Origin of the sequence: Anaerovibrio sp., assembly GCF_045637405.1 — a bacterium.
GTDB lineage: Bacteria > Bacillota > Negativicutes > Selenomonadales > Selenomonadaceae > Anaerovibrio.
Genome location: NZ_JAZTZI010000133.1, coordinates 1 through 41,142, shown reverse-complemented (window position 1 = coordinate 41,142; position 41,142 = coordinate 1). Strand labels below are relative to the sequence as shown.

Here is a 41,142-nt window from a genome sequence, read left to right as displayed (position 1 = left end):
ACCTTTGCACTGTACTGGTTCGGTGGCGACACCACCAAGGATTTCGCCTTTGCACTGCTGTGCGGCTTCTTCAGCGGCTGTTATTCATCAATCTTTATCGCAAGCCCATTGTGGGTAACCATGCGTAACATTGCGGAAAGCAAGAAATCTCGCAATACCAACAAGCCAGCAGCTGCTGAAATATAACGAGGAAGAATATGTCCCCCAACTCTGCAGCTGAGGGTGGCTCATATCATAACAGGTGGCGAGCATATATCTCCCGCCTCGTTGAAACGCTAATTGGAAGATTTTGCCTTCGGCAAAATTTGAACAATGGCGTTATAATTAATAAAAACTCGCTGTCGGGGAGACAGCGAGTTTTTATTTGGGTTGTTAGATAAAGGGAATATATTTAATAAGTGGTCTGTCGGGGTGGCAGACCACCCACTAACTAAAGATTGCTTTTCCTAACTGGGGTTAAATAATTCCAAATGCAACTGCGCCAAGCATTGCAGCCATCAGTACTATGTACCATATTACCCATGGCAGCGAAGCGGCTTTTATCAGCTTACCTTCAGCACCTATAATACCCGTTGTTGCGCACACCGCAACGATATTGTTGATGCAAACGATGTTACCGATAGCACCACCCTGATTCTGGAGTGCAACGATGAATACATGAGGTATATTCAGGATAGTTGCAGTCTCGAACTGGAGAGGGGTAAACATAATGTTGGATACTGTGTTGGAACCAAACATGAATGCACCGATGGTACCAATGAACGGAGCAACGAATACATAATTTGCTCCTGCCAGATCAGCCATGCCCTTGGCCATGGCAACCAGCATGGAATCCCAACCCAATGGGTTAGCATTGGAATAACGATAAATATAAACCATTGCAAAACCGAAGAGCAGAGCAATGGTGGCACCGTAAAGCTGGTTATAAGATTTCTTTACTATGCCTTTCACCTGATCTCCTCTAAGTCCATAGAATGGAATGGAAATCAATACAACTAAAACGAATGGGAACAAACCAGGATTGTTGAAGTACTTCATGGCAAAGCCGGCGCCCTCAACACCCATAATATTATTCATAGAGAATACAAAGCTAGTAATAATTCCTTTAAGACCAATCTCTGGAATTCTGGTAAGTACAAGCCAGAGTGCGATAAGCAGATAAGGAGTCCAGGCCTTTAAGAGGGACATGGAAGGTTTATCGTCATTGGTGTCTGTTTTAGTCTCAGCTTTTCTTTCAGTACCAGGGAAACGCCATGTATCCTTTGGTACCAGGAAGCCTGCCTTGGCAGCACCGATGGTGGCAAATATAGTTACGGCACCTGCGCAAATTGATACCAGCTCGGAGCCGATGAATTTTGCAACAATAAGATAAACAACATCGAATACTACAGTTGTGAATAATACAAATGGAACCATTGGCAGGGAATGCTTGAAGAAGGATTTATCATCGCTGTACTGTTTGGTAACCAAGGCTAAAACCACCATGATTACAAAGAAGGTACCAGCGGCAAGACCAACAGCAGATGCCCATGAAAGATCCAGCTTCCATGCTTCCAAATCGGTAACACCGATAGTTGGCAGTGTATCCTTCAAAATCTCAGCTGCAGAGTTGGTTGGTGTACCAGCGGCACCGAAGGATACTGGTGGTGAATCCAAAATCAGACATGCCATTGCAGCAGCCATTGGAGGGAAACCAAGACCAATCAGCAGCGGAGCGCATATTGCAGGTGGAGTACCAAAGCCTGCAGCACCCTCGATAAATGCGGAAAGACCATAACCTACAATTACTAACTGAATACGGGCATCCTCAGAAATACCGTTGAACATTGCTTCGATTCTGTGCATTGCTCCAGCCTCGTTCAGCATGTTCATCAGTAAAATAGCACCAAAGATAATCAGTAGTGTATCGATGGAGCCCAGAAAACCGGTAATTGTATACGCGGTAACATGGAGCATATCCATTTGCCAATAGAAAAGACCAATCAAACAGATGGAAAGCCAAGCGATTGGCAGAACCTTCTTAGCTGGCATGTTTACGCCTACCGTAAGAATAATGGTAATAATAATAGGTATTGCGGCAACAAGTGCTAACACATATATCATCTCCTTGCATTTCATTCATATTATATAATGAAAGATTTCATTATATGTTACTTAAGCCGAATAGAAATGGTCTGCTTGTTCACTAAAAATGAATGAACTTCAATTTGTAAGATGATTTCCACATACGCTTATTAAAAAATAATATCGTATTTAATTGTTATGATAATTATATTTTATTTCAACCCAATAATCAAGTGTAATATAGAAAATTGTCTGAATAATTTTTTCAATAGAAAGTGATTTTTTATCAAGTTTAATATTGATTATAGATTGTTTATTCCTATTGACAGACGATTTACACGATATTATAATAAAACTTGAATAGAAATGGTTTGACGATTTTGTTGGATGAATTTCTCTGAAAGGAGAGTATCTAATGGAAAAGGTGTGTGAGAATTGGCCAGAAAAAGCGTTTATCAATGGATTGGTAGATGCTAAGTACTGGACCGACTTTGAGGCAAATGCTACAGCTGCAGCTGCTCAGGTATATAAGGTAGCTGATTACGCAGCAGGTGAGGCAAAGCTCAAGGAAGTATTAAAGGAGTATGCCCCAAAGGAAATTATTGCTGTAGGTGGAGATGAAAACCCTGCATTGAAGGGGATTTACTCCAGGCTGAGTGAGGATGGTACAAAGGTTTACACTGAAAAGTTTGATATTGCTGAGCATGCTCCTAGTGCTGATGTCGGCATTTCAACTGCTGAATTTGGTGTAGGCGAATCTGGAAGTCTTGTGGTTGATAATTATTCATACGAAGCAAGAGTAACCAGTATGCTTCCATTTGTGAATGTTGTTTTTGTAAATGCCAATTATATGGTAGAAAACATTACTTCAGCCTGTCAGATTATCGGTAAGGTTTTCCAGAAGGGTTATTGCGGATTTGTTACTGGCCCTAGCCGTACAGCTGATATTGAGCGTGTATTGAGCCTTGGTGTTCATGGCCCTAACAAACTCATTATCATTGCTGTGGAGAACGAAGGGGGGGCTAAGTAATGGCACGTGATCTTAAGAAAGAAATTAAATCAAAGCTGCAAGATAACATTATGCAGGATGCCCTGTCCCGCTTTGCAGATCAGTACCCGGGTTCCCGTCTGAAGTCTTATGCAGGCCAGGATATTGAGGAGCTTCGTGAAAACCTCCGTTGTATGAAGGCTGATGCTGTAGACCATATTGAAGAGCTGGCTGACAAGTTCGAAGCTAATGTCAAGGCTCGTGGCGGTGAGGTATTCAGAGCAAAGGATGGAGACGAGGTTAAAAAGTTCCTTATTAAGATTTGTAAGGAAAATGGTGTCAAGAGAGTTGTTAAATCCAAGTCCATGGCATCTGAGGAAATTCACCTCAATGAATGCTTCACTGAAAATGATATCCGCGTAAAGGAAACTGACCTTGGTGAGTGGATGATTGCTATCGCAGGCCAGAAGCCATCTCACATGGTTATGCCTGCTATTCATCTGAATCGTTATCAGTGTGCGGAAATGTTTGAAAAGGAGCTTAATGAAGAAGTTCCTGGCGAAGATATCCCTTACATGATTCAGAAGGCCCGTCAGACTCTGCGTCAGGAGTTCCTGCAGGCTGATATGGGTATCACCGGTGCCAACTTCGGTATTGCCGAAAACGGTGCTATTGGTCTTGTTACCAACGAGGGTAATGCCCGTTTGGTAACCACATTGCCTAGAATTCATGTTGTACTCATAGGTTATGAAAAGCTCATTCCTAAGACAGAGGATGCTGCCAAGATTCTGCGTCTGTTGCCTCGTAATGGTACCTGCCAGAAGATGACCAGTTACATGACAATGGTTGATGGTCCTACTCCTGTTATGTACAAGAAGGACGGCAAGTGGGTAGAGGAGAACAGAAAGCAGTATGTAATCCTTTTGGATAACGGCCGTCTGGAGGCTGCCCATGACCCAGTTATGAAGCAGGTTTACCAGTGCGTACGTTGTGCATCCTGTCTTAATGTTTGCCCAATCTGGACCTTGGTAGGTGGCCACGTATATGGTCATATTTACTCTGGCGGTATTGGTGCAATCCTTACAGGTCTTTTAAATGGTATCGAAAACTTCAGCCAGTTCTCTGATCTGTGTATTGGTTGCCGGACCTGTACCACAGTTTGTCCTGGTAAGATTCCAATTCCAGACCTTATTGATGAACTGAGAAATAGATATGTTAAGAAGCATGGTACCCCAACAATGGATAAGTCCTTCTTCGATAATGTTCTTAACGACAGAGGCTTGTTCCATAAGCTGCTGTTGAAGGCTGGTTCCGTTGGTCAGGCACCATTCAAATCTGGTAAGTTCATCCGTCATTTGCCACTGTTCTTTGCTGGTATGACCAAGGGCAGAAGCTTACCAACTATTGCTGAAAGGTCAATTCGTGATCGTATGCCTGCTCTGGAGAAGAAGAATCCATCCAATGCAAAGAAGAAGGTAGCATTCTTCAGCGGATGTAATACAGACTTTGTATTTGCTGATACCGGTGAAAATGTTGTAAAGGTATTGCAGAGTCTGGGTATGGAAGTTGTATATCCTATGGCTCAGAGCTGCTGCGGCAAGCCAATTCTCGGCGTAGGCGACCGTGAGACTGGTAAGAAGGCTGCCATGAGAAACATTGAAGCTCTTGAAGCCGTAAAGCCAGATGTGATTGTTACTTCTTGCCCAACCTGTGCTGAGACTCTCAGCGAAACCTACGAGAAGCTCTTTGCAGATGATCCTGTATGGGGTCCTAGAGCAAAGGCATTCTGCAAGAAGGTTCGCGAATTCTCCAGCTTCGTAGCTGAAGAATACAAGGCTCAGGGTAAGCTGTTGCCAGCTGCTGGTGGCGAAAAGGTAACCTTCCACGATTCCTGCCATATGAAACGTGGTCTTGGCATCTATGAGGAGCCTAGAGCTCTTATCGATGCAACTCCGGGCGTAGAGCTCGTTGAGATGAAGAACTGCGATAAGTGCTGTGGTATGGCTGGTTCCTTCGGTATGAAGTATTCTGAGGTTTCCATCCCTATGCTGGAGGAAAAGGTTCAGAATATCAAGAATACAGGAGCTACCACCTGCGTAGTTGCCTGCCCATCTTGTATGATGCAGATTGGCGGCGGTCTTGATAACCAGAATACTGGCATCAAGGTAAAGCATATCGCAGATTTGTTAGCTGAAAAGCTGTAATCAATTTTAGGGGGAAAGTTCAGGGTGAGCCTTTCACTTACCCTGAACTCTATATAATGAAAGTATGAGGAGGATTTATTCATGGAAATTCTGGTTTGTATCAAACAGGTTCCAGGCTCCAATAAGGTAGAGGTTGATCCTGTTACCGGAGTATTGAAGCGTAATGGCGCAGATAGCAAGATGAACCCTTACGATCTGTATGCGCTTGAATGTGGCCTGAAATTGAAGGAGCAGTATGGTGGCCGAGTGAGTGTTATTACCATGGGACCACCACAGGCTCAGGCAATTATTAAGGAAGCATATTCAATGGGTGCAGACGCAGGTGCAATCGTATCTGACCGTGCATTCGGCGGAGCTGATGTATTGGCTACCGCACATACTCTTGCACAGGGTATCAAGAAATTTGGCAAGTTTGATATAATACTTTGCGGACTCCAGACTACAGATGGTGATACTGCACAGGTTGGTCCTGAGGTATCCGAGCAGCTGGATATTCCATGCGTTTGTAATGTAAAAGAAATTAAAGGCGTTGAGGGTGACAATATACTTGTAGATATGGAAATGGCACAGGATATTGAGCATTTGAAGGTTTCCTTCCCATGCCTTATCACTGTTCAGAAGGATATTGTGCAGCCACGCCTTCCATCTTATTTAAAGAAGAAGGAGACTGAGGATCGCGAGATCGTTATGTACACCTTAAAGGATATGGAAGACCAGAACAAGAACAACTATGGTCTTAATGGTTCCGCAACTCAGGTTCAGCGTATATTCCCACCTACTTCCGACAAGGTTCAGGTTACCTGGGATGATCCTGCTGATGTTTTGGCAGAGAAAATTTACGGTGCAATCAAGAGCAGAAAATTGTTAGGATAAGGGGGATTAACAATGGGAAAACTGATAGTTCATCAGGACAAAGTAACTGATATAAATGAAATGATTTCCATTTGCCCTTTTAATGCCTTAGAAGAAAAGGATGGCAAGCTGGAAGTTAATGCAGGCTGTAAGCTCTGTAAGCTCTGTGTAAAGAAGGGCCAGCCTGGTGCAATGGAGTATGTAGAGGAAGAGGTAAAGACTGTAGACAAGTCTTTATGGAATGGTATTACCGTATATGTTGACCATGTAAATGGTGAAATTCATCCGGTAACATTTGAGCTTCTTGGTAAAGCTGGAGAGCTTGCAAAGAAGATTAATCATCCTGTATATGCTATCTTCATTGGTAGTGATATCGAAAAGAAGGCAGAGGAGCTGCTTCATTATGGCGCAGATAAGGTATTCGTTGTGGATGCCCCTGAGCTGAAGGAATTCCAGATGGAGTCCTACACTGCAGCATTTGAGGCCTTCGTAAACGAGATTAAGCCTTCCGCTATCTTGGTAGGTGCAACCCCTGTAGGCCGTCAGCTGGCTCCAAGAGTTGCTTCCAGATTTAACACTGGTCTCACCGCAGACTGCACAATTCTGGACATTCATGAGAATACTGATTTGGTACAGATCCGTCCTGCATTTGGTGGTAACATCATGGCAGAGATTCTTACTCCAAACTCCAGACCTCAGCTGGCAACCGTTCGTTATAAGATTATGGATGCTCCTGAGCGCAGCGCTGAAGCCAAGGGCGAAATTGTTAAGATTTCCGTTCCAGCTGAAAAGCTTAAGACCCGTACTCAGGTTTTGGGTATTACCCAGAAGCAGAAGGAAAAGAGCATTGAAAATGCAGATATCCTCGTTGTTGCAGGCCGTGGTCTGAAGAAGAAGGAAGACCTTGATTTGGTACGCGAGCTGGCAGATGCTTTGGGCGGCGATATTGCCTGCACCAGACCATTGGCAGAGGCTGGTTGGCTTGATGCTAAGCATCAGATTGGTCTTTCCGGCCGTACCGTTCGTCCTAGACTCATTATCACCTGTGGTGTATCCGGTGCAATTCAGTTTGTAGCTGGTATGAACAACTCCGATAATATTTTTGCTATCAATACTGATCCTAACGCCAGCATCTTTAAGGTAGCAAATTACGCTGTTATCGGCGATATTTATGAAGTTATTCCAAAGCTCATTGAGCAGGTTAAACAGGGAAAGGGTGTAAAGGCATGAGCGAATACAAGGTTTTAGATGCTTCCGATTTAGAGGCTATCAGCCAGTATGTGCCTCGTGAGCGCATTCTTTGGGCTGATGAAATTAACGAAGAATATAGTCATGACGAGTTAAGTGCTGACGCTTCCTATCCTGAGATGGTAGTAAAAATTACCTCTGCAGAGGAAGCATCCAAGGTTATGAGATATGCAAATGAAAAGCATATTGCCGTAACCCCTAGAGGCGCTGGTACTGGTCTGGTAGGCTCCTCCGTTGCAGTAGAGAAGGGTATCATGATTGATACTACTCTTATGAACCACTTCCTGGAGCTGGACGAAAAGAATCTGACCCTCACTGTTGAGCCAGGCGTTCTGCTGATGGAAATCGGTCAGTACGTTGAGGAAAAGGGCCTTTTCTATCCACCTGATCCAGGTGAGAAGACTGCAACTATTGGTGGTAACATCAGCACTAATGCCGGTGGTATGCGTGCTGTTAAATATGGTGTAACCAGAGATTATGTACGTGGCTTGGAGGTTGTTCTGGCTGACGGTACTATCATGGAAGTAGGCGGTAAGGTTGTAAAGAACAGCTCCGGCTATGACCTTAAGGACCTGATTGTAGGCTCCGAGGGTACTCTCTGCTTGGTAACTAAGGCAATACTTAGGCTGTTGCCACTGCCACAGAAGAATGTTTCTCTGCTGATTCCATTCCCAACCTTGGCAAAGGCTATTGGTACTGTACCTCTTATTGTTAGCTCCAACGTTATCCCTACTGCTGTAGAGTTCATGGAGCGCGAGGTTATTATGGACTCCGAGGAATACCTCGGCAAGAAGTTCCCTGATAACCAGGCAGATGCTTACCTCTTACTTAAGTTCGACGGTGCATCTGTAGAGGAAATAAGTAAGTATTATGACAGTGTAGCTCAGATTTGCTTGGAGCAGGGCGCACTTGACCTCCTGATTGCTGATACTGACGAGCGTGCAGAGGCAATCTGGAAGGCAAGAGGTGCATTCCTTGAGGCAATTAAGGGTTCTACCACTATGATGGATGAGGTAGACGTAGTTGTTCCTAGAAGCTGCGTAAATGAGTTCGTTGAATTCGTTCATGATCTCCGCAAGGAAATGGGCATCCGCATCAAGAGCTTCGGTCACGCTGGTGATGGTAACCTTCATGTATACATCCTCCGTGATGACATGGATGACAAGAAGTGGGCTGAGATGCTGGGCAAGGCAATGGAGCGCATGTACATCAAGGCTCGCGAGCTGAAGGGTCAGGTTTCCGGTGAGCATGGTATCGGCCTTGCCAAGAAGCCTTATCTGAAGGAAAGTCTCCCTAAGGAGTCCATGAAGCTGATGCAGGGAATCAAGAAGGCATTCGATCCAAATAATATTTTGAATCCTCATAAGGTATGCTTTGATTAATACCTTTTTTCAATAGTTCCCCTTTCAGGAGGAGTTCGCCGTAAGAGAAATCTTGCGGCGAATTCTTTTTTTGTGCTCTTTAGTCATCATTTTTCTGTTATACTATTTAGGAAAGATGATTTGTATTCGGGGGTTTTGCTTCTTATGGATAAATACTGTATTGTCCCAAAGACCAGCCGTGTATTGTTTGAGCTGGCCAGGGGCATGGAGATGAATAGTGACGAGGAGGAGCTGCTTAGGGGCGGTTTTATTCGTCATGTGGAAATTTCTTTGGATACCAATACATGGGAAATACTGGCCTGGACCATGCCACAAATTGCGGAATCACTCCTTGAACGCGTGGCTTCCTTTGTGGAGGAAAAGAATCAGGTGGCCAAAGTATTTATCTATCAGACAGCCATGAAGCTGGATAAAATTGTGGAGCAGAACTGGGAAAAGCTGGTGGATTATGTTGCCAAGGAGAATCAGGGGATAAGACATATCCTTTTGCACTCCAACCGCATTTATAAAGAATCCAGGATTTTGCTGCAGGTAAATGGTGATTTCAGCAAATATCTTCTTGAAGAACACAATGTTTTACAGGATTTAAAGGAAGCCGGTATCAAGGTAATCGGCTATCCTATTAAGCTGGAGTGTTTGCCGGTATATGAGGAAATAGAGGTTCCGGATGTAGAAGAGGCCGTTCACGAGACCAAGGAATACAAGGCTGCATTAGAGGCTGCCAAGGCACCGGCTCCAAAGCCTGCTCAGGGTGGTGGCGGCTATGGCGGCAGTTATGGTGGAGGGACTTCTGCTGGCGGTGGAGATAAGGGTCCTTCCAATAAATCCTCCCGTCCTAGACGCGCTGCTGTTCCAATTGGCGATGATGATAGTCCGCTGGTTTATGGTGAAGCCATAGTAGGTGAAATAACCCCTATTTCAGAGATCGAGGGTGAAATGAAGAATGTGGTGGCACAGGGTACTATTGCTGGTGTTGATGGCCGTAGCTTCCAGACTACCAATATTCTTCTTTTTGCTGTGGCGGATAATACCGAGGGAATTTCCTGTAAGGCCTTCTTTAAGGATACTGAGGGCTATGAAAAGGTTCTGGGCCGTCTAAAAAAAGCTGCCAAGGGTGGTGGCACTATAAAGGTGAAGGGCTCCGTTCGCTATGATAAATACGATAACGACTATGTACTGTTTGCCGACAGTGTGCTTTTGGTAGATGTGGAAAGTCGCAAGGATAATGCGGAGGAAAAACGGGTAGAGCTTCATTGCCACACCACCATGAGTAATATGGATGCGGTGTCTTCTGCCAAAAAGCTCATTACTACAGCCGAAAAATGGGGCTGGCCGGCCATTGCCATCACAGATCACGGTGTTGTTCAGGCCTTTCCTGAGGCCATGGATACAGTATTTGGACGTAAGCCACTGAATATAAAGGTTATCTATGGCGTGGAAGGATATCTGGTAGGAGAGGATTACGAGCAAAAGCGGGCAAATCACATTATTTTGCTGGCGAAAAATCCTAACGGTCTTCGCAATCTCTATAAGCTTATAACCATGTCTCATCTGCGCTTTTTCCACCGTACACCGAGATTGCCACGACAGCTTATTCAGGAATATCGCGAAGGGCTGATTATTGGTTCTGCCTGTGAGGCGGGGGAACTGATAAGGGCTATTGTGGCAGAACAAAGCGATGAGGAATTACTCAAGATTGCCGATTTTTACGATTATTTGGAAATCCAGCCTATTGGCAACAATGAATTCCTTGTGAGAAGTGAAGATTTTCCAAATATAAAAGATGACAATGATCTCATTAATATAAATTTAAAGGTCGCTGAGCTGGCAAAGCAGCTAAATAAGCCGCTAATTGCTACCTGTGATGTGCATTTCCTTAATCCTGAGGACCAGATTTACCGTGCTATACTCATGAAGGGAAAGGGCTTTAAGGATGCGGATTTTCAGCCACCGTTGTTCCTTAGAACTACGGAGGAAATGCTGGCAGAATTCCAGTATCTTGGGGAAGAAGCAGCATACGAGGCAGTAGTTACCAATCCACGAAAAATCGCGGAAATGTGTGAGAAGTTTAAGCCTATTCCAGATGAATTGTATTCACCGATGATTCCGGGAGCGGATGAGGAAATAACCTCCATGACCTATAATAAGGCCAAGAGTATGTATGGAGAAGTGCTGCCGAAAATCGTTCAGGATAGAATTGACCAGGAGCTAAAGCCAATTATTGCCCATGGCTTCTCAGTGCTATATCTTATTGCTCAGCGCTTGGTGCGTAAATCCAATTTAGATGGTTATTTGGTGGGCTCCCGTGGCTCTGTTGGCTCATCCTTTGTAGCAACCATGACGGATATTACCGAGGTAAATCCACTGCCACCCCATTGGCGGTGCCCACACTGTAAGCATAGTGAGTTTATTACAGATGGTTCCTATGGCTGTGGCTACGATTTGCCGGATAAGGATTGTCCTATCTGTGGTACTAATATGATAAAGGATGGCCATGAGATTCCATTTGCTGTATTCTTGGGATTTGATGGTGATAAGGTTCCGGATATTGACCTTAACTTTTCTGGAGAATACCAGCCAGTGGCTCATAAGTACACGGAGGAGCTTTTTGGAAAGGATAATGTATTCCGTGCCGGTTCCATTGGTACTGTGGCGGAGAAAACCGCCTATGGCTTTGTGAGAAAATACTTTGAGGAAAAGGGACAGACCAAAAGGGAAGCCTACATTAACAAGGTGGCCATTGGCTGTAATGGCGTTAAGCGTACCACAGGCCAGCACCCGGCTGGTATTATGGTAGTGCCCCGTGATATGGATGTGCATTTCTTTACGCCGCTCCAGCACCCTGCTGATGATACCACATCAGCTACAATTACAACTCATTTCGATTATCATTCCATCTCCAGCCGTTTGGTTAAGCTGGATATTCTGGGCCACGATGATCCTACGGTAATTAAAATGCTGGAGGATCTTACTCACCGCGATCCTAAGACTATTCCATTTGATGACCCGGCAACCTTGAGCTTATTTAACTGCACTAATGCTTTGGGGGTGACGGAGGAGGAGCTGGGGGCTAATTCCGGTACCTTTGGTATTCCGGAGTTTAGAACCAATTTTACCCGTCAGATGATTGCGGACACCAATCCAAGCTGTTTCTCGGATCTGGTGCGCATATCCGGCTTCTCCCATGGTACTGATGTATGGCTGGGAAATGCCCAGGACCTTATTAGGGCTGGTACATGTACCCTTCAGAACGCTATTGCTGCCCGTGATGATATTATGATGTATCTCATGCATAATGGGGTGGAGCCACTATTGGCCTTTAAGACCATGGAGCGGGTACGTAAGGGGAAGGGTATCGAACCAGATGTGGTGGAAACCCTTCGTAAGACTGGTATTCCGGAATGGTACATTGAATCCTGTCAGAAAATTAAGTATATGTTCCCAAGGGCTCATGCAACGGCTTACGTTATGATGGCTTATCGAATTGCCTTCTGTAAGGTTCATTATCCATTGGCATATTATGCGGCTTATTTCTCCATTCGTGCTGCTGCCTTTGATTCAGATATCATTGCCAAGGGGCAGAAAGCAGTCAAGGAAAAAATGGAGGAGCTGGAGGCCAAGGATAAAAGGGATGCCAAGGAGGATGAGCTTTATGTTGTCCTTCAGCTGGCCTGGGAAATGTATATTAGGGGCTTTAAGGTGAAAAAGGTGGATCTCTACAAATCAGGGGCTGACCGCTTCCAGATGGTGACGGAGGAAAATGCTCTTCTGCCGCCGTTTACCACCCTTACAGGACTTGGTGGTGTAGATGCCAAGGCCATTGTTGAGAAAAGAAAAACCGGTCCGTTTTCTTCAATTGAAAATTTGAAGAAGCGAACCGGCATAACCAAAACGAGTATTGAGGCCCTCAGAGTCCATGGCTGTCTTGACGGTATGGATGAGAGCGACCAGATGTCACTGTTTTAGGTGAGAGGGGGCTTAGCTGTGTTAAAAGAAATCAAGAGAAAAGTTCTGGAATGCGCTGTTAAGGCAGAAGAAATGGGGCTTTGTCAGCATCGCTCCGGCAATTTCAGCATCCGTGATGAGGATACTGGGCTTATCTGTATTACTCCTACGGGTATGGACCGCAGTGAAATGACATATCATGATATTGTGGTGGTAAACATGAATGCCGAGGTTGTGGAGGCTGAAACTCTGCACCGTCCCACCAGTGAGGTAACTATGCACCTCAAGATATATGAGGCTCGCCCTGATGTAAATGCAGTGGTTCATACTCATTCAAAGTTTGCCCTTACCTTTGCTATTCTTAATAAACCAATTCCTGCCATTGTGACGGAATTAATGCATTTGGGCTGCAAGGAGGGGTATATTCCTGTGGCACCTTATGGACGGCCTGCCACTCCTGCATTAGGGGAGTCAGTGATAAAGCCATTGCAGATATCTGACGTGGTTCTTATGGAAAAGCATGGTGCTATTGCTGTTGATAAAAACATAAAAGAAGCACTGACTAAGGCGGCCTATGTGGAGGAATTGGCAGAGATTTATTATAATACCTTGACCATTCTGGGGCCTGGAAAGGAACCTGATTACGTTTCCAAGGAAGAATTGCAGAAATGGGCATATCCAAAGGAGATAAAGCTCCTGCCCGGTGAAGATAAATAAGAGGTTATTATGAGTAATAAAACAATTATGGATTATGATACAGTGGCGCTGGATGATGCCAAGAGTGCTTTGGTGATTATTGACCAGACTAAGCTGCCATACAGTACGGAAATTTTGGAATTAACTGATTTAAAGGAAATATGGGATGCCATATATCTGCTGCAGGTTCGGGGTGCTCCTGCCATTGGGGTGGCAGCGGCTATCGGCATATATCTCGAAGCCAAGAAAATCGGGGCACAGGAGTCTGAATTTGATGGCTTTTATGAAAAGTTCGCCAAGGCCAAGGAGTATTTGGATTCTGCCCGTCCCACAGCCGTAAACCTTTCTTGGGCTTTGAATCGCATGGAGCAGGTGGTATTGGCCAACAAGACTAAAAGCTTGGGGGAAATAGTGAAATGCCTTCATGATGAGGCAGTGGAAATCCGCGAGGAGGATATTCGGGTGTGCCGTGCTATTGGTGAGCATGGCTTGACTCTTATCAAGAACGGGGATGGTATTCTTACCCATTGCAACGCGGGAAAGCTGGCGGCTGTAAAGTATGGCACGGCCACGGCTCCTATTTATGTTGGGCAGGAGAAGGGCTACAGCTTTAGGGTATTTGCTGATGAAACGAGACCACTTCTGCAGGGCGCCCGCCTTACAGCCTTTGAGCTTCAGGAGTCTGGAATTGATGTTACTCTTATCTGTGATAATATGTCCAATATGGTTATGCGTAATGGCTGGGTTAATGCCATCTTTGTAGGCTGTGACAGAGTGGCGGCTAATGGCGATGTGGCCAATAAGATTGGTACGTCAATTGTAGCTACTGTGGCCAAGCGGTATAAAATTCCTTTTTACGTTTGTGCACCTACGGCTACCATTGACATGGCTACGCCAACAGGAAATGAAATCAAGATAGAGCAGCGTAAGCCGGAGGAAGTCACTGAGATGTGGTATGAAAAGCGTATGGCTCCGGAGGGAGTAAAGGTTTATAATCCTGCCTTTGATGTTACGGATAATGATCTGGTGACCGGTATTGTTACTGAATTTGGTATTGCCAGAGCGCCATACACTGAGAGCCTGAAAAAAATATTTGACCTAAAGGAACAGGCCAAATTGAACAAATGATAAAATGTGGCGAAAAACTAGTTGACAACAGGGATTTAATCACCTATAATATCTATTGTCGTCACAAGCGATAACTAAACGCGGCCCGGTAGTTTAGTTGGTTAGAATGCCGCCCTGTCACGGCGGAGGTCAGGGGTTCAAGTCCCCTTCGGGTCGCCATTTTGCGGAAATAGCTCAGTTGGTAGAGCATCACCTTGCCAAGGTGGGGGTCGCGAGTTCGAGTCTCGTTTTCCGCTCCATTATGTGGTGCCATCGCCAAGTGGTAAGGCCAAGGTCTGCAAAACCTTTATTCCCCAGTTCGAATCTGGGTGGCACCTCCATAGAGTATCAAGCCCTCACAGGATTTAAAATCTTGTGTTGGGCTTTTTTGTTGTCTTTGAATTCTGCTTCATCAGGCAAAAAATTACATCAGTGAGGATTGCCGGAATATTATCAAGTTCTTTGGGCAGGAGCTATCCCATACCACCTATAAATCACTGGTTCTTTTTATGTTTCAAAAATCTACCTTTATTTTGTGCTTTCCTATGGACTATGATATTATATTACTGTCTGTGACTATGGATAATAGTATAAAAAGATTATGGGGTGAACACTGTGGATTTTAAGAATCTGAAGGATTCATTAAAAGACATCGTAACTGAGAGTATTTCTTATGATGCCAATGCAAGTGATGAAGAAATAAAAAAGAAAAAGAGAAATATCATCATAGCTGTTTCCGGCCTTATGGTGGTATTTGTTTTGTTTTTTGGAATAATGCTCTTTTCATTTAAACTTGGTAGTCCAATGAATATGGATGGCAAAAAGGATTTGGTATATGTCCATGTGGCAAAGGGAATGAGCAGCGCCGATATAGGCAAGGAGCTGGAAAAGAAGGGCGTTATCAGCTCTACCACCAAGTTTTGGATTGCCACAAAAATAAATGGGGCTGATTCAAGGTTCAAGGTGGGAACCTTTGCTCTTGCTAAGAATATGAGCGTTTCAGAGGCTCTCTCAATCCTTATCAACGGCAATACTGTGGCTGTAAGGGTCACCATTCCTGAGGGCTATGGGGTAAAGGACATCGCCAAGCGTCTTGATGAATATGGCGTTTGCAACGAAAAGGATTTTTTGGAGCTGGCCAAGGATTATGCTCCTTATGATTACATGGAAAAACATAAGGATACAGTTTATCGGGTGGAGGGCTTCCTGTTCCCGGATACTTATGATTTTGCCAGTGACGCCACTGCCAAGGACGTTATGAAGCGCATGATAGATGAGTTTGATAACAAGCTTACCCCGGATATGAGAAAAGAGGCAGCAGCCAGGGATATTTCCATTTATGAACTGGTAACCATGGCTTCCCTTATAGAAAAGGAAGCCCGCTATGAAGAGGATATGCCTATTATTTCCCAGGTGCTGTGGAAGCGTTTGAATATCTCCATGCCTCTCCAGAGTGATGCCACACTTCAGTATGTAATGGCGGAAATCAAGGAAGATGTATCCATTGGGGATACCAAGATCGATTCACCGTATAATTCCTATCAGAATTACGGTTTACCACCTGGACCTATCGCCAGCCCCGGGCTGAAGGCCTTAAAGTCGGCTCTTAGACCTGCGTCTACAGATTTTCTCTATTTTGTGGCTGACAGGGAAGGGAAAAATTATTACAGCAATACCTATGATGAGCATCTGGCCATCGTGTCGGAGGTTCGTTGATGGATAAATTTGATGCTTTGATTGCGGAGATGGAGGAATACGGCCGCAGTAATCACGTTCCGATTATAAATGAAAAGGGAATGCCGGTGCTGCTGGAGGTGGTTCGTCAAAAGAAGCCCCACCGTGTACTGGAAATCGGTACGGCTATTGGATATTCTGCTTTGCTGATTGCCAATAATTCCGCAGAGGATGTGGAAATAGATACTTTGGAGCTTTCCCAGGAGCGGGCAGCTACAGCCAGAGCATATATAGACAGATCTGTTTATAAGGATCGCATCAGAATACATATTGGGGATGCAGGGGAGAATATACTGAAGCTCTCCGGAAGGTATGATTTTGTATTTATTGACGCCGCCAAGGGACAATATCCCGATTATTTCCGTAAGGTATATCCATTTTTGACGGAGGATGCCATGGTGCTGGCGGATAATGTCCTGTTTCGTGGCTATGTCCGTGGCGATATGGAGTGTCCACGCCGCTTTAAGACCATAGTAAAAAGGCTGAGGGAGTATATTTCTCTCGTTAGTGATAATGATGAATTTGAAACTGTAATTCGTGAGGATGGTGACGGTTTGGCAGTAAGCCGGCGGTTGCCCAAGGAGAACAATAGATGATAAAAAAGCCTGAATTACTGGCTCCGGCCGGTAATATGGAAAAACTTAAAATGGCCCTTATATATGGTGCCGATGCCGTATATCTGGGAGGCAAGGCCTTTGGGCTTAGGGCCTTTGGAGGCAACTTTGATTATGATGAGCTGAAGGAGGCTGTGGAATTTGCCCACAAGCTGGGGCGGAAGGTATATGTTACCGTAAATATCTTCCCTCATAACAGTGATATGGAGAAGCTGCCAGAGTATTTGGCATACCTTAATGAGATAAGGGTTGATGCCATGCTCATAGCCGATTTGGGGATTTTCACCTTGGCCAAGAAGTACGCACCAGATACGGATATTCACATAAGCACCCAGGCCAACAATACCAACTGGGTCACCGTAAACACCTGGGCAGATATGGGAGCTTCCCGTGTTGTGCTGGCGAGGGAAATGTCCTTGGGGGAAATCAGAACAATTCGTGAAAAATGCCCTGTGGAGCTGGAAATGTTCGTACATGGAGCCATGTGTATTTCCTATTCCGGACGTTGCCTTATGAGCAACTATATGACGGGCCGTGATGCCAATCGTGGCAGCTGTGCCCAGGCCTGCCGCTGGAAATATGCCCTGGTGGAGGAAAAGCGCCCCGGCCAGTATTTCCCTATTGAGGAGGATGACAGAGGCACGTATTTCTTTAATTCCAAGGATATGTGTCTGTTGCCTCATATTGGGGATGTTATTGACAGCGGTGTGGACAGTCTGAAAATTGAGGGCCGTATGAAAAGTGTTCATTATGCTGCCAGCATCGTTAAGGCATATAGGGCTGCCATTGACAGCTATTGCGAGGATCCGGAGCATTTTGAGCTGAAGCAGGAGTGGCTTGATGAGCTGGGAAAGGTTTCACATCGTCAGTACACCACCGGCTTTTATTACAACAAGCCAACGGAGGATGATCAGATTTACGGAACAACCTCCTATGAGCAGACCTCGGATTTTGTGGGGCTGGTTCTTTCCTACGATGAGACCACCGGCTATGCCATGGTGGAACAGCGTAATAATATGAAGAAGGGACAGGAAATCGAGGTATTCCAGCCAAATCTTCCAGGGTATCGCATGATTTTGGATGAGATGTATAATGATGAAGGAGAGCTCATTGATGTGGCACCTCATCCACAGCAGCTGGTTAAAATGAAGATGGCCCAGCCAGTGGAGCCGTATACTATTTTACGCAGAGATATTTGATGATGAATTTTTAAGGAGTATGATGAAATGGGTAAAGTTCTTGTAATTCACGGACCAAATCTTAATCTGTTGGGCACCAGGGAACCGGAAATTTACGGTTATGAAACCTTGGCGGATATTAACGATATGTTGCAGAAGCAGGCAGCAGCCGACGGGGTACCAGCTGACTTCTTCCAGTCCAACCACGAGGGGGACATTGTGGACACCATTCAGCAGGCACCAGCCAAGGGCTACAATTTCATTATTTTAAATGCCGGGGCCTTTACCCATTACAGCATTGCTATTCGAGATGCCATTTCGGCCATTAATGTACCTGTAATTGAGGTTCATCTTTCCAATGTTCATACCCGTGAGGAATTTCGACACAAGTCGGTAATTGCACCGGTGGTAATGGGGCAGATTCTTGGCTTTGGAGTTGATAGTTATTTCGCTGCTATGGCCGTGGTATTGAGAAAAATCAAGCAAAGGCTTAATTAGGAAGTGTTTTTGTGATTAAGGAAAGACTTAGGGCACTTAGAGATTATATTAGGGATAAGGGGCTGGATGGCGTCATTGTAAGCAAGGAGGAAAACCTTCATTATTTCAGTGGCTTCACCGGTGATGATACCATGCTGGTGGTTTCTGCGGATGATGCGGTTATTGTGACGGATTTTCGCTATGTGGAGCAGGCGAAAAATGAAGCTCCGGACTACAGAATTGCCAAGCAGGAAAAAGGGCTCCTGTTACGGGTCTCCGAGGTAATCAAGGAGCTGTGCATTAAAAAAATAGGCTTTGAAGGCGCCTCATTGGTATTTGACTGGTACGGAAAAATCAAAGAGCAGGTGGGAGACGAGGTTTCACTGAGTTCCTTGGAGCTTAACAGCCTTCGCCAGATCAAAGACCAGCAGGAATTGCAGTATATCAGAAAGGCTGTAGCCATAAGTGATAAGGCCTTTAAGGATATTGTTACCTTCATCAAGCCCGGCATGAGCGAAAATCAGGTTGCAGCACGTCTTGAAGGGGTTATGCGTTCCCTGGGCTCCCAGCGTCCGGCTTTTACCACTATTGTGGCCTCCGGCAAAAGGGGAAGTCTTCCTCATGGAACTGCAACAGAAAAGTTGATTAATGCAGGGGAATTTGTTACAATGGACTATGGTGCTGTGTATGAGGGGTATCACTCCGATATTACCCGTACCATTTGCGTTGGTCATGCAGATTCCAAGCAGCGTGATATATACGATGCTGTGCTTCAGGCTCAGCTTTTGGGATTGTCCCTGGTGAGACCTGGAGCATCAGGGAAATCTGTGGACGGTGACGTCAGAAAATATCTTCACGAAAGAGGATATGCAGAATACTTTGGCCATGGCCTGGGACATAGTCTGGGGCTGGAGATTCATGAGGCACCTACACTTTCACCGCGAAGCACCTGCGAGGCCTTACAGCCCAACACACTTATTACAGTGGAGCCAGGGGTATATATTCCCGATTGGGGCGGGGTTCGCATAGAGGATACAGTGCTGGTTACAGACACATCAAGAGAAGCTCTGACTTCTGTAACGAAGGATTTAATTGAGTTGAGTGTTTGATGGGTCTTCCATATATTAAAAATAAAAATTAATTTTGCAAATTAAATTGGAGGGTTTTTCTAATGATTACAAGTACAGATTTTCGTACAGGTTTGACAATCGAGATTGATGGTGGCGTATGGCAGGTAGTAGACTTCCAGCACGTTAAGCCAGCTAAGGGTGCAGCCTTCGTTCGTACCAAGATTAAGAATGTAGAGACTGGTGCTGTTGTTGAGCGTACCTTCAACCCTAACGAAAAGATGCCTCAGGCCCGTCTGGACACTGCCCGTATGGCATTCCTCTATGAGACTGATGGCATGTACACCTTCATGGACAACGAGACCTATGAGCAGACTGAACTGAACAAGGATCAGCTGGGTGATGCGCTGAACTATCTTCAGGAGAACATGGAGGTTGCTATTCAGTCCTACAAGGGCCGTGTAATTGGTGTAACCCTCCCTAATTCCGTAGAGCTGAAGGTTACTGAGTGTGAGCCAAGTGTAAAGGGCAACACTGCTACTGGTGCAACCAAGATGGCTACCCTTGAGACCGGCTACTCTGTTCGTGTACCTCTCTTTATCAACGAGGGTGATGTACTTCGCATCGATACCCGTACCGGTGCTTACATCGAGCGTGCATAATTAAAAATATTTTTAGACTGTCGAAAAAAGTATTTCGGCAGTCTATTATTTTGCCCGAAATATGTTTTATACATAATATACACAATTCTTGAATAACAACTACATGTTTGGTATAATGATACACAAGTAATACTATGTTTATATTGATTGGGGGGGTATTTGTATGGCAGACGAAATGATTAAAATTGATGACGGTTTGGGTTCTGTTCGTATTGGCGATGAGGTTGTCAGCATGATGGCCGGCATTGCTGCTCTGGAGATTCCTGGCATAGCCGGAATGAGCGGCGGCCTGGTGGGCGGTATTGCTGAGCTTCTTGGCAGAAAGAATCTTTCCAAGGGCGTTAAAGTAGAAGTAGGCGAAAAGGAAGCCCGTGTTGATTTGTACATCATTATTAAGTATGGTGAGCGTATTCCAGATGTGGCTATTGCTGTTCAGGAGAACGTAAAGAAGCAGATTGAGACCATGACCGGGCTGAGTGTTATCGAGGTCAATGTTCACGTTCAGGGCGTGGATTTCGGCGAAGAAGAAACTAAGGAAGAAACCAGAAAGATCCGCTAGGGGGCAATTTAATGGGAGTATTTAACAGATTCCTGCTGTTTTTGTACACCTTGTTTTTTGGTGCAGTAAGCCTGGGGGTCGTTTTACTGGTATTTAATGTGGTTCCGGAAAGAGTGCTTCTCAACGAGTATCAGTTTGCTGTAACACAGTGGCAGACAGGTGCTGTTGCTGCTGTTGTGTTTATCATCAGCATACATCTGTTGTTTTGCTCCTTTGCTGGTAAAGGCAATAAGGAGCTGGCCACGGGCGATATTGTGCTGGTACACGGTACAGAGGGGGATGTGAACGTTTCCATTAACGCCATAAAGGGTATGATAGAGCGAATTTCCGGTGGTGTGCGTGGTGTACGTGAAGCAAAGGTCAAGGCTCTTTTGAAGCAGGACAAGGAAAAGGGCGACTGTCTGAATCTGGATGTTAAGCTTGAGGTGGGGCAGGAGCGCAGTATAGCAAACATTTCTGATGATGTTCGTACCCAGTCAAGCAAATACCTGACTGACATAGCATGTATTTCTAATTTTAATGTTGTGGTTTCCGTTCAGAGTATTTCCAGCGGTGTGGTTGTCAAGAAAAGACGACTGAAGTAATGGAGGTGTCTGAATGGATAACGAGATCAGTTTGAAGCAGGCTCTGGCCAACGCTTTTCGCCGTCAGTGTGAAAGACGTCCAGGGACCCTTTTGGGGATAGCAGGTGGCATTTTGATTGCTGTGGGCATATTGCTCTTTGGCTTTTGGAGTGTAATGTTTGTAGTTATTTGTGGCTTTATAGGCTGCTTTATCGGTAAGAACGTTGATAAAGGCGGTAGCTTTATAGATAATATCCGGGATTCCGTTCCCCGGGATATTCACCGGTGGCGCTGATAGCCAAATATATTATTTTGTTTAAGAATCGAGGAATATAAGTATGAGTCGTAGACAAGCTCGTGAGGTAGCACTTCAGGCTTTGTTTCAGTTGGATATGAATCCGTTGGATGAAGGTATGGATGTAGCTCAGGCCAGACAGAATGCCATTGATGCTGCTGTTTTTGCAAAGGATGAGGATGTTAAGCTGGGCAGCAAGGATATGGATTTTCTGAAGGGGCTGGTAAATGGTACTCTTGATAATCAGGAGTCCATTGATGAAATGATTACCAATAGCTCCAAGGAGTGGAAGCTGCAGCGTATGGCCGGAGTAGACAGAAATATTACCCGTATGGCTGTTTTTGAGCTTAAGTTCTGCGAGGAGAAGCTGACTCCTAATATCGTTATTAATGAAGCTGTTGAGCTGGCCAAGAAGTTTGGCAGTGATGAGTCCAGCCGTTTTGTAAATGGTATTCTGGGAGCTATTGCTCGTGTATAAGATTTAGGGCCGCATTTTTGGGTGCGGCCCGTTTTCTGTGTTTTAGAATATGCTTTTTTGGGTGAAATATGGCTGTTATCAGAAGTGTTTCTGAGATAACTAAATATATTGCGGGACTTTTAAAGAATGATCTGGCCCTGCACAATGTCACTATCAGGGGACAGATTTCCAATTTTAAGCAGTATTCTTCCGGTCATTGCTACTTTGATTTGAAGGATAAGGATTCTATTTTAAAGTGCGTTATCTGGCGAAGCTATGCGGAACGGTTGAGATTTCGTCCTGAAAACGATATGCAGGTGCTGGCCACTGGCAGCGTGGAGGTTTACGAGCGTGACGGCAAGTATCAGTTTTATGTCAGCCGTATGGCTCCAGATGGTGTAGGGGAGCTGGCTCTGGCCTTTGAGCAGCTGAAGGAGCGCCTTTCCAAGGAGGGCCTTTTTGATGCTGAATTTAAGAAGGCTTTACCAGCCTATCCAAAAACCATTGGTATTGTTACATCGCCAACGGGGGCAGTGCTGAGGGATATTTATACGGTGTCAAGGCGACGTATGCCGTCAATAAGACTGGCCCTTTATCCTGTTATGGTGCAGGGGGCAGGCTCAGCAGAGCAGATAGCCCATGGTATTGAATTTTTCAATACCAAATATCCTGTGGATGTGCTGATAGTAGGCCGTGGTGGCGGTTCTATGGAGGATTTGTGGTCCTTTAATGAGGAAGTGGTGGTTCGGGCTATTTTTAAATCCAGAATACCTGTGATTTCTGCTGTGGGCCATGAAACTGATTTTACACTGGCGGATTTTGTGGCTGACCAGAGAGCAGCCACCCCATCCCAGGCGGCGGAGTTGGCAGTGCCAGATGTGTCTGAGGTAATTCAGCGCATAAATTCTGCCAGAGAAAGACTGCAGATGGCGGCTGTTACAAGTATTAAGGACTCCAGACGGAGTCTGGAAGCTATTATGGACAGCTTTGTATTTACCCAGCCCCTTCGTATGCTGGAATCAAGCAGTATGAGGCTGGATAATTTGCAGTCGAGATTAAACAAGATAGCAATTCAGCTGGTGAAGGAGAAGAAAAACCAGCTGCTTCACGATATGGAAAAATTGGAGCTGATAAATCCTCTGGGAGTTATCAGACGGGGTTATGGCATGGTTCATGACCAAAAGGGCACTATTATCAGTGATATCAGCAATATAAAGGTTGATGATATGGTGTCAGTAAGGCTTAATGGAGGGCAGTTTGATGCCCAGATTAAGGCAATAAGGGAGGAGTAGTTCGATGCCACGGAAAAAAGAGGCTTCCTTTGAGGAAAATCTGGCGGAATTGGAGCAGATTGTTGATAAATTGGAAAGCGGCGAGGCAAGCCTGAAGGATGTTATTGATAATTATACATTGGGCATGGAGCTTTCCAGAAAGTGTCTGGCTGAACTGAAGTCAGTTGAGGACAAGATGAATGTCATCCTCAGTGAAGAGGATGGAAAAGTAGTGGAAATGCCTTTGGAGCTTGAGGGAGGACAATAATTGTGGATAAGACTCAGTGGAATGAACGAATTAAGCTAATAGAAAAAGCACTGGTGGAGGAGCTTCAGGAAGATAAGGCATTGGACCCGACTCTTTGTGAATCCATGAAATACAGCCTTACTGCCGGTGGTAAGCGCCTGCGCCCAATTCTTGTGATGGCGGCGGCTGATGCCATTGGTGCCAACGGAACTGATTTTATTCATATTGCCTGTGCTATTGAAATGATTCACACCTATTCCCTTATTCATGATGATTTGCCTGCCATGGATAACGATGATTATCGCCGTGGCAAGTTGACCAACCATAAGGTTTATGGTGATGGTATGGCCATTTTGGCTGGAGATGCCCTGCTGACCCAGGCTTTTGAGGTAATGCTTCGTCAGGACAATTTGCCGGCAGATGTGCTGTTAAAGGTAGTTCGGGAAATGTCCATTGGTGCTGGCCCTAACGGTATGGTGGGGGGACAGGCCATTGATTTGGAGGCTGAGGGCAAGCAAAAATCCCTTAGTCTTGAAGAATTAAAGAAGATGCACGCCGGCAAAACCGGTGCTTTATTTAGGGCTGCCATCAGAAGTGGTGCTATTGTGGCCGGAGCCTCTGATGAGGAGCTGGCGGCCCTTACCACTTATGCTGACTGCTTTGGCCTTGCATTCCAGATTACTGATGATATTCTGGATGTTATTGGTGATGAAGCAGTTATTGGTAAGCCTGTGGGCAGTGATGAGCGTAATGACAAGTCCACTTATGTGTCCCTTACTTCCCTTGATGAAGCCAAGAAGCTGGCGGCTGATACCGTGGCAGAAGCCGTCGATGCCTTGGAAATGTTTGGTGACAAGGCCACCTTCTTGCGGGAGCTTGTGGAATATTTGTTAAAGAGAAATAAGTAATTAAGGAGCCACACCATGTCTGAGAACATATTGGAAAAAATAAATAGTGCTTCTGATGTGGCTAAATGCAGCTTAGAGGAGCTTAAGGCACTGGCTGGAGAAATCAGAGGCAAAATTATAAATACTTGTGCTGCCAATGGCGGTCATCTGGCACCTAGTCTTGGTACTGTGGATCTGACTTTGGCCATGTACAGTGTATTTAACCCTGAAAAGGATAAGATAGTATGGGATGTGGGACATCAGGCGTACTCCCATAAAATTATCACTGGTCGTAAGGAAAGATTTAGCACCTTGCGCACCAAGGGGGGCATTACAGGCTTCCCTAAACGCTCTGAATCCAAGTGTGATGCCTTTGGTGTGGGTCACGCCAGTACCTCTATTTCTGCTGCAGTGGGTATGGCCATTGAGCGGGATATTCGCAAGCAGGATTATAGTGTTATTGCGGTAATCGGTGATGGAGCCTTTACTGGCGGTGAGGCCTATGAGGGCCTTAACTATGCCGGAACCATCGGCAAGAATATGATTGTGGTTCTTAATGACAATGAAATGTCCATTGATAAAAATGTGGGTGCAATGTCAGAGTATTTGAGCCATATTCGCATTATGCCCCAGTATCACAAGGCAAAGAAGGAGCTGCAGGAATTTTTAAAGGGGTTCCCTGGGATTGGCGAAACCGTATGGAATGCAGCTGGCTCCGTTAAGGATGGTATTTATGCCCTTTTGACTCCGGGCAGTGTCTTTGAGTCCCTTGGATATACCTATGTTGGACCTATTGACGGTCACAGCATTGAAAAAATGCAGGAGATTTTTCAAAAGGCTAGGGGCATTGAGGGCCCAGTGCTTATTCATGTACGAACCACCAAGGGAAAGGGATATTCCTTTGCAGAAAATCAGCCCCATAAGTTCCACGGGGTGGGAAAATTTAACTGCGATACTGGTGAAATGATAAAAAAGGAGGGGGCACCTCCTTCTTATACGGATATTTTCAGTGATGCTCTTATCGAGCTGGCGGGAAAGTATGATAATATTACGGCAATTACGGCGGCTATGCCATCTGGCACTGGCCTAAAGAAGTTTTCTGGGGTGTATCCGGAGCGCTTCTTTGACGTGGGTATTGCGGAGGAGCATGCCATTACTATGGCGGCTGGTATGGCGGCAGTTGGTGGCAAGCCATTTGTGGCATTGTATTCCACCTTTGCCCAGCGGGCATACGATCAGATAATTCACGATGTTTGTCTGCAAAATCTGCCTGTTACCCTTTGCCTTGACCGCGGTGGTCTTGTGGGTGCTGATGGCCCGACACATCATGGCGTATTTGATTATTCCTATTTGCGTCACATACCTAATATGGTAGTAATGGCTCCTAAGGATGAAAATGAGCTGCGGAATATGCTTTATACAGCAGCAAATTACAATGGTCCTATCAGTGTGCGTTATCCACGTGGCTCTGCCACAGGGGTACCAGTGAAGGAGGGCTTTGAGCAGCTTGAAATCGGCAAGGGGGAAATTCTTTCCAGAGATAGTAAAGCAATAGTATTACTTGCCGTTGGCAGTATGGTAAAGCAGGCTGTAAAGGCGGCACAATTTTTGAAGGAAAAGGATATTTATACCACTGTTGTCAATATGAGATTTGTAAAGCCACTGGATACTGGTCTTATTGATGAGCTGGTAAGGGATGCCCGTCTTGTGGTAACCCTGGAGGAAAATGCACTGGCTGGGGGCTTTGGCTCTGGTGTGCTGGAATATTTGGCAGATGCTGCTATCAATACCGCCAAGATTATGCGTTTTGGCATTGAGGATAAGTTTATCGAACAGGGCTCCTGCCCTGAGCTTCTGGAGCTTTGTGGTCTTCTTCCAGAACAGATTGCGGATCGCATTGCAAAGAATTATGGTGATTTATAATTATGGGTGATAATACGGAAAAAGTAAAAAAAGAGCGTCTTGACGTGCTTCTTGTGAAAAAGAATCTGGTTCAGAGCCGTGAGCGGGCCAAGACCACTATTATGGCCGGAATGGTGATTGTGGATGGCAACAAGATTGACAAGGCTGGCACCATGGTTAAGGAAACTGCTGATATCCGTGTTTTAGGAAATCAAATTCCTTATGTGAGTCGTGGTGGCCTGAAGCTGGAGAAGGCTATTAAGGAGTTTGGTGTGGAGCTGAAGGGAAAGGTTACCGCTGATATTGGTGCCTCTACTGGAGGTTTTACCGACTGTATGCTCCAAAATGGTGCTGTAAAGGTATTTGCCATTGATGTGGGATACGGTCAGCTGGCCTGGAGTCTTCGTACTGACGAAAGGGTAGTTAATATGGAACGCACCAACGTGCGCAATGTAACCCCTGAGGACATCGGCCAGTTTATTGATTTGGCCTCCATCGATGTGGCCTTTATTTCCCTGGAGAAGGTTTTGCCTGCTGTAAAGGCAATGCTGAAGCCGGATGGACAGGTGGTGGCTCTTATTAAGCCACAGTTCGAGGCTGGCAAGGAAAAGGTGGGCAAAAAGGGCGTTGTTAGAGATCCTAAGGTTCATCTGGAGGTTATTCATAAGGTTATTGACATTGCCAGGGAGATGGATTTTGTTACCAAGAAGCTGACTTTTTCCCCGGTAAAGGGCCCTGAGGGCAACATTGAATACCTTGTTTGGCTTACCAAGGACAAGGATGCTGATGATAATGTAACTGATGAAGTAATGGCAAGCACTGTTGAGCTGGCCCACAGCAAACTTGACAAATAATTTGCGGGAAGATTTGCTGAATAAAGAGGACGTCTTTATGAAGACAATTGCTATTTATCCAAATATTAATAAGGACGAATCAGCTCAGGTTATGGAAAGAATTCGCAGTTATTTTGCGGACAAGCAGGACAGGGTTCGCATTGTCATGTCACGCAGCGTTGCGGAAATGTTTAACTGCCCTGAGTACGGTATAGATGATTTGGACAATGAACCCATTGATTTGGGGCTGAGTATCGGCGGTGACGGAACTCTCTTGGGGGTATGCCGCAAGCTGTATACACGAAAGATTCCTGCTTGTGGAATCAATATTGGCCGTGTGGGCTTTCTTACAGATATTGAGTTGACGGAGCTGGAGAGCCGCCTTGATAACCTTTTAAATGGTGAGTATCAGGTGGTGGAGCGCACGGTTATTTCCGGCTCTGTTTTGAGTCAAGGCAATCGGCGTATGCTGGGCCATGCCATTAACGATGTGGTTATTGGCAAGGGGGGCCTTTCCCGTATGCTGAGTCTTAGCATGCGGATAGATGATACCATGATTAACGATTATAAAGCTGATGGAGTAATTGTATCCACTGCCACCGGCTCTACGGCCTATTCCCTTTCAGCTGGCGGACCTATAGTAAATCCAAGTGTTCCTGCACTTCTCATTACGCCAATTTGTCCACATACCTTGGATGCAAGACCAATGATAATACCTGATGATGAGGAAGTGCAGATTTATATAGCGGCAGTTCATCAGGATATTCAGATGACCTTTGACGGTCAGGAGAGCTTCCAGCTTTTGCCCGGGGATGTGGTTTATATCCGCAAGGGAAAAAACCCAGCGCGCATAATAAAATTTGGTGACAAAAATTATTACGACACTCTAAAAAGTAAGTTATGGGGGAATTCTAAATGAAGGCTCATAGACAATCAAAGATAAAACAGATTATTGAAAATCAGATAATTGAGACTCAGGAGGATTTGGCCGCAGCCCTTAGAGCAAGGGATATTGAGGTTACCCAGGCCACCGTTTCCAGAGATATCAAGGATATGCAGCTGGTGAAGATTCCTTGTGGTAATGGCAAGTATCGCTATGCCTATCCAATGGATACCCAGACCATGCACTCCGAAGACCGTATGCAGCGCCTGTTTAAGGAACTGGTAAAAAAAATTGACTATAGTGAAAACATCATTGTGGTAAAGACCATGCCGGGGGCAGCAAATTCAATTTGTGCAGCCCTTGATAATGCCCGGTGGCCTGAGGTTATTGGCACTGTGGCCGGTGATGATACCATTTTGGCAGTGGTAAAGTCCTCCAGTATGGCTGAGGATGTGGCTCTGAAGCTGGAAGCCATGAGTATGGGGATTAAATGATTGAAGGAATGTTTGGGTAGCTAGGAGATTTTCAAAATGCTCAACACGCTTACAATATGGAACTTTGCTTTGTTGGAGCAGGTTCAGATAGATTTTGACAAGGGACTCAATATACTTACCGGAGAAACAGGTGCCGGAAAATCAATTCTTATTGATGCACTGGGGGCCATGCTGGGAAATCGCCTCTCCACGGATTTTATCCGCACGGGGGCTGACTGGCTTCGGGTGGAGGCTATTTTCACTCTGGATAATCAGCCAAAGGTTATTGAGTATCTTAATGAAAATGCCATTGATACCACAGAGGGGGAGCTTATTATCACCCGTCAGATAACCAGCAATGGACGTGGCACCATATTGGTTAATGGCTGTCATACCACTGTGGCCGTACTGAAAAAATTGGGAACCTTGCTGGTAGACATCCATGGCCAGAACGAGAATTTGGCCCTTCTTAATGCGGCTAATCAGTATAAGCTGGTGGATGGTTCAGATGACCGTATCGAGGTTGCCTTAACGGCTTATCAGGGGGCCTTCAAGTCCTTAAAGGACAAGGAGCATCAGCTGGCTGAAAAGGAAAAAAGCTCTGCTGACAACGAGCAAAAGCTGGAAATGCTGAAGTGGCAGGTACAGGAAATTGAGGCGGCCCAGCTTCAGGAGAATGAGGATGAGGAGCTGGAAAGGGAAATAAAGAAGCTGTCAAATGCGGAAAAGATTTCCAATTATATCGGGGAGGCCTGCCGGAATCTCTACGGTGGCGGTAACAACGGTATAGGCATTGTCAGTGCGTTGGAAGAAGTGATAGAGAATCTAAGGGATCTGTCACGATTTGATGATTCACTGGATAATGTAACGGATACTATAAAAGAGGCTTGTATTCAGATAAAAGAAGCTGCCTATGAGGTACGGGACTATGGTGATGAGCTGGAATTTAACCCACAGCTTTTGGATAAGCTCCAGAGCCGTATGGATGTAATAGATAAGCTGCGGAAGAAATACGGTGCCACCATTGAGGATATTATGGCTTTTAAGGAAAAGGCCCAGCAGCAGCTCAATGACATTGAAAACTACGATGATGATATTGCTGCATTGAAGCAGGAAATCTCTAAGGCCCGTGAAGAAGCCACATCCTTTGCCCAGCGCCTTACGGAGCTAAGAAAACAGGCTGGGGACAGACTTTCCATGGCCATTGAGGAGCATCTTCATGAGCTGGGAATGCCCGATGCCAGATTGGAGATTGCCATTAATGAGGCTGGTGAGCTTGGCAGTCTTGGGGCTGATGAGCTGGAAATTCTCTTTTCCGCCAATCCGGGACAGGATCTGCGTCCAATTCAGAAGGTGGCCTCTGGCGGTGAGCTTTCCCGTATTGCACTTTCCATTAAGGCGGTTACAGCCTTTAGGGATGATTCTCCTGCCAGCATGATATTTGATGAAATTGACACGGGTATCGGTGGCCGTACTGCCCAGATGGTGGCAGAGCGTATTGCCATGGTGGCGGCGGACAAGCAGGTGCTTTGTATTACCCATTTACCTCAGATTGCCTGCATGGCGGATGTGCATCTTTACATTAACAAGCAGGTGGTTAACGGCATGACATCCACCTCTGTACGAGCCCTTACTGATGGGGAACGGGTTAATGAAATAGCCCGTATGGCCTCTGGGGTGGACGTATCTGCGGCATCACTTGATAATGCCCGTGAAATGCTGGCTAATGCCGGGGTAAAGAAGCAGCAATACAGCCGTAAATTAGGTTGATTATGGACTAAAGCAGAGTTTTATACTAAAATATTTTTTTGGAGGCTTCTATGTACGAAGACTTAATTGAAATAAAGGAATCCAGCGAGAATATATTTGATGGCAATTTGCTCCATGTAAAGAAGGATAAGGTGAAGCTGCCAAATGGGGGCACTGCCTACCGAGAGTGGATCAAGCATCCCGGAGCTGCAGCTGTTATTCCCGTTACGGAGCATGGCCAGATTATTCTCGTAAGACAGTATCGTTATCCTATTGATGAGGTAACTCTGGAAATTCCGGCGGGGAAGCTGGATATGCCAGGGGAGGACCCTTTGGAGTGTGCCAAGCGTGAGCTTAGCGAAGAAACCGGCTATACTGCCAAGGAGTATAAATTCTTCACAAAGCTGGCCACCTGTGTAGGCTTTTGCAACGAAGTTATTTATATCTATGCTGCCAAGGGGCTGGAGCCAGGAAAGCAGCATACAGATGAAGATGAATTTATTAATGTGGTTAAGCTGCCTCTTGCGGAAGCAGTGGCAATGGTGGAGGATGGACGCATAAATGATGCCAAATCAGTAACCGCCATTTTAATGCTTGACCGCATTCTGAATAAATAAATGGAGGATTTATGTTTGATTTTAATTTGATGAGTATTATTGCAGGGCTGCCTGGGTTGCTTTTGGCCTTGGTTCTTCATGAATATGCCCACGCCAGGGTAGCTGTGGCCATGGGAGATTTTACGCCAAAGCTCACTGGCAGATTAACGTTAAACCCAATGGCGCATATTGACCCTATTGGTTTACTGATGCTTTTGGTAGCCCGTTTTGGCTGGGCAAAGCCGGTTATGGTAAACCCAAGAAATTTTAGAGATATGAAGAAGGGCAATATTTTGGTGGCTCTGGCCGGTCCTGCAGCCAATTTTTTAACTGCCTTTGTAACACTTTTTATTATGATGGTGTTATTTAAGCTGGGAATGTTAAACACAGTGGGAATAAAGACTGTATTGTCCATGATTGTTCTTTTCAATATCAACTTTGGAATTTTCAATCTGATTCCACTGCCACCTTTGGATGGCTCCAAGATTCTTCTGGAGTTTTTACCGGGCGAGCTGGCTTATAAGTATATGGGCCTTGAAAGATACAGCTTTATCATTCTCATTATTTTGATAATGACGCCTGTTCTTGGCAGCATTTTACTACCACTGTCAAGCCTTATTTTACACCTATTTGAAACGATATTAGGTTTATTCCTGTAATAGGGTAACATAAATGAATTATTCAAAACTGAGAGGGGTTTCAATAAAAAATGGAAAAGATTATTTTAACTGGTGACAGACCAACTGGCAGACTTCATATAGGTCATTATGTAGGCTCTCTTAAGCGCAGAGTTGAGCTGCAGAATTCCGGGGAGTTTGACAAAATCTACATCATGATTGCTGATGTTCAGGCATTGACCGATAACTTTGAGAATCCTGAGAAGGTTCGCCAGAACATCCTGGAAGTAGCCCTGGACTATCTTTCTGTAGGTCTTGATCCAGCTAAATCTACGCTGTTCATTCAGTCCCAGGTGCCTCAGCTTACTGAGCTTACCACCTACTATATGAATCTGGTTTCTGTTTCCCGCGTGGAGAGGAATCCTACCGTAAAGGCTGAAATTCAGCAGAAGAATTTTGAAAAGAGTATTCCTGTTGGCTTCTTTACCTATCCTATCAGCCAGGCCTCTGATATTACAGCATTTAAGGCAACCCTGGTTCCAGTAGGTGAGGATCAGCTTCCTATGCTGGAGCAGACCAAGGAAATCGTGCGCCGCTTCAATATGATTTATGGTGGTGAAGCTCTTATTGAGCCGGATATTATGCTCCCGGAAAATGAGACCTGCCGTCGTCTCCCAGGTACTGATGGGAAGGCAAAGATGTCCAAGTCCATTGGTAACTGTATCTATCTTTCCGATGATGCGGAAACTGTTCGCAAGAACGTTATGGATATGTACACCGATCCTACCCATATCAAGGTTTCTGATCCAGGTCATGTGGAGGGCAATGCAGTATTTACATATCTTGATGCCTTCAGCAAGCCGGAGCACTTTGAGAAGTATCTCCCAGAGTATGAGAATCTGGATGCCCTTAAAGAGCACTACACCCGTGGCGGTCTTGGTGACGTAAAGATTAAGAAGTTCCTGAACAGTATCCTTCAGGAGGAGCTGGAGCCTATTCGTGCCCGTCGTAAGGAGTACGAAAAGGACATTGCCGGCGTTTATGAGATTTTGAAAAAGGGTAGTGCAGAGGCCAGACGTGTGGCAGAAAACACCCTGCAGGACGTAAGAAACGCCATGAAAATAAACTACTTCTCCGACGAAGAGCTTATCAAGGCACAGACAGAAAAATATCAGGGATAATATATGGATTAAGGCGTGCTGCGGTGCGCCTTATTTTTTTAGACTAAAATGCAGGATAAAAGGGCCGTTTTGGCGAAGCATGATATTATCTTGATGGAATAATTTAAGTATAAAGGAAATGCTATCGATATATGCGTAGGATAGGTATTCACAGAAAAAGCAGTTCGTAATCGGTAAAAGGAGGAAATGGCAATGGCTAATATGATTAATGATGCAAATCGACTCTCCCCCTTTAAGAGCATACGAGATGTTACCAAGAATAATGGCAGTAAAAAGGAACGTAATATCTCTCATAAGGTCGGCAAGGATTATGATGTTTCCCTGACCAATGATGGCAAATTTTTTGCAACAAGGGAAGTCAAGGAAGATAAAGGCATCTCTCTGCAGTCGATTACTAAAAATAAATGGAATGTAACACCAGAGGAGGAAAAGCTTTCTCCAAAGGCAAAGGAGTTCTTGGCTAAGCTGCGGGAACAATATGGTGACTATGAATTTCTGGTTGCTGATAATGTGGATAATCCGTTGGATATTGCCGGTCCAAGTGATAAGAGCTATTTTGTTATGCTTTCAACAGAAGAAATTGAGCGTATGGCTGAGGATGAAGAGTATGCCAATAAGGTGATGGGCAATATAGACTCAGGTGTACATACATTGCAGGATATTCAGGAAAGCGGTGAGCTGGGTGAGGGCGTACGCTTTAGTCGGCTAGGAATATCATTTGATGCTGATGGTAATATGAAGCTGTTCGCTGAGTTGGAAAGATTTACTGAAAAGCAGGAGGAAATTAGGCAGGAGGCAGCAGAAAAGCGGGAAGAGGATAAAAAGTTGGCTGCCCGTGACCATTCCAAGGCTCCTCCAAACCGTCCGAAGTTACCGAATCAGCAGGAGCTTATGGGAGCTATCAGGATTCATACCGAAAACAGAGAATATCCTAATGAAAATGCGTGGAAGCTTCTTCAGCCAGAATTAGCTGATGGTGTATCACATAAAGGGATAAATGGAGAGCATCATTCCCAGGATAATGCTCCTGTTAAGACTGTTCGTCTGCAGGCAGGTTCTGTTGAGGAGTTAATGGAATTAATAAAAAATATCAATTGGGATGAATAAATTATAAAATTGAAACACAAAAATTTAGAGGGGCTTTTGCATTACATTTACATGCAAAGCCCCTTTGTATTGGCAATGATGTTCTTACACCATATTATTTGTGTGGATATTTCTGGCGGAATGCAAAAAAATAAGCAATATCAGTAGTAAAACTACAATAAAAAGAAAAGTGAGATGGCAAAAATATCCTTTATGATATATAATATTTATCTAGTCAAATTATACTAAACGAGGAATAAATTAATGGAAAAGTATTCAGTAAGGCTGGAGAGTTTTGAGGGGCCTATGGAGCTGCTCATGCACCTTATTGATAAAAATAAAATTGATATTTATGATATTCCTATAGCGGAGCTCACGGAACAGTACATTGATTATCTCGATCAGTTCCGTGAGTTTAATTTGGAAATTGCCAGTGAGTTTTTGCTGATGGCGGCCACATTGTTGCAAATAAAATCCCGTATGATGCTGCCAAAGCCACCTAAATCCAAGGAGACGGAGGAGACCCAGGATATTGACCCTCGTCAGGAGCTTATTGACCGCATTTTGGAGTACAGAAGATATAAGGAAGTCAGTACGGTGCTTCTTGATATGCAGGATATGCAGGAAAAGTATGTAACCAGAGCTCCAATGGAGCTGCCGATACATCATCTGCCTCCTGATAATCTGTCGATGCAGGATTTGGTAAGGGCTTTTAGTAATGTTCTGGCCATGCACAAGGAATTAAAGCTTCCCGATGCCCTGGTGGAGCCTGAGGAATACACCATTTCCGATAAAATGGAGCTTTTATTGTCATTGTTAAATAAAAGTGGTGGTAAGATTTCTTTTGATGATGCATTTCATACGGGAAACCGTTCAGAGCTGATTACAACATTTCTGGCTATGCTTGAGCTTATAAAGGTAAAGAGCATCAGAGTGTATCAGGTGGATAGGTTTTCTGAGATTTTTATTGAAGTTAGAGTTGGTGAAGATTAATGTTTATGGGTGAACTGACTGGAGCTCTGGAGGCTGTACTGTTTGCCAGTGGGGATCCGGTGTCAGCACAGCAGCTGATGGAGATTTTTGGAATAGATATTGAAAGCCTTGATGAGCTGGTTGAGGCCCTGCAAAAGTCTCTTGATGAGCGGGGCAGTGGTGTTATGGTTCAGCATGTTGCCGGTGGGTGGCAGCTGGCCACCCGTCAGGAGTTGTTTTCCTATGTGGAAAAGCTGACGGAAACCAAGGAAAAGAAGCTATCTGCCGCTGCCATGGAAACCCTGTCCATCATCGCCTTTAAGCAGCCAATTACCAAGCAGGAGGTTGAGCACATCCGCGGTGTTCATATTGAAAAGGTGCTGGCTAAGCTCATAGAGCTGGAGCTGGTGCGGGAGTTGGGGCGTAAGGAAGTTTTGGGAAGGCCGATTCTTTACGGTACCACTGATAATTTCCTCAAGTGCTTTGGTCTTAACGAGCTGACAGACTTGCCGGATTTGCCTACAGTGGAAATTGATGACAAGGAAATAGAGCAGCTTACTCTCATAGATGAAAATCAGTAAAAAATAAGGACTGTTCCGTTACTGGAGCAGTCCTTTTCTGATACCTAGATATACGATTAATTTTATTTAATCGCCCAGCGCAGCTTGGTGGAATGGGCACGGCTGTTGTTATAGCATTCTTCCTTGCTGGGCCTGATAACCTCTGTGGAAATATCACTGTATATTCCGGCTCTTTTTAATGCTTGAAAAGCCTTTTTTACAATACGGTCCTCGCCGGAATGGAATGTTAAAATGGCCGCTCTGCCTCCATCTCTCAATGCATCGGGAAGCTTTTCCATAAACTCATACAGAACCTCAAATTCCTGATTTACATCTATGCGGAGGGCCTGAAAAACTCTGGCAGACGATTTCTTAACTGCCATGTCCCTTTCTTCTTTGGACAGCTTTACCTTTTGCAGCGCCTTGATGATTTCCTGATGAAGGGCAACAGTGGTTTCGATTTTGATGCCCCGCTTTAAATCGTTGCAAATCTGGCGGGCAATTTCCTCAGCGTATGGCTCATCAGAGTTTTCAATAAACATTCCAGCCAGCTCGTCTCTGTCCACTTCCTTAAGGCGTTCTGCAGCAGAAATTCCGGATTTTGAATCGAGTCTCAGATCAAGAGGACCATCTGCTTTATAGGTAAAGCCACGTTCTGGGTTATCTATCTGCATGGAGGAAACACCCAGGTCAGCAAGGACGAAATCAAAGCCTCCTACCTCCTGGGCCAGCTTATCTATTTCACAGAAGTTCATCAGCCTTGGGGTCCATATATCTTCCCCAAAACCATCCTTTCTAAGGCGGGCTTCTGTTTTGGCTTCCTCAATACTGTCAATGTCACCGCTATATAGATGACCCTTGCCCTGCAGCTTTTCCAGCATGGCTCGCGTATGGCCACCATACCCCAGTGTACCATCAAAGCCCTGTTCTCCGGGTTTTATATTCAGCACCTCAAGTATTTCCTTTACCATAATGGGAATATGCATACCAGCCGGGGTGTTGCCCTTGGCCATAACATGCTTTATTTGGTCACCATATTTGTCTGGATTCAGCTCCTTGTATTTTTCGGAGAATTTTTTGGGGTATTTGCCGCTGTAGCGGACACGTCGCTTATGGGGAGTCTGGCTCTCCTGTGGGGCCTCCTGTTTCACAAGATTTTCTTTATCATTAGTAGTCATATATACTCCTTAAAATTGTCACAATTATTTAAAAAATAAGTATTTTTTCCTTTATTATACGTTGCTTCGGATATTATAATATACAAAGAGAGTTTTGTGTAGTGTAAGGAGGTTTGTTATGAATTTTTCAGAGGTTATTTCCAAGGCCAAGGAATGTATTGGGGATAAGTGCCATGCCTGTCCCGTGTGCAACGGACGTGCCTGCAGAAATGTTATGCCAGGTCCCGGTGCCAAGGGCGTGGGAGATACTGCTATCCGCAATTATGACAAATGGCAGGAAATCCGCATAAATATGGATACCTTATGTCAGGGGAAGGCTGTAGATACTTCTCTGAGCCTTTTTGGAAAGAAATTTAAGGCACCGTTTTTTGCAGGACCTGTAGGCGCAGTAACGCTTCATTATAGTGATAAGTACAATGATGTAAGCTATAATGAGGTACTGGTAAAGGCCTGTGCGGAAAATGGTATTGCTGCCTTTACTGGTGACGGCGTGGATGCCGGGGTTATGCAGGCGGCCACCAAGGCTATAGCAGCTAATAAGGGTATGGCTGTGCCAACTGTGAAGCCTTGGAATATTGACACCATAAAAGAAAAGATGGCTTTGGTAAAGGAATCTGATGCCTTTGCTGTAGCAATGGATGTGGACGCTGCTGGCTTGCCATTCCTTAAGGGGATGAATCCACCAGCAGGACCAAAGAGCACGGCTGAGCTGAAGGCCATTGTTGAAGCTGCAGGACGTCCATTTATTGTAAAGGGTATTATGACTGTAAAGGGTGCCTTGAAGGCGAAGGAGGCTGGAGCTGCCGGTATTGTGGTATCCAACCATGGAGGCAGGGTTCTGGACCAGTGTCCGGCCACAGCTGAGGTGCTGCCGGAAATTGTGGAGGCTCTTAAGGGGTCAGGGGTCAAGATCCTTGTAGACGGTGGTATTCGTACTGGTACCGATGTATTTAAGGCCTTGGCCATGGGTGCTGATGCTGTGATAATAGCCCGTCCGTTTGTAACTGCCGTATATGGCGGTGGGGAAGAAGGGGTAAAGGCTTATATTGATAAAATTACAGGGGAGCTGGAGGATACCATGAGTATGTGTGGTGCCTTCTCCCTGGGGGAAATCGATGCAGACATGGTGGGATTGCCATAAAATCAAATAGACGTATGTCATAAAAAGTAAACGCACTGGTGTCTGAATCAATCAGCTCACATCAGTGCGTTTTAAGTATCATCAACGATATATCATGGTGTTTATTTTAACAGTTCTTCCTTAATTCGGCGATACTGTCTTGTATAATAAACTCCATTTTGGGCTTCCCTGTGGTCAAAGCCGTAGGCTCTGCGGCTGACGGCAATAATAGGAGGGGCCTGAATGCGCTTGGCCACTGCCATACCGGTGAACTGCTTCCACCAGCGTTCCAGATCCTCGATGAATTCCTTGTGGGTAGGGAAGTATTTTTTTACGATGCCCTTTTCACAGCCAAGCTTTTCCTCCAGCATACCATCACGATACCAGCGAAGAATATCTGCAGGAGTAGCCTTTTCCCAGCGTTCAACAAAGCTTCTGAAAAGAAAGTCATGATAAGGATATTTTATCGGATCACCCTTACCTTCATCCACATTTTGTGCAGAGGACAGCTCAGCACTTGGAACAATGTCGATGGTGGCTTGCGGAATAACCTCTCTGCCGTATACCTCCGTATTCATGTAACGGGCCAGATCGTATACCTGGAATTTCCAGAGATCAGCCAAAGCACACAGGAATCCTGACTGGTCACCATAAAGTGTGGAGTAGCCTACAGTAGTTTCCGCCTTGTTGGCATTGCAGGTAAATCCACCACCAAAAGCAGCAGCTATTCCAGCTAATATTCTGGCACTACGGTCACGGGCCTGAATGTTTTCTGCCACAAAGGAGCTGACTTTTAAAGTTTGTACGGAGTTGTCCTTCATAAAGGTTACAGGAATTGTTTCCAACTGCTTTATAGTATGATCCACAGATTCCTGAATTGGCATTATCATATAGTGACAGCCAAGATTTTCTGCCAGCTTGTGGGCAAGGCCCTTGGTGGTTTCAGAATTAAATACACTTGGCATATTAACCAAGAGTACGTTTTCAGCACCGAGAATATGAGTGTAGAGGGCTGCCGCCACAGCTGAGTCAATACCACCTGATACGCCGATAACCACCTTGTTCATATATATATCCTTTAGGAAGGACTGAACACCGTATTTAAGGGAGTTGAATATGTTGGCAATCTCAGGCTTAGACTGCCATTTGGCCTCAGGCATATTATTAATTTCTTCCAGCTCTACATAATTAATACCTTCAACGTATTTCTCCATGCGTACTACAGGATAGCCATTGCTGCTGTATGCAGTGCTGGAGCCGTCAAAGGTATAAATAGTCTTGCCGTTATTCTGAATGCCCGTATTGTTTACATAAATAAGAGGTGCACCGTTATCCTTGGCCTCCTTGCTGAAAATCATGTTGCGTTTCTTATTTTTGCCAATAGTATAAGGGGAGGAAGAAATATTTACATAGAAATCTACGCCCTTTTCCTTAAGAAAATCAATAGGGGCGTAGTTGTAATTGTCACTCCAGCCGTCTTCACACAGGAAGCCACCAATAGAATACATCTTACCATTTATATCCAGGCGAACAGGAGAGATAAGATCATTTACGTTGACATTTTTTTCCTCTGCCAGCTGCTTTAAGCTATAAAAATGACGAGTATCATCAAATTCACGATAATTTGGCATCAGGGTTTTGATAACAAAAGGATATGGCATATTATCCGGTGCTACCAGCTTGCCATGATATGCTGTAAAGAGAGCATTGAACTTTCTTGGACGGCCATCAGTATTTTTCTTGTTCCAATCCACTGCAACATTACCAAAAATAATAGCCATGTCCTTGGATGCTTCGATGATATCCTGTCCACATTCCTCGCAATCCTTGATAAATGCAGTCTGTTCCCAGGTATCACCCAGCAGATAACCTGGAATGGACATCTCAGGGAAAATGATAAGATGAGCCGAATTGCTTTTGGCTTCCCGTATCATTTCCAACATTTTTTTAGTGTTTTCATCAGGATGACCAGGAATAACCCGAAGCTGTGCTAATGCAATTTTCATTAAAACCCCACACTCCTTTGCATAAAATCGTTTTATGTTTCCATAAACTTACTCTGATAAATATATTGTAACAGAAAAAGCAGGATTTTTCAGATTTTAAGCAAATTATTAGTATATATCTGATACAGTAGTTTTATTTAAGAAAATATTAAAGTGTGTTACAATAGAATTAACTTATGAAAGAAGGGCAAAAGGATTTGCCTTTTGGACTCTAAAAGGATTTGGAAGAAGTGGTGGATATATGAATTATAAAGGCGCACTTATAGTTGGCATATTATTGGAAATACTGTTGGCTGGAGCTGCGGCTGCTTTTTATTTCCTGTATTATGTTCATACACCTGCATATTCTATGAATTCATTGCAGAAGGCTGTGGTAAATCATAATACTGAGGAATTTCAAAAATATGTTGATTTGGATGCCGTGCTAAATAAAGGAGCCAATGACCTCAGCAAGCTGGTAGATGCGGACAGCCCGGATAAGCAGATGATTCTGGATGGTAGTCTGGTTGAGCAGACCAAGGAAGATATCTTATATTTTGTGGCCAATGAAAAATGGCCGAAGGAGGAGAATGTTTCTCAGGTAACGGCTTTCCAGGATAAAATTGGTCTTCGCACCATGTCCATGAGAAAGATTGAATATGTTTCCAAGGACCCTGTTATTGAAGCAGAAGAGGGAGAGGAAGCAGCTGAGGGGGCAGAATCCAAGGAAGCTGAAACTGCTACGGTGGCTATTAGGATTTATGAGCCAAATTATGGCGACAGCTTTGTTTTGAAATTTAAAATGCGCCAAACTGGTGAAGAAACCTGGCAGATTTATGACATTATCAATTATGACGAATTCGTGGATGCTCTGGTTAAACAGAATGACCGGGATATGAAGCGGTATGTGGATAAGGTTCGGACAAATCTTAAAAATACAGAGGACAAATTTGCTGAGCTGAAAAAGAAGATTCCGGAGATAAACAAAGACTGGATCATAGAGGCTGAAAAAATCATGAAGGAATCCTGTGAGGGCCTTGATGAGCTGAATGTTCCAGTGGGTGGAAAGCATCTGGAGAGTCTTCTTGCAGAGCGCAAATCCATTTTTTATGAAATGATGGATGATTATTATACCTCCCTTAACCATCAGGAAAGGGTGGCGGATTACAAGAAGCATGCTGAAGAACAGGCCAAGGAGGATGCGGCCAAGGCAGCCAGAGGGGAAAAGGTTAAGAAACGTCGTACCCCTAATTTTGAGGCCCAGGCTACCAAGATTAATGGAGACGTATCTGAATCAAATAAGCGTTGGGAAGAAAATAAGGCTGAAATAGCCAAGATTATTGGTCCTTCTGATGAGGTCCGGGCCCGTGGTGTAAGGGCAATGCGTAACAATGACGATGCTGCTGTAAGAGCTGCAAATTACCCTGGTGCTGATGCTGAAGTCGGGGCAGATTATAGTCCGGTCAGGGCGGAAAACCTGCCGGAAGTATCGGCCATAAAGTAGGTAGTT

At 44.9% G+C, this 41,142-nt stretch carries 37 protein-coding genes, 3 tRNA genes and 1 pseudogene; 38 read left to right on the top strand and 3 right to left on the bottom strand.

What is annotated here, in order from left to right:
- Positions 1-186 (top strand): annotated as a pseudogene (locus ACKI5G_RS09410) (protein translocase subunit SecF); the annotation flags it as partial.
- Between the two features lie 270 nt (positions 187-456).
- On the opposite strand, the gene ACKI5G_RS09405 reads toward ACKI5G_RS09410, so the two are convergent.
- On the bottom strand, positions 457-2,094 hold the full coding sequence (locus ACKI5G_RS09405) for an L-lactate permease (protein WP_407399783.1): 1,638 nt from the start codon (positions 2,092-2,094) through the stop codon (positions 457-459).
- Between the two features lie 385 nt (positions 2,095-2,479).
- On the opposite strand from ACKI5G_RS09405, the gene ACKI5G_RS09400 reads away from it, so the two are divergent.
- The 35 genes from ACKI5G_RS09400 (at position 2,480) to scpB (ending at position 35,370) form a co-directional block, all read left to right on the top strand.
- Positions 2,480-3,094: a lactate utilization protein C gene (locus ACKI5G_RS09400; protein WP_407399781.1), complete on the top strand. Its 615-nt coding sequence runs from the start codon at positions 2,480-2,482 to the stop codon at positions 3,092-3,094.
- Positions 3,094-5,256: an L-lactate dehydrogenase (quinone) large subunit LdhH gene (ldhH, locus tag ACKI5G_RS09395; RefSeq protein WP_407399779.1), complete on the top strand. Its 2,163-nt coding sequence runs from the start codon at positions 3,094-3,096 to the stop codon at positions 5,254-5,256. Before ACKI5G_RS09400 ends, ldhH begins: the two co-directional genes overlap by 1 nt.
- A gap of 81 nt (positions 5,257-5,337) precedes the next feature.
- Positions 5,338-6,129: an electron transfer flavoprotein subunit beta/FixA family protein gene (locus ACKI5G_RS09390; RefSeq protein WP_407399777.1), complete on the top strand. Its 792-nt coding sequence runs from the start codon at positions 5,338-5,340 to the stop codon at positions 6,127-6,129.
- 12 nt (positions 6,130-6,141) lie between these two features.
- Complete coding sequence (locus ACKI5G_RS09385; protein WP_407399775.1) at positions 6,142-7,338, top strand: FAD-binding protein; 1,197 nt, start codon at positions 6,142-6,144, stop codon at positions 7,336-7,338.
- Positions 7,335-8,738, top strand: coding sequence for an FAD-binding oxidoreductase (locus ACKI5G_RS09380; RefSeq protein ID WP_407399773.1), 1,404 nt, complete (start codon positions 7,335-7,337; stop codon positions 8,736-8,738). The genes ACKI5G_RS09385 and ACKI5G_RS09380 overlap by 4 nt, the downstream gene beginning before the upstream one ends.
- A gap of 144 nt (positions 8,739-8,882) precedes the next feature.
- Positions 8,883-12,704, top strand: a complete 3,822-nt coding sequence (locus ACKI5G_RS09375; RefSeq protein WP_407399771.1) for a PolC-type DNA polymerase III — start codon at positions 8,883-8,885, stop codon at positions 12,702-12,704.
- 18 nt (positions 12,705-12,722) lie between these two features.
- Positions 12,723-13,400 carry a class II aldolase/adducin family protein gene (locus ACKI5G_RS09370; RefSeq protein ID WP_407399769.1) on the top strand — a complete coding sequence of 226 codons (678 nt, stop codon included), beginning with the start codon at positions 12,723-12,725 and terminating at the stop codon, positions 13,398-13,400.
- Between the two features lie 9 nt (positions 13,401-13,409).
- On the top strand, positions 13,410-14,507 hold the full coding sequence (mtnA, locus tag ACKI5G_RS09365; protein ID WP_407399767.1) for an S-methyl-5-thioribose-1-phosphate isomerase: 1,098 nt from the start codon (positions 13,410-13,412) through the stop codon (positions 14,505-14,507).
- An 82-nt stretch (positions 14,508-14,589) separates the two neighbouring features.
- Positions 14,590-14,666: transfer RNA gene (locus ACKI5G_RS09360), tRNA-Asp, on the top strand.
- A 4-nt stretch (positions 14,667-14,670) separates the two neighbouring features.
- Positions 14,671-14,746 (top strand) — tRNA-Gly (locus tag ACKI5G_RS09355).
- Between the two features lie 6 nt (positions 14,747-14,752).
- Positions 14,753-14,827 (top strand) — tRNA-Cys (locus ACKI5G_RS09350).
- A 274-nt stretch (positions 14,828-15,101) separates the two neighbouring features.
- Positions 15,102-16,202, top strand: a complete 1,101-nt coding sequence (gene mltG, locus ACKI5G_RS09345) for an endolytic transglycosylase MltG (RefSeq protein ID WP_407399765.1) — start codon at positions 15,102-15,104, stop codon at positions 16,200-16,202.
- Positions 16,202-16,816, top strand: a complete 615-nt coding sequence (locus ACKI5G_RS09340; protein ID WP_407399763.1) for an O-methyltransferase — start codon at positions 16,202-16,204, stop codon at positions 16,814-16,816. Before mltG ends, ACKI5G_RS09340 begins: the two co-directional genes overlap by 1 nt.
- Positions 16,813-18,033 (top strand): peptidase U32 family protein, encoded by a 1,221-nt coding sequence (locus ACKI5G_RS09335; protein ID WP_407399761.1) that lies wholly within the window; start codon positions 16,813-16,815, stop codon positions 18,031-18,033. Before ACKI5G_RS09340 ends, ACKI5G_RS09335 begins: the two co-directional genes overlap by 4 nt.
- Before the next feature lie 27 nt (positions 18,034-18,060).
- Complete coding sequence (gene aroQ / locus ACKI5G_RS09330) at positions 18,061-18,510, top strand: type II 3-dehydroquinate dehydratase (protein ID WP_407399759.1); 450 nt, start codon at positions 18,061-18,063, stop codon at positions 18,508-18,510.
- A gap of 11 nt (positions 18,511-18,521) precedes the next feature.
- Entirely contained in the window at positions 18,522-19,598 is a 1,077-nt protein-coding gene (locus ACKI5G_RS09325; protein ID WP_407399757.1) for a M24 family metallopeptidase, read from the top strand.
- 62 nt (positions 19,599-19,660) lie between these two features.
- Positions 19,661-20,218, top strand: coding sequence for an elongation factor P (gene efp / locus ACKI5G_RS09320; RefSeq protein ID WP_407399755.1), 558 nt, complete (start codon positions 19,661-19,663; stop codon positions 20,216-20,218).
- A gap of 163 nt (positions 20,219-20,381) precedes the next feature.
- A complete protein-coding gene (locus tag ACKI5G_RS09315) occupies positions 20,382-20,777 on the top strand; it encodes an Asp23/Gls24 family envelope stress response protein (protein ID WP_407399753.1) in 396 nt (131 codons plus the stop codon).
- 11 nt (positions 20,778-20,788) lie between these two features.
- Positions 20,789-21,361 carry an alkaline shock response membrane anchor protein AmaP gene (gene amaP, locus ACKI5G_RS09310; RefSeq protein ID WP_407399751.1) on the top strand — a complete coding sequence of 191 codons (573 nt, stop codon included), beginning with the start codon at positions 20,789-20,791 and terminating at the stop codon, positions 21,359-21,361.
- 13 nt (positions 21,362-21,374) lie between these two features.
- Positions 21,375-21,635 (top strand): DUF2273 domain-containing protein, encoded by a 261-nt coding sequence (locus tag ACKI5G_RS09305; RefSeq protein ID WP_407399749.1) that lies wholly within the window; start codon positions 21,375-21,377, stop codon positions 21,633-21,635.
- 43 nt (positions 21,636-21,678) lie between these two features.
- On the top strand, positions 21,679-22,113 hold the full coding sequence (gene nusB / locus ACKI5G_RS09300) for a transcription antitermination factor NusB (protein WP_407399747.1): 435 nt from the start codon (positions 21,679-21,681) through the stop codon (positions 22,111-22,113).
- A 68-nt stretch (positions 22,114-22,181) separates the two neighbouring features.
- Positions 22,182-23,384, top strand: coding sequence for an exodeoxyribonuclease VII large subunit (gene xseA / locus ACKI5G_RS09295; RefSeq protein ID WP_407399745.1), 1,203 nt, complete (start codon positions 22,182-22,184; stop codon positions 23,382-23,384).
- A gap of 4 nt (positions 23,385-23,388) precedes the next feature.
- A complete protein-coding gene (xseB, locus tag ACKI5G_RS09290; RefSeq protein WP_407399743.1) occupies positions 23,389-23,631 on the top strand; it encodes an exodeoxyribonuclease VII small subunit in 243 nt (80 codons plus the stop codon).
- 2 nt (positions 23,632-23,633) lie between these two features.
- Positions 23,634-24,518 carry a polyprenyl synthetase family protein gene (locus ACKI5G_RS09285; RefSeq protein WP_407399741.1) on the top strand — a complete coding sequence of 295 codons (885 nt, stop codon included), beginning with the start codon at positions 23,634-23,636 and terminating at the stop codon, positions 24,516-24,518.
- A gap of 15 nt (positions 24,519-24,533) precedes the next feature.
- Positions 24,534-26,420, top strand: coding sequence for a 1-deoxy-D-xylulose-5-phosphate synthase (gene dxs, locus ACKI5G_RS09280; RefSeq protein ID WP_407399739.1), 1,887 nt, complete (start codon positions 24,534-24,536; stop codon positions 26,418-26,420).
- Between the two features lie 2 nt (positions 26,421-26,422).
- Positions 26,423-27,253 carry a TlyA family RNA methyltransferase gene (locus tag ACKI5G_RS09275; protein WP_407399737.1) on the top strand — a complete coding sequence of 277 codons (831 nt, stop codon included), beginning with the start codon at positions 26,423-26,425 and terminating at the stop codon, positions 27,251-27,253.
- Between the two features lie 37 nt (positions 27,254-27,290).
- Complete coding sequence (locus ACKI5G_RS09270) at positions 27,291-28,151, top strand: NAD(+)/NADH kinase (RefSeq protein WP_407399735.1); 861 nt, start codon at positions 27,291-27,293, stop codon at positions 28,149-28,151.
- Positions 28,148-28,609 (top strand): arginine repressor, encoded by a 462-nt coding sequence (argR, locus tag ACKI5G_RS09265; protein WP_027397068.1) that lies wholly within the window; start codon positions 28,148-28,150, stop codon positions 28,607-28,609. The genes ACKI5G_RS09270 and argR overlap by 4 nt, the downstream gene beginning before the upstream one ends.
- Positions 28,610-28,645: 36 nt before the next feature.
- Positions 28,646-30,358, top strand: a complete 1,713-nt coding sequence (gene recN / locus ACKI5G_RS09260; RefSeq protein ID WP_407399733.1) for a DNA repair protein RecN — start codon at positions 28,646-28,648, stop codon at positions 30,356-30,358.
- Between the two features lie 50 nt (positions 30,359-30,408).
- A complete protein-coding gene (locus tag ACKI5G_RS09255; protein ID WP_407399731.1) occupies positions 30,409-30,954 on the top strand; it encodes an NUDIX domain-containing protein in 546 nt (181 codons plus the stop codon).
- Between the two features lie 11 nt (positions 30,955-30,965).
- On the top strand, positions 30,966-31,592 hold the full coding sequence (locus tag ACKI5G_RS09250) for a site-2 protease family protein (protein ID WP_407399729.1): 627 nt from the start codon (positions 30,966-30,968) through the stop codon (positions 31,590-31,592).
- A gap of 50 nt (positions 31,593-31,642) precedes the next feature.
- Positions 31,643-32,731, top strand: a complete 1,089-nt coding sequence (gene trpS, locus ACKI5G_RS09245; protein ID WP_407399727.1) for a tryptophan--tRNA ligase — start codon at positions 31,643-31,645, stop codon at positions 32,729-32,731.
- A 192-nt stretch (positions 32,732-32,923) separates the two neighbouring features.
- On the top strand, positions 32,924-33,838 hold the full coding sequence (locus ACKI5G_RS09240) for a DUF6033 family protein (protein WP_407399725.1): 915 nt from the start codon (positions 32,924-32,926) through the stop codon (positions 33,836-33,838).
- Between the two features lie 243 nt (positions 33,839-34,081).
- Positions 34,082-34,810 carry a segregation and condensation protein A gene (locus tag ACKI5G_RS09235; protein WP_407399723.1) on the top strand — a complete coding sequence of 243 codons (729 nt, stop codon included), beginning with the start codon at positions 34,082-34,084 and terminating at the stop codon, positions 34,808-34,810.
- Positions 34,810-35,370, top strand: a complete 561-nt coding sequence (gene scpB / locus ACKI5G_RS09230) for an SMC-Scp complex subunit ScpB (RefSeq protein ID WP_407399721.1) — start codon at positions 34,810-34,812, stop codon at positions 35,368-35,370. The genes ACKI5G_RS09235 and scpB overlap by 1 nt, the downstream gene beginning before the upstream one ends.
- A gap of 62 nt (positions 35,371-35,432) precedes the next feature.
- Here scpB and rsmH read toward each other — a convergent pair whose 3' ends face one another.
- Positions 35,433-36,527, bottom strand: coding sequence for a 16S rRNA (cytosine(1402)-N(4))-methyltransferase RsmH (gene rsmH, locus ACKI5G_RS09225; RefSeq protein ID WP_407399719.1), 1,095 nt, complete (start codon positions 36,525-36,527; stop codon positions 35,433-35,435).
- Positions 36,528-36,645: 118 nt separating this feature from the next.
- Between rsmH and ACKI5G_RS09220 the strand changes: the two genes are divergently transcribed.
- Positions 36,646-37,668: an alpha-hydroxy-acid oxidizing protein gene (locus ACKI5G_RS09220; RefSeq protein WP_407399717.1), complete on the top strand. Its 1,023-nt coding sequence runs from the start codon at positions 36,646-36,648 to the stop codon at positions 37,666-37,668.
- A 101-nt stretch (positions 37,669-37,769) separates the two neighbouring features.
- Here the strand turns inward: ACKI5G_RS09220 and nadE are convergent, their stop codons facing one another.
- A complete protein-coding gene (gene nadE / locus ACKI5G_RS09215) occupies positions 37,770-39,653 on the bottom strand; it encodes an NAD(+) synthase (RefSeq protein WP_407399715.1) in 1,884 nt (627 codons plus the stop codon).
- Between the two features lie 241 nt (positions 39,654-39,894).
- Between nadE and ACKI5G_RS09210 the strand changes: the two genes are divergently transcribed.
- Positions 39,895-41,136 (top strand): hypothetical protein, encoded by a 1,242-nt coding sequence (locus ACKI5G_RS09210; RefSeq protein ID WP_407399713.1) that lies wholly within the window; start codon positions 39,895-39,897, stop codon positions 41,134-41,136.
- Positions 41,137-41,142 lie beyond the last annotated feature (6 nt).

What these genes read in the sequence shown, in the direction of transcription:
- ACKI5G_RS09400 (WP_407399781.1), top strand. Translation starts at nt 2,480, where the DNA reads ATGGAAAAGGTGTGTGAGAATTGGCCAGAAAAAGCGTTTATCAATGGA.
- ldhH (WP_407399779.1), top strand. Translation starts at nt 3,094, where the DNA reads ATGGCACGTGATCTTAAGAAAGAAATTAAATCAAAGCTGCAAGATAAC.
- ACKI5G_RS09390 (WP_407399777.1), top strand. Translation starts at nt 5,338, where the DNA reads ATGGAAATTCTGGTTTGTATCAAACAGGTTCCAGGCTCCAATAAGGTA.
- ACKI5G_RS09385 (WP_407399775.1), top strand. Translation starts at nt 6,142, where the DNA reads ATGGGAAAACTGATAGTTCATCAGGACAAAGTAACTGATATAAATGAA.
- ACKI5G_RS09380 (WP_407399773.1), top strand. Translation starts at nt 7,335, where the DNA reads ATGAGCGAATACAAGGTTTTAGATGCTTCCGATTTAGAGGCTATCAGC.
- ACKI5G_RS09375 (WP_407399771.1), top strand. Translation starts at nt 8,883, where the DNA reads ATGGATAAATACTGTATTGTCCCAAAGACCAGCCGTGTATTGTTTGAG.
- mtnA (WP_407399767.1), top strand. Translation starts at nt 13,410, where the DNA reads ATGAGTAATAAAACAATTATGGATTATGATACAGTGGCGCTGGATGAT.
- ACKI5G_RS09340 (WP_407399763.1), top strand. Translation starts at nt 16,202, where the DNA reads ATGGATAAATTTGATGCTTTGATTGCGGAGATGGAGGAATACGGCCGC.
- ACKI5G_RS09335 (WP_407399761.1), top strand. Translation starts at nt 16,813, where the DNA reads ATGATAAAAAAGCCTGAATTACTGGCTCCGGCCGGTAATATGGAAAAA.
- aroQ (WP_407399759.1), top strand. Translation starts at nt 18,061, where the DNA reads ATGGGTAAAGTTCTTGTAATTCACGGACCAAATCTTAATCTGTTGGGC.
- efp (WP_407399755.1), top strand. Translation starts at nt 19,661, where the DNA reads ATGATTACAAGTACAGATTTTCGTACAGGTTTGACAATCGAGATTGAT.
- ACKI5G_RS09315 (WP_407399753.1), top strand. Translation starts at nt 20,382, where the DNA reads ATGGCAGACGAAATGATTAAAATTGATGACGGTTTGGGTTCTGTTCGT.
- amaP (WP_407399751.1), top strand. Translation starts at nt 20,789, where the DNA reads ATGGGAGTATTTAACAGATTCCTGCTGTTTTTGTACACCTTGTTTTTT.
- ACKI5G_RS09305 (WP_407399749.1), top strand. Translation starts at nt 21,375, where the DNA reads ATGGATAACGAGATCAGTTTGAAGCAGGCTCTGGCCAACGCTTTTCGC.
- nusB (WP_407399747.1), top strand. Translation starts at nt 21,679, where the DNA reads ATGAGTCGTAGACAAGCTCGTGAGGTAGCACTTCAGGCTTTGTTTCAG.
- xseA (WP_407399745.1), top strand. Translation starts at nt 22,182, where the DNA reads ATGGCTGTTATCAGAAGTGTTTCTGAGATAACTAAATATATTGCGGGA.
- xseB (WP_407399743.1), top strand. Translation starts at nt 23,389, where the DNA reads ATGCCACGGAAAAAAGAGGCTTCCTTTGAGGAAAATCTGGCGGAATTG.
- dxs (WP_407399739.1), top strand. Translation starts at nt 24,534, where the DNA reads ATGTCTGAGAACATATTGGAAAAAATAAATAGTGCTTCTGATGTGGCT.
- ACKI5G_RS09275 (WP_407399737.1), top strand. Translation starts at nt 26,423, where the DNA reads ATGGGTGATAATACGGAAAAAGTAAAAAAAGAGCGTCTTGACGTGCTT.
- ACKI5G_RS09270 (WP_407399735.1), top strand. Translation starts at nt 27,291, where the DNA reads ATGAAGACAATTGCTATTTATCCAAATATTAATAAGGACGAATCAGCT.
- argR (WP_027397068.1), top strand. Translation starts at nt 28,148, where the DNA reads ATGAAGGCTCATAGACAATCAAAGATAAAACAGATTATTGAAAATCAG.
- recN (WP_407399733.1), top strand. Translation starts at nt 28,646, where the DNA reads ATGCTCAACACGCTTACAATATGGAACTTTGCTTTGTTGGAGCAGGTT.
- ACKI5G_RS09255 (WP_407399731.1), top strand. Translation starts at nt 30,409, where the DNA reads ATGTACGAAGACTTAATTGAAATAAAGGAATCCAGCGAGAATATATTT.
- ACKI5G_RS09250 (WP_407399729.1), top strand. Translation starts at nt 30,966, where the DNA reads ATGTTTGATTTTAATTTGATGAGTATTATTGCAGGGCTGCCTGGGTTG.
- trpS (WP_407399727.1), top strand. Translation starts at nt 31,643, where the DNA reads ATGGAAAAGATTATTTTAACTGGTGACAGACCAACTGGCAGACTTCAT.
- ACKI5G_RS09240 (WP_407399725.1), top strand. Translation starts at nt 32,924, where the DNA reads ATGGCTAATATGATTAATGATGCAAATCGACTCTCCCCCTTTAAGAGC.
- ACKI5G_RS09235 (WP_407399723.1), top strand. Translation starts at nt 34,082, where the DNA reads ATGGAAAAGTATTCAGTAAGGCTGGAGAGTTTTGAGGGGCCTATGGAG.
- scpB (WP_407399721.1), top strand. Translation starts at nt 34,810, where the DNA reads ATGTTTATGGGTGAACTGACTGGAGCTCTGGAGGCTGTACTGTTTGCC.
- rsmH (WP_407399719.1), bottom strand. Translation starts at nt 36,527, where the DNA reads ATGACTACTAATGATAAAGAAAATCTTGTGAAACAGGAGGCCCCACAG.
- ACKI5G_RS09220 (WP_407399717.1), top strand. Translation starts at nt 36,646, where the DNA reads ATGAATTTTTCAGAGGTTATTTCCAAGGCCAAGGAATGTATTGGGGAT.
- nadE (WP_407399715.1), bottom strand. Translation starts at nt 39,653, where the DNA reads ATGAAAATTGCATTAGCACAGCTTCGGGTTATTCCTGGTCATCCTGAT.
- ACKI5G_RS09210 (WP_407399713.1), top strand. Translation starts at nt 39,895, where the DNA reads ATGAATTATAAAGGCGCACTTATAGTTGGCATATTATTGGAAATACTG.